Consider the following 57671-nt stretch of genomic DNA (forward strand, 5'->3'; position numbering starts at 1 on the left):
TAGGCACGGCTCAGGTTGGCACCGCTCAGGTAGGCACGGATCAGGTAGGCACCGCTCAGGTAGGCACGGCTCAGGTCGGCACCGCTCAGGTAGGCACGGCTCAGGTTGGCACCGCTCAGGTAGGCACGGATCAGGTAGGCACCGCTCAGGTAGGCACCGCTCAGGTTGGCACCGCTCAGGTTGGCACCGCTCAGGTTGGCACCGCTCAGGTTGGCACCGCTCAGGTAGGCAAGGCTCAGGTAGGCACCGCTCAGGTTGGCACCAATCAGGTTGGCACCAATCAGGTTGGCAAGGCTCAGGTTGGCACCAATCAGGTTGGCACCGCTCAGGTTGGCACCAATCAGGTTGGCACCAATCAGGTTGGCAAGGCTCAGGTTGGCACCAATCAGGTTGGCAAGGCTCAGGTTGGCATGGCTCAGGTTGGCACCGATCAGGTCGGCACCAGCAAAGTCTTGTAGAGGATCTAAACCAGCAATTTCTACCAGAGCAGAAAAGTCATCGGTTTCTGCCTCGACAACTCGCTGAATCAGGTCTTGAAGTTTCTGAATAGATTCTTTATTAGCCATAGTGCAACTCTGCTCGACTGAGATAGGGTTGTAACTTTGATTCCAGCAGTTCCTTCCTGAACAATGCCTCTAAAATTATCTGTTTATTGCGACTTGTATCCGTTGGATATAGTCCTTCTGTTGCCATTAAATGCACATATTGCTGTGAAACCTCAAATGTTGCTTCCACAAAACATGGCCTGTCTTGTAACTGCACAGTTCCTAATTTCTGATTCTGGAGTGAGCCTATCAAAACTGTTGCGCCAATACTTAGCTCAAATTCCCATGTTGGGTTTGACTTTGAACCATTTGTAGTTACCTCACACACAGCAGGGTTTAGTTCAATTGTTCCATCCAGTTCACGGGAATCATCAGGAATCTCACCATTTTTCAGCTTTAGCTTCAGTTGTCCACCTTTCACACCAAACTTAACGCGCCCTGTTCCTAATGCTTCCCACTGTTCGTTAAAGTGCATGGTAACAGGCAGATCAATTTGGTCAGAATTGACTGGAATTGCTTGTAGTTCCATGTACAGGCAATCTGGGTATCTGTTTTCATGTTGCGGTTGAGGTGTACTAGATGGAAGTTGTTGCATTGCCAAGGTGGACTGAGGATTTGATAGATTTCCTTGTATATACGCTAACATGATTTAGCTCAACCTTATCCTTTGTTAAGGAAAATAAAGGTTATAATCTATCGAAATGATGAGCAAATGCCGATAAAACCCTAAATTACCAATATTCTCATGACCTCTGATTTGACATCTACCCTTACGTCTGATTTTCTCAGCATTGTCTCCCAAACTGCTGCTGCATATCGAGAAGGGAGCAAACCCCCTACTGCTGAGGTAGTAGTCAATGCCTTGCTGCAAGCAGAAAAGACCGCCAAACAACAACGGCTTAATTATCCCTTTCCATCTCTGATTGGTAAATGGCGGTTGTGCTTTGCTACGGGGACTAAAAAAGTCAGACAGCGCGGAGGAATTATTTTAGGTAAGGGTTTTTATGTACCTAAATTGGTGAAAATTCATATTTCTTTTAGTGCCACTACTGAAGATGCTTTAGTTAGAGGCGAAATTGCTAATCAGGTACAATTAGGCTCGATATTATTAAAGCTGACGGGACTAGCAAAATATTTAGGCAAAAAAAATTTATTGGCATTTGACTTTACCCAGATGCAGATTAGTTTATTTAATCGTGTTGTTTACAATCAACCAATTCGTTCTGGTAAAGTTCAATCTGAGGATTTTTATAACCAACCCATAGCTAAATTACCCTTTTTTGCCTTCTTCTTAGTTACGGAAGATTTCATTGCAGCGCGTGGCCGTGGGGGAGGTTTGGCTATCTGGGTTAAGGAAGCTTAAACAGGCTAAAATGCAAACTCAACAAAATTCGGGAAATGTTGGGTTTCACTTCGTTTAACCCAACCTACAATTTTCTTAGTTTGGGTAACGCACTGTGTTTATTTTATTGGAACAAGTTGATCTTGGGGAAAAATTGCCCCTCGCTGTTTGAGTTCAAATTTAACATCATCAGCCAGTCCAGCGTTATTACCAAATTGAGCATTTATCACTCTGGCACTCGTGAAATTTGTCTCAGTTAAGTTAGCACCATTCAGGTCAGCACCACTGAGGTCAGAATTAATCAAGTCAGCATTACTCAAGTTGCTATTTCTCATGTCAGCATGACTGAGGTTAGCATCTATCAGTGTTGCATTACACAAATCAGCACCTACTAAATAGGCACGGCTGAGTTTAACAGATCGTAGTTTTGCATTCTTGAGGTTAGCACCACTCAAATCAGCGCGGCTCAAGTCAGCTTCACTTAAATCAGCAGCACTGAGGTTAAAACCATTGAGGTTGCAACCAACGCCTTTGACACCAACTAAATTAGCTCCAACTAAATCTGCAAATGGATTTAGTCCAGCACTTTTAATTAATTCAGACAAGTTTTCTGTGTCTGCTTCCAGAAGCAGTTTTACTTGCTGTTGAATTTCTTCTTGTAAAACAGGTATCTTACTTGTTAATCGCCGCTTGGTTAGTCGTTTCTCTTCACTCCAAGCAACAAAACCAATTCCCGCAATAACACTTAACCCGACAGTAAAAGCTGGAGGATTCCCACCTGTGAGCAATAACATGACTAAAAAACCTACACCAACTTGAGCCGTTTGCTGAACTAAAGAATTCAATCCAGCTTTAGCTTCTTGATAAAGGCTAATTTGCTTGCGGCTAGTTAATGTCATAATATTGCTGCTCCTATGGTTTCCGCAAATTCTTAATATCCGCCCAAAAACGAGCAATTATCCGACCAGCAAGCACAATCCACAGTAAGAAATCTGATGTAACGATAATAAAACAAGCGTAACAGGATGCACCTAATGGATTTTCTTTTAAACAAACATCAAAACTGGAAAAATCTTTACCAATAATGATCTTACCAATTAATCCGGGAACTTGCAAGAGAATACTGAGGGCGATCGCATCCTGAATGGAAGCATAGACTGTTCTCCCCAAATCTCCCATCAATCCATAAAATAACTGATCCACAACTTCTAGAATGTTCATCACCACTTTTTTGGTATTATTCCCCAAGCGTGTATTTGCTACAGGAGATTGTGCTACAGGCTGTGGTGGTGATGGTGGTTGTGGGTTCGACGGCTGTTGCTGACTCATACTAATTTTTTAATATTTCTAAAAGCGATCACTCTAAGCTGTTGTGCATTTAATTTGTATAAGTGGAACAGGCATCTTGCCTGTTAAACAAGAGTTCAGAACATTAGGATTATACAATTTAGCTGTGTAACAGCTTATCACTTCACTCACAAAGTGATTACCTTTAAGATTAAGATGAATACTATCGTGATATAAGCTTTCGGGGTTATAAATTGAGTTGAATTGTGGTAAAGAATCTATATAATTAATTGGCTGTTCTTTGGTAAAATCAGATAAACGTTTACGAGCAACAATTTCATAATCACGGGGTCTTGGTTCACCAATTTCTCTGAATAAGGGAGTCATGGCTAAAATAAATTTACTGTTGTTTTCTTGAGCGAAATTTTGAATTTTACCAATAGTTTCTAAATTAATTCCCACGCGATCGCCTGGTTCTTTTTGTACTGCTTCTAGTTCGGGTATGGGTTTTTGTTCAATTAAATAACGCTGTAAAAATTCTATAATTGCTAAAGGCGGTTTATGATCTGGTTAGTTGCGATCGCGTCCCACAGGTAGGGAGGTGGGAGCAGTAGCAAATAAATCATCAGTGTTAATTAATAACACTATCACCTGAGCTTGAAAATTGCCGAAACGCTGTAAATAAGCTAATTCGTTTCTTGGTCTCCAGGAGTTAGCAGAAGTATTTAAAACTTTCACTTGTTGGTAATTATTCTGATATTTTTGAGATTTTAAAGAAGTTTGAATTAAACTAGAAATAGTATTTTGTTGAACTGTCCACCAACCGCCATTAGCAATAGAATCACCTAAAAGCAAAATTCGCAGTGTCAATGGTTGAGGTGTTTTTTGTATTGTCGCACTTCGCACAGAATATTCATTAATTTCAATGCGGTTGCCCATACGACCGGTGCTTTGATTAGGTGATAATAAATAACCAATTTGTTCATCACCAATGTAAATGAGAGGATTACCAAAACCAAACAGCGATACCTTCGGTAAGCTTCGCTAAAGCAATTCCCCAATCACCAGTCCCCAGTCCCCAGTCCCCAGTCACCAATCACCTATTCCCAAAATAATAATGTGAATTTAACATCATTAGGTGAATAGAAAGACTACAATCAAATCGGACAGACTGGGAATGTAACAAAGGAGGCTTACAAAAGTATGTCCGACTTAAATCGCGGAATTATGAAATTTGAAGGTGCGGATTCACCAAAAGTAGTCACAATCTCTACTGTGCTAGTTCTGGGATCTATAGCAGCACTCATCCTGTGGGCGTTGCAATCTGCCTATGCGTTAAACTAGGATCATTGATAAGCTCAAAGGACACTGAACAACGAAGGTTAACCTAGCTGCTCAGTGTCCATCAAGGCATAAATTAAACAATCTAAAAAAAATAGTGAGAAATAATTAAAATTTAGATTTGCGATTTGCAACTTTAGATGCAATATAAATCTAAAATACAAAAACAACAATAAATGTTTCAGCTTTGGGGTTTATTAGTTATTTTAATTACTTGCCCACTCTTAGGGGCAATGCCGCTAATTGCTTGGATTACTTACGCTCTCAAGCGTCAGCGATTAGCACAAATGGGTACAGGAAATATTAGCGTCTCTGCTGCTTTCTATCACGGTGGTAAACTAGTGGGGATTCTGGCAGTGCTGTCGGAAGCTTTTAAAGGAATTGCAGCAGTATCAATCGCCCGTATTTTCTTTCCTCAAGGCTCATTTTGGGAATTAATAGCTTTGATCGCCTTAGTGATAGGGAGATATGCTTTAGGGAAAGGAGCAGGAACAACAAACGTAGTTTGGGGATTTTTGATGCACGATCCCCTAATTGCTGGATTTGTGAGTTTAGTAGCTGCCATTGGCTTTGTCATTCTGCGCTCTAAACAAGCGATTAAATATGGGGTTTTAATTTTATTTCCCGTATTTGTAGCAGTCTTACATTTTAATGATTTCCCAAAAATTCTCGCTGCTTTTGCATTAGCGGGGTTAGTCGGTTGGATTTATCAACAAATGCCCGATGACATGGATCTGCCAGTGGCAGAAGCAGACACAGAATCACAACCGATGATGCAATATTTAAGCGGTGGTGAGCAAACGATTATCACTTTAGATGATGACTTAGAACCAGAGGTATTTGGAGCTAAGGCAGCTACATTATCACAAATCAAACGCTGGGGTTATCCCGTGCCAAAAGGCTGGATTTTAGCGCCCTTTGATGATCCTGCCCTGTTGATTGATTTTCTGCAACCATCATCCCTGTCACCCTTAGTAGTCCGTTCTTCTGCGATTGGGGAAGACTCACAACAAGCTTCTGCGGCGGGACAATACGAAACAGTATTGAATGTTACTAATAAACAAGAGTTAGAACTAGCGATCGCCCAAGTTCAAGCCTCTTATAATCATCCTACTGCTGTAGAGTATCGGCGCAATCTTGGTGCGAAAGATGCGGCCATGGCCGTATTGATTCAACCCCAAGTCCAAAGTGTATATTCTGGTGTGGCCTTTAGTCGTGATCCCATTGCCCAACAAGGTGATGCAGTCATCATTGAAGCAGTATCAGGAAGTCCCGCACAAGTTGTTTCCGGGAAAATCACACCAGAACAATATCGGGTGTTTGTCGTCGGTGAAGATAAATTATCTACAGTAAAATTTGAGGGAGAAGGAAAAATTCCCCAACCATTAATCAAACAAGTAGCATATTTAGCCCGAAGATTAGAAAAACGTTATCATGGCGTTCCCCAAGATGTAGAGTGGAGTTATGATGGACAAACTCTCTGGGTATTGCAAGCACGACCAATTACCACCCTACTACCAATCTGGACAAGGAAAATCGCCGCTGAAGTCATTCCCGGTGTGATTCATCCCTTAACCTGGTCAATTAATTTACCCTTAACTTGTGGGATGTGGGGAGAACTGTTCACCATAGTCTTAGGTGACAAAACCCGCGAGTTAGATTTCACCAAAATGGCGACGCTGCATTATTCTAGAGCTTACTTTAATGCTTCCTTTTTAGGTGAAGTGTTTCTGGAGATGGGTTTACCACCAGAAAGTTTGGATTTTTTAACCAGAGGCGCAAAAATGAGTAAACCGCCTCTAGCTTCCACCTTGGAGAATTTACCAGGATTGACAAAGCTGTTACAGCGAGAAATCAGCTTAGAACAGGAATTTAAGCGGGATTATCGTCAAAGATTTATTCCGGGGTTGACAAAATTAGCAAATGAACCGATTGAGGAATTATCAGCACCGCATTTGTTAACCAGAGTGGACTTAATTCTTGATTTGCTCAACCAGGGTACTTACTACAGTATTTTATCTCCCTTGAGTGCTGCCATCCGGCAAGCGGTTTCTGGGGTGAAGGAAGAGCAAATTGATCACAGTATTACTCCTGAAGTAGCATCATTGCGATCGCTGCGAATTTTAGCCGCAGATGTTCAGGCAATTTTACCGGAGATTGACCCAGAAAGAGTTTTTGAACAACTGGCACAAATTCCAGAAGGGCAGCGAATTTTAGATGAATTTGCCGAAATATTGGAAGATTACGGTTATTTGAGTGAGGTAGCAACAGATATTTCTGTTCCCAGATGGAAAGAACAACCTCACCTAGTCAGACAAATGTTTGTTCAGTTCATCCAAGGACATGAAGCAGCAAATACGGATGAATCTAAACAGCGTCACCAAGGTTTTGTGCAAAGACGGGTGGATCTCAAAGGTAGAGTCACAGAAGTTTATTCTCGCTTATTGGCGGAATTACGCTGGACATTTTTAGCTTTAGAAAAGATGTGGCTCAAAGAAAGTTTATTAAAGCAAACAGGGGATATCTTCTTTTTGAAATTAGGAGAAGTGCGACGTTTAGCAGCAAACGCTGATCCAGAACTGAGAGATCAAGTTGCTGAGTTATTGCAAAAGCGGCGATCGCAATTTCTCGAAGATAGCCAAATTACTCAAATTCCCCCTCTAGTTTACGGTAACAATCCCCCCCATCCTATCGCTGCACCCATTGATACCTCTGACCATATTTTACTAGGTATTCCCGCCAGTCAAGGACAGGCCGCCGGACAAGTTAAGGTAGTGCGAAATTTACAAGAAGCAGGAGAAATTAATAAACAGACAATTCTAGTTGTACCTTATACCGATTCTGGTTGGGCGACTATTTTAGTCAGGGCGGGAGGAGTCATCGCCGAAGCTGGTGGTAAACTTTCTCATGGGGCGATCGTCGCTCGTGAATACGGTATTCCCGCAGTTATGGATGTGCGCGGTGCTACCTATCTCCTTCAGGATGGTCAACAAGTACGCATTGATGGTTCTAAGGGTATTGTGGAACTGGAGGAATTTTTAACGTGATAGGTGACAGGTGACAGAAGAAGCAGGGGGGCTGGGGAGCCAGCGCCGTGGGCGGGTCTCCCGACTTGAGGCGACTGGCGTTCTTTTAAGGCGGGGAGCGTCAAGTAAATCTCTACCACTTTTTGTACGGTAGGAATTTACCAGACATGGTAATTTTAACGCGATCGCCTTTGGGGTCTACCTCTTTTTCCACATCTAAGGTAAAGTCAATTGCACTCATAATCCCATCACCAAACTTTTCTTGAATTACTTCCTTGATCGGGAAGCCATAGACCTGCATAATTTCATAGAAGCGGTAAATCAGTGGGTCTGTTGGGACAACAGGCCCCAATCCCTTGACTGGATATTTGGTCAATTCTTGGATATAGATGGGGGCTAAATCCAATGCTTCTACTAATAACTTAGCTTCTTCAGGTGATGCACTAGCTTGACGGTAGAATATAGCCGCAATGTATACTTCATCCAGTCCCAGAATTTTTTCTAAATCAGCAAAGCTTAAACCTTTCTCTTTCTTTGCCTCTAATAAAGTTTGCGTAATTTCAGGAATAGACATCTGGTAAATTTAAAAGTAAATAATTTTGCACGAATAAATCTTACCATGATAACGTAAACTAGGCAAAGTTTTAGATGTTAAATAAGAGGACTTCTGGAATCACTACAATTACCTCTGGATAAGTGTTTCAAGCAATATGGCGGAATTTTTCTTGAATCGTTGCCATACCCCTGATTCATACTCGCTGGTATGACATGATGCCAGTGGTGCTGTCGATTAAGGCTCTTCAGGTGAAGGCATACTCGAAGCATAAAAAAAGTCTCTGGAGTATTGATTAAATGAAATTCAAAATATGTGATTATAAAGAATAAGTTTCTAGTAATATTTTTTTTGAGCAAAATTTTGGTTAGGTGGTCAAACGAATTTTTGTTTTTTGGGTTAGCAATCTTGGCACTTCAGGGGAAACGCATCTAAATTATCTTGACAGAATACTATTAATAATGACGAATTATGCAAAAGTGGTTATCAATTATCGGCATCGGTGAAGATGGAATTCAGGGATTAAGTGCGATCGCTCTTTCTATTCTTAACCAAGCTCAAATTATCATCGGTGGGGAACGTCATTTAGCAATGTTACCACCTGAAGATAATAGGCAAAAAATTACTTGGAAATCTCCTTTTAATAATTCTATTCAAGAAATTATCAACCTACGTGATACAGGCAAATCAATTTGTATTTTAGCTAGTGGCGATCCAATGTGTTATGGTGTGGGTGCTACTATTATTAAACATATTCCTATTGATGAACTTACTATTATTCCCTCACCTTCCGCTTTTAGTTTAGCTTGTTCTCGGTTAGGTTGGAACTTTACAGAAACAGAAACTTTAAGTTTATGCGGTCGTCCTGTTTCTCTCTTGCAATCTTATATTTATCCTGGTGCTAAATTCTTAATTTTAAGTGCAGGTAAAAACACACCAGAAACTGTTGCTGAAATCTTAAAAAACCGGGGTTATGGGAATAGTAAAATCACAGTTTTAGAAAGAATGGGTAGTGTTAATGAACGGATTTTAACAGGATTTGTCAATAATTGGAATCATCAAGATATCGCATCTTTAAATACAATTGCCGTGGAATGTATTGCAGATTTAGGAATAACTGGTTTATCAAGATTTCCCGGTTTACCTGATAGTGCTTTTCACCATGATGGACAATTAACAAAACGAGAAGTAAGGGCGGTGACATTATCAACATTAGCACCTTTACCCGGTGAATTACTTTGGGATATTGGGGCGGGTTGTGGTTCTATTTCTATAGAATGGATGCGAAGTAATATTAGATGTGGGGCGATCGCTATTGAACAAAATCAGAATAGACTAAATTATATTGCTGATAATGCTGCTGCTTTAGGTACACCCAATTTACAAATTATCGCCGGAAAATCACCAGAAGTTATCCAAAATTTACCCACACCTGATGCTATATTTATCGGTGGGGGAGTCACCGCACCAGGATTATTTGATGTATGTTGGGATGCTTTAAAAATAGGGGGAAGAATGGTAGCTAATGTTGTGACTTTGGAAGGGGAAAAAACCTTATTTGAATGGTATGAAAAAGTAGGGGGAAATTTTACCAGGATATCTATTCAACGTGCAGAACCTATTGGTAAATTTTTAGGTTGGAAAGGGATGGCTCAAGTCACGCAGTGGGTAGGATATAAATAAAATGTGATATATGTGATATATGTGATATATGTGATATATGTGATATATGTGATATAATTTTATTATTATACTCTTTGTAATATCACTTTAACACAATTTTTTTAACAAAAACCTACCATGAATCAAACCGCTATCAATCTTATTGCTATCTCTGTTTTCCTAATGACGCTTTCTACTTTATTAGGTCCATTAATCAATCTTTCCCCAACTATCCCCGCTTTAACTATAATTGGATTTTTAGGTATTGCGACTTTAGATAATTTCAGTTTTCAAGGAAAAGGAGGAACGATAGTTTTAGATTGGTTGGCGCGATTTTCTCCTACTTATAAAGAACGCATTCTACATCATGAAGCAGGACATTTTTTAGTTGCCCATTTATTAGGAATTAGCGTTACTGGTTATACTCTCAGTGCGTGGGAAGCTTGGAAAATTGGACAACCGGGACAAGGGGGAATAATATTAGAAGATAATGAAATTGCTCAACAGTTGGAACGGGGCAAAATTGGCGTTTCAATGGTAGAAAGATATTGTAATATTTGGATGGCGGGAATTGCTGCGGAAATGTTAGTTTTTAAGTCTGCTGAAGGTGGTGGAGATGATAAAGCTAAGTTAAATCAATTTTTAACAGCTTTGGGTTTTGAGGAGAGAATTTTTGAACAGAAACAAAGATTTCATTTATTGCAAGCTAAAAATTTGATTCAGGAAAATTGGGATAGTTATCAAAGTTTAGTGGAAGCAATGAGAAAAGGAGTTGATGTTGAAGAATGCAAAAAGGTAATTGGTGAAATTGCGACATAATAGAAATATAGAAATAGAAACTATCTATTGAGGACAGGGAAAAATGTATCAAACAGATCCGCCACTTTCCCCCAAAGAAACATTACCCACAATGTATGATCTACCCAGCGAAGATCCAGAGGAGAAAGGTTTGCCAGATCAATTTCATTTATTACAACCACAATTATTATCAGAAACTTTTACTCCTGGTAATTATAATATGGAGGAAATATTTACAGCTAGTGAAATGAATCTGTATTATGATTCTCGTCATCCATTGTGTTATAAACGTCCTGATTGGTTTGCGGTTTTGGGTGTACCATATTTATATGGTGATCAAAAAGATTTAAGATTAAGTTATGTAGTTTGGCAAGAAGGAGTTAATCCTTATATTGTGGTAGAATTACTATCACCAGGAACAGAAAAAGAAGATTTAGGTCAAACACTGCGAGATGTGGAAAAACCACCTGGTAAATGGGAAATTTACGAGCAGATTTTAAGAGTACCTTATTACGCCATTTTTGATCGTTATCAATCTGAATTTAGGATGTTTCAATTAAATGGCGTTCACGAAGTGTCTCTGAAAGAGAATCGCTATACCGAAGCAACCTTAACTGATAATCGTTTTTGGATACCCAGCATAGAATTAGGTTTGGGAGTTTGGGAAGGTAGTTATAAAAATGTCAATATGCCTTGGTTGCGGTGGTATGATAAAGATGGTAATTGGGTATTAACTCCCACAGAATTTGAAAGACAACGCGCAGATCAAGAAAGACAAAGAGCAGAACAGGAGAGACAAAAAACAGAAAGATTAATTGCCCAATTACGTGCTTTAGGTGTTGAACCTGATATAGATTAAAAATTCAGATCCCCGACTTCTACCAAGAAATCATAATTTATTGAGATGATTAAATTAAGAAGTCGGGGATCTTGGATATCACGATTTTTATTGTCCGCGTCCTGGTTTACAGTCTGCAAAACCTAAAGCTTCTGTATCTAAAAAACCGGCTATAGCCATTTCTAAAACAGCTTCAACTGGATATTCAATTTTTGTTGCATGGTTAATTAAAGCAGTTCTAATTCTTTCTGGTAAATGTTCTAAAATGATAGCTGCATCAATAGAAGAAAGTTTTTCTAATTGCATAAATTAAGCCACATTAATTAATTGTTCTAAAGATTTAGCAATAGGTAAAGGTTTTCCATCTTCTTGATATTCAGAGACCAACATTTCTATTACTTCCTGAGCATTTTTCACAGCTTCTTCATAAGTGTTACCATGAGTATGATATTTTTGAGTAGGAAATTCAGGTAAATGAACTAAATAACATTGATCTTCATTACTCCAGTGAATAATGATAGTATAGGGTAAATTCATTCTTCTGACTCCTCTTTTTGAATTGATGTTAATTTCGCTAATTTTTCTTTAACTTCTTTTTCTATATACAGTTTAGCATCATCTCCATCTTTTCCAGTTTTCCAGAAATAGTAATAGGATCTTCTGGTAATAAAGGATGATACCAACGAGTATGACTTCCTTTTGCTGAACGGTAAATAAACCCAGCTTTTTTAAGTAGACTTTTTAATTCTCTGATTTTTTTAGGCATTTTTTGAACATAAATATTATCAAGGTATCTCAATGGATGTTAATTTGATACCAAGGAGCAATAGAACACTCTATACAAAAGATGGTGAAAGCTAACCATAGCTCTAATTTTATGGCATAACTAATAAATAGTAATGATGCTTTTTGCAGAACTGACCAACTAATTAAAATTGATTTCTTAAACACTCATGTCTTCAACTCCCCAGTATCTTAGCGGTAACGATATTCGCGCTTTATTCCTCGACTTCTACACCCAACGGGAACACCAACCCCTCCCCAGTGCATCCCTCGTACCGGAAGATCCCACCGTACTGCTAACTATAGCGGGGATGCTACCATTTAAACCCATATTTTTAGGACAGCGCACACCGGAATTTAAACGCGCTACCACTTCTCAAAAGTGTATCCGTACCAATGATATCGAAAATGTGGGACGGACAAAACGCCATCATACATTTTTTGAGATGTTAGGTAATTTTAGCTTTGGTGATTATTTTAAAGAACAAGCGATCGCCTGGGGTTGGGAAATTTCCACACAAGTTTTTGGTTTACCTCCTGAACGTTTAGTAGTTAGTGTATTTGAAGAAGACGACGAAGCATTTAACATCTGGAAGGATAAAATTGGAGTTCCAGAAAAACGCATTAAACGCATGGGAGAAGATGATAACTTCTGGGTTTCTGGTCCCACCGGTCCCTGCGGTCCTTGTTCAGAAATTTATTATGATTTTCACCCAGAAAAGGGAGATGATCACATTGATTTAGAAGATGATACCCGATTTATCGAGTTTTATAACTTGGTATTTATGCAATATAATCGGGACGCAGAAGGAAACCTCACCCCATTACAAAATAAGAACATTGACACCGGAATGGGTTTAGAGAGAATGGCGCAAATTCTCCAAAAAGTTCCTAATAATTATGAAACAGATTTGATTTTCCCGATTATTGAAACTGCGGCGAATATTGCTAAAATTGACTATCATCAAAGTGATGAAAAAACCAAAGTTTCTTTAAAAGTAATTGGTGATCATGTTCGTTCCGTAGTTCACATGATTGCTGATCAAATTCGTGCTTCTAATGTTGGTAGAGGTTACATTTTACGTCGTCTCATTCGTCGCGTGGTTAGACATGGTAGATTAATCGGAATTTCTGGGGAATTTATTAACCAAGTTGCAGAAACTGCAATTTCTCTTTCTGAATCAGTTTACCCCAATTTGCGCCAAAGGGAAGCAGCTATTAAAGCAGAATTAGCCAGAGAAGAAGCTAATTTCTTGAAAACCTTAGAAAGAGGTGAGAAGCTGTTAGCAGAAATCATCCAAGAGGTAAAACAAAAAGGTTTAACTGACCTTAGCGGAGAAAGTGCATTTACCTTATATGATACCTACGGATTCCCATTAGAACTAACTCAAGAAATTGCTGAAGAACAGAATTTAACAGTTGATGTTGATGGTTTCAAAGCAGAAATGCAGAAACAGATAGAACGTGCAAAAGCAGCACATGAAACCATTGATTTAACTGTACAAGGTTCTTTGGATAAACTAGCAGAACATATCCACTCTACCGAATTTTTAGGATATAATCAATTAGTAGCAACCGCAAAAATAGAAGTTTTGTTAGTTGCTGGTATTTCCCAAGAAGAAGCAGAAGCAGGTACAGAAGTACAAATTGTCTTGGATAAAACCCCATTTTATGCGGAATCAGGGGGACAAATTGGAGATAAAGGATATATTTCCGGTGATGGAATTTTAATCAGAATTGAAGATGTGAAAAAAGAATCTGATTTCTTTGTTCACTTTGGTAAAATTGAACGAGGTACAATTAGAATCGGTGATCAAATTACCGCCCAAATTGATACTTCTTGTCGTCGTCGATCTCAAGCTAACCATACAGCAACCCACTTATTACAAGCTGCATTAAAGAAAGTTGTTGATGAAGGAATTTCCCAAGCAGGATCTTTAGTTTCTTTTGATAGCTTGCGGTTTGATTTTAACTGTCCTCGCGCTTTAACTGCGGATGAAGTTCAACAAGTTGAAGAATTAGTAAATACTTGGATTTCTGAAGCCCATGCTGCTAAAATTGAAGTATTACCTTTAGCAGAAGCAAAAGCTAGAGGTGCAGTGGCAATGTTTGGTGAAAAATACGGTGAGGAAGTACGAGTAATTGATTTCCCCGGTGTTTCCATGGAATTATGTGGGGGAACTCACGTTAATAATACTGCGGAAATTGGCGTTTTCAAAATTATTTCTGAAGCGGGAGTTTCTTCAGGAGTGAGAAGAATAGAAGCGGTTTCTGGTGCATCGGTTTTAGATTATTTAAATGTGCGAGATCAAGTAACTAAAGATTTGTGTTTTCGCTTTAAAATTAAACCGGAAGAAATACCCGACAGAATCACAACTTTACAAACCGAACTGCTTAATAGTCACAAACTAATAGAAGCACTAAAAGCGGAGATAGCAATTGTTAAATCCGATGTTGTACTGGAAAAATCGGAAAGTGCTAGTAAAAGCAAGATGTTAGTTGGTCATATAGAAGCAATTCAAAAGCAATTGGATGATATTAAAGATCAATTAACAATTCAAAAATCCGAAGGATTATTACAATCAGTTGAAACAATAGGAGAACATAAAATTATTGTTGCTCAACTGGAAGATGTTGATGCAGAATCATTAAAAGCTGCTGCGGAAAGATTACTGCAAAAAATCGGTAATGGTGCAGTGGTTTTAGGTTCTATTCCTGAAGAGGGAAAAGTGAGTATCGTTGCTGCTTTTAGTTCTGAAGTGAATAAAAAAGGAATCCAAGCAGGAAAATTTGTAGGTGCTGTAGCGAAAATTTGCGGTGGTGGTGGTGGTGGAAAACCCAATCTCGCGCAAGCTGGGGGAAGGGATGCAAGTAAGTTACCGCAAGCTTTGGAAACTGCGAAAAATGATTTATTAGCAGGGTTGAAATAGAATTTAGATCCCCGATTTTTTAACAGAAGTCGGGGATTTGTCTAATACTGTATAATCTCAAAAATTTTGTTAATCACTTCTGTTAATTTTTCAGATTTTATTTCACCTACTTTATATAGGATAATTTGTTTATCAGCAGTAAAAAGCCGATTGGGTCTAATATTACTTTGCTGATTTAACCCACCTGAGTTAAAATCAGAATTATCTAATCCAATGGCATATCTATCACTGACAGATTGACTGGTAATTTGACAAAGAATCATGTCATTTCCCTGAAGTGTAGCAATAACTAAAGCTGGTCTACGTTTGGTTTGACTTAAATCTGAAAATGGAAAGGGAACGATTACAACATCACCTTTTATAAATTCTGCCATGCTGCGTCTTCCTCTGGTTTTAACCAATCCTTTTCCAGTGAAGATTCACTCATAATCGTAATTTCTAACATCTCTTTTCGTTGTTTTTTAGTTTTTAAAAACTGCACAAAATCTAAAACCTCTTGTAACACAGGTTCAGGTAGTTTTTCTAATTCTTGCGTAATTTGCTCTTTAATTGTCATTGGATTTTCACTATTTTCTAACTCTCAATAAATATCATATCAAATTCAGCAGTAAGTATAAAGTAATTAGATTTATATATTCACTGCAACTTGACCTACTTTTGTAGAAGGTTTGGGTATAGGTTTTCCATCTTCTTTTAACACTTCCAAATACAATTCTATAGCTTCTTTAATCAGTTCTTCTGTTTCTTGTAGAGTATCACCACAAGCAATACATCCCGGTAAATCTGGAACATAAGCAGAATAATTACTACCTGCCCATTCATAGACTACTGCATAATTGTTCATTATTTGTCCTCCAGTTGTGCTTGGGAAAAAATGCTCTTTCGAGTTCCTTCTGCTAAGTCTTTACTAAGTTTACCCGCTACTACCACAATACCCGATTTAATCTGATGCTTGAGGATACGGTGACTACCTCTAATGCGATCTATATACCAACCATCATCTTCTAGGATTTTGAGAACTTCTTTAACCTTCATTGTTTACTATCATAGCGTGATTAGTAATTTGATAAATTAAGCGTAAAAACACTAATTTATTAAGTATAATATATTTAATCTACAGAATAGAGAATGTTATTTATTAAGTTAGTTTAAGGAATTGTATGATTTCTAGTCAAGTAGAAATGAAAGATAGAGAACTTTTAAAACGCTATAAAAAAGGTGAGAGAGATTTTAGTAATAAAGAATTATACGCAATTTATTCGACAAACTCTAAAAGACGTTCAGTGAAAATTAGCACTACAAATTTTAGCAAGAAAATATTGACGGAAATTAATTTAAGTTCTTCAAATTTAAAAGGAGCAAATTTTACTGGTGCAAACCTTACTGGTGCAAATTTTACTGGTGCAAACCTTACTGGTGTAGATTTTACTGAGGCAAACCTATCTGGGGCTAATTTAACGGATGCTTGTTTAGATTATGCTCTTTTAAAAGATGCAATTTTTGATGAGCAAACTAAAATCCATGAAAAATATTATTTAATTTGGGAAATTATTAATAATAAAGCAATAGGAAGGAATCTCTTTGGAGTTAATTTAACTAATTCTCGTTTAGATCGTGCTAACTTAGCTGGAGTCAATCTGACTAATGCAAATTTTTTCAGTAATGCAAACTTTTTTCGTTTCTGTACATATGGCTCAAGTTTAGTACAAGTAATCTTAAGTGGAGCAAATTTAGAAAACGCAAATTTAGAAAATGCAGATTTGAGAGGAGCAAATCTTAATAGTGCAAATCTTAATGGTACAAATCTTCGTGATGTATGGTTAGATCATGCAAATTTATCAGGCACTGATTTAACAAACGCTTGTTTGGATGGTGCTTGTTTGAAATATGTTATTCTTGATGAACATACTAAGATTAATGAAAAATATTATTTAATTTGGGAAATTATTAATAATAAAGTAATAGGAAGAAATCTAGCTGGGATCGATTTGAAAGATGCTAATTTAGCAGGTGCTTGTCTAGATGATGCTAATTTAACGAAAGCCAATTTAGAAAATGCAAATTTCTGGAGGGTAGATTTAAGAAAAGCATATTTAACAGGTGCAAATCTCAAGGGAGCAGATTTAACAAAAGCAGATTTAATAGGAGCAATTTATAATGATGAAACTAAATTTCCTGAAGGATTTAATCCCAAAACTGCACAAATGATCCATGAAGCTGATATTAAAATTAAAAAGTATCATAATTCTGAATGGATAGAATTATTAACCAAGAAAAAAGTTAAAACAGAAAAATCACCACCACCACGACCAGGACAACAAGAATTTAAAGAAAAACTAAAAGAAACTTATGGTTATAGATGTTTAATTAGTGGTTGTGACATTGAACAAATTATTGAAGCAGCACATATTATTCCCTATCGGGATCTTAATTCTCATGATGTTGCTAATGGCTTACTTTTGAGAGTAGATTTGCATAGACTTTTTGATGCACACATCATAGCTATTCATCCAATAACCAGAGAAGTATTAATATCTGAACAAATAGCGAAAGACTATCAAGATATTAGAGGAATAAAAATAGCAAGTTGTTTAACTGGTGAAGATGCTACTAAACAACAGGATGCGCTAAGATATCATTGTGAACAATGTAATTGGACAGATAAACAACTGTTGGAATAATTCAGGGATCTGATATAATCAAATTAGTCATTATTTCTCTATTATCTGCATCTTAAAAACCATGCTAAAAAGTATAAAAATAGAGAACTTTCGCTGCTTCAAATCTTTTGAACTTCAACAACTAGGAAGAATTAACTTACTGGTTGGTGAAAATAATAGCGGTAAAACATCAATACTAGAAGCTGTTCAACTTTTCTGCTCACGTTGTAATTTAGAAATACTGCGTGAAAGAATGAATAACCGCAGTGAATATTTTTATGATGATGAACTGAGGAGAGAAGGTGAAATTGGAAGAGATGGAGAGCTTGATATTCGTCATTTGTTTTATGGTCAAGAAATTGAACCAGGAAGTCAATTATCTATTATAGATCATAATGAAAATAAACTGAGTTTATCCATAGAATTATCTCCTAGTGATGAAAAAATACCAGATGAACTACAAGAACTTCAATTTAGAGTTTCTTGGACTCCTGAATTAGAAGATGAAACTTTCATATTACCTTTATCATCTAATGGTGGACTTCCTGTATTTCATATACGTAAATTTCGTACAAATGCTAAAAACCCAAGACCAAAAACACTATTTATTACATCATCATCTTTAAAAACTGATCAAATGATAGAGTTATTTAATCAAGTGGTACTAACACCTGATGAAAAAATTATTGAACAAGCACTAAATAAAATAGATTCAAAAATTCAACGTATTGCTGCGGTTAATCCTCAAAGATTAAGATATTCGCCATATTCACGAAGTGGTTTTGTTGTACTTCTTGGAGATACTAATCAGCGCGTACCAATTGGCAGTATGGGAGATGGAATTTGGCGAATATTAGGACTTGCATTATCTATAGTATCAGCTAAAGATGGTTATTTATTTGTAGATGAAATAGATACCGGACTTCATTTTACTACAATGTCCGGTATGTGGAAAATGATTTGGGATACAGCGAAAAAATTAAATGTCCAGGTTTTTGCAACTACCCATAATAGTGATTGTTGGAAAAGTTTAGCTGAAATTGCAGAACAAGAAAATGTCACTGATGATGGTATTAGGATTCATAGAATTGAGAAAGATAAATCAAAAAGTATAGTTTTCAATGAATCTCAAATGGTCATTGCTGCGGAAAGAGAATTGGAGGTACGTTAGCAATGGCAAAAAATGATAAACCTAAAAAATTATTAGTTGAAGGTCAAGATGATTTACGAGTGATACCAGAATTAATTGAAAAAAATGGGATTTTCTGGGGTAATAAGAAAGAAGAAGCAATTATATCAATTCAAGAATGTGGAGGTTATGAAAATATTACTTCTGATCTCATAGAACCAGGGAGACAAATACATCAAGCTATAAAGTATAATATTTTAAATCCCAACAATCCTAAAGTGCAGGGGTTTATCAATTGGTTTAAAGAGTTATATGATTTGTGATTAAAAATATCCCCAACTTTTTAAAGGAGTCAGGGATCTAAAAATACATATTTAAAAGTCACTAATTTAAAAGTCACTAATTTAAAATTCACTAATTTAAAATTCACTAAAAATTAAGATTCCTGTTCAGGAGGACGATTTTGCAAAATATCAAGAATCCGCCGATTTTCAGTTTGCAAACCCCGCACATCCATCTGTATTTCTCTAATCTCAGACTGCATCTGCATCATATCAGAACGCATATCTCTAATTTCCAAGACCAAAGTATCAAAGTTACGCTGCATAGTTTCAAAATTACGCTGAATCGTATCAAAATTACGCTGATGATGAGTAGCAGTTTCCAATAAAGCACTTACCGCTAATCGCATATCAATAAGCTGATTTTCCATTTTATCCATCCTTGCTTTATCTTCATTACTCATATTTTTAAAACTTCACAACCTGGTAAAGTATGATCTTGATTATAACGGAATGTGATATAATTATTTTCTAATTAGTTTCCTAGAACACCGATTCATTAATCGTAAGGGCGAATAACCGTAAGGGCGAAGCATTCAGACAGAATATGAACTGGTTTCAGCGATAGGTTATCACCCGAATGCTTCGCCCCTACAAGGTAAAAACAGATTACCTAGCATTACTGAATCGACGTTCTAGTGGAAGTGCAAATTGCGTATAATCTATTTGTCAAATTACACACCAATTATTACACACCAATTATATAGAATCCCAAATCCTTATGAAACTTAACTTATTAAAACCACTGGCGTTTATTGATTTAGAAACCACAGGAGTAGATATAATCAAAGATAGAATTGTACAAATTGCTATCCTCAAAGTATTTCCCGATGGAAGGGAAGAACTGAAAAACCAGATAATTAATCCCACAATTCCTATTCCTCCTACTGTTTCATTAGTACATGGAATTTATGATGAAGATGTAAAAGATGCACCGACATTTTCAGAAATTGCTGTTGACTATTTAAATTTTCTTGATGATAGTGACTTAGCTGGTTTTAATTCCAATAAATTTGATATTCCTCTGCTGGTAGAAGAATTTTTACGTGCAGGACTTTGTTTAAAATTATCAGGGAGAAATTTAGTAGATGTGCAAACTATCTTTCACATCATGGAACGACGCAATTTAAGAGCAGCTTATAGGTTTTATTGTGGTCAAGATTTAGAGGGAGCGCATAATGCAGCAATTGATATTTGTGCTACCTATCAAGTTTTTAAAGCACAAATTGAACGTTATGAAAATGTAGAATATAGTAATGATGGTTCTCCTGTTCCTGTACCAATTACTAATGATATTAAAGTTTTAAGTCAGTTGACTACATTTAATTTTTTAGATCCTAGTAATAAATTGATTTATGATGAACAGAAGCAAGCTATTTTGTTTAACTTTGGTAAATATAAAGGTCAAAGTTTGTTAGAAGTTTTTTTCAAAGATCCCGGTTATTATGACTGGATGATAAACAAAGGAGATTTTTCACTATCTACTAAGAAAGTTTTGAAAAGAGCTTGGAAAGCGATGCATAATTCAGACAATAGGAAACATATCTCTTGAGGGAATACCTTTATTTATACCCTGGGAAAATAGTGACTTTGAGAAATTTAGTCCCTTTTTCCCAAGATATTCGGGGGTATAAAAAGCAAACTTTATTGAGATTATGTTTTATTTACCAATTCTAAAAAACGTTTTATTTCCGGTCCATCTTCCTCCGTAACTGTTTCGATATTCGTCATTTTCTCTATCAGAACCAAATATTTATGAAAGTTCTTTCCAATTTGGGGAAAATCTATCATCTTACTTTTACAAGGTAGATAAATTTTTCCTAGTGATGAAATATCATTGACAATTCTCTCATGTAATAAATGTCCTTTAAGATGCCACAACAAACATTGACTCAAACAAACTAAAGCATCAATAGCAACTTGTGGTTCAGTGATGCGATTTTTTAGCTGATCTAAAACAAAATATGCTACTTTTTCCACATCATGTATTGTAGCTCGCCATTCCTTGGGTTGACCAAGACTGATAATTCTCGCTAAAGCCCAAAAAGCTTTTTGACGTAACGCTAAATGTTGATTAGCTTGGATAATAGACTGTAATCTAGTGATATTTCTGCTAGAAGGTTCAGCACAAATTCCAAAAGAGTTAAGTAAATAAACCGCACGAGCTTGGTTTGATATTTCTGAGAATTGTTGATAAATTAACTCGCCAAAATCTGACCACAAAAGTTTACCAGGAGTATGGGCGATCGCTGAATATAGTTCATCATTAGATAGCAATTGAGATAACCCAGACTCAAATTTTCGCAAAATCCAACTATGATATCTTTGTTCCAATTCTCTAGTTTGAAAGTCAGCAGCATCAGAAGGTAGAACTTGGATAATATTGGATAAAGCCATCACTGCTACTATTTGTCTTGTTCTTTGCAAATCAGGTTTAGTATTACTTCCTTGTTCTAACCATTGCAGCAAACTTTGAACAATTGATAGACGATTTGCGGCTTGACGAGTTTGGTTTTCTAGACGTTTTCTTTCCTGCTGAACTCTGGCATTTTCCCATCCTGATTGAGAAAGACTTAATGATACTCTACCCCATTGGGTAAATTGTACCAGAACACTAGGATCTGGTTCGCTACCTATACGTGCGCGGGGAATATCAGGTATTAATGTAGTATCTATAGGAGGTTTAACACTTGCTCCTGTTGGTTTAGGTGTAGGTCGAGGGTTTTTGGGTTCATCTTCAACTACTAATTTAAACCGACAATCTGGACGATCACGATGTACCAATGTTAGTAACAATTGCTCATCAAATGTATATTCAACTTCCAGATTTAAATAATCTCCAGGTTGAATATTAGCAGCCCTAATTTCATCGGTATTAACGTAGCGTCTGCGTTGTAAAGTTGTATTTTGGTTTGGTTTTGAACCTTCACCTACCCAAACTTTAAATTCAATCAAACCTGTTTCCTCTGGTAAACGAAATCCACTTAAATTTGCATGATAAGGATATTTTTGACCATGAGGAATTAATAATTCCAGTTTTGATTCTTGACTATTGGGATCTTGTACTTCCAGCCAAATACTTGTAGGATTAATATTTTCACCTTTGATTGTCCCAGAAGCGTAAAGTGCCGCACCACGAGCAACAGCTAAATCTGGATTTCCTTGTGATAAAATCAGAGTTCCTGGTAAAAGTCTTTCTAAACGTTCCCGAATTAAGGGAAAATAAGTCATCCCCCCATTGAGCAAAATAGCATCTACTTTTGGTACAGTTCCTAACCGATCTTTCGTTTTTAATAGCACATCCAAAACAGGAACAACAAAAGTATCACGACGATCTAATATTTAGACCGGCGGCAATTATTTGCTGAAAAGCTTTTGATGCTGCAAACATTGGTTTAGCATCTTCAGGAACTAATTCTGGTAGTTGGGCAATAATAAAATAAGTTTTATCTTGATTGTTATGAAAGTAATCTATCGCTTCATTCAGTTGAGTCTTACGATTAATTCTCTCAGCATCTATCTTGCCATCTACAAAACCATATTTATCGTGATTAAGTATAACTTGAATAGCTGTCTGTGATGCTTGATAAACTTCCTGGGGGGTGAGTCTTTTATATCTGGAAATCTCCTGATAAAATTCATCTGCTTCCGCTTTTTCTGATTGGGGAATTATACTTAATATTTCACCCCAAGACTCTTGATGATGTTCGATCAAGATGCGAATAGCGTTTTGGATGATTTTCGCTTTCTGTGCCAATTCTTCATGAGGTCGGGGTGTAAAATCTTTATATTTTTCTTCTATAAATAATAAAAATTGTCCCCAAGGATTTTTTTCTAAAGTTTCTATGGCAAATGCTTCTTTTAAAGAGCGAAAATTGCTTTGATCTCCTTTTTTCTTGGGACGTTCAAATACAGTCTCTTCTTGACGTTTGATTATGGGTTTGGATGTTGGATTATTCATCGTATTAATGTGATCTTGACTGTGAACTTATTTGCTCTTTCATGATTGGGAATACTGCAAGATATGATTTATCCTGTTTTCGCCAATGGTCTTTTATAGCTGTATACAGAGTAGTTAGGACATCAATTTATTATCATTAGACATCTCCGTTAATTAAATCTGCATCACCTGAAATCCTTGTAGGGACAATTCATGAATTGTCCCTACCATTATTTTCGGAGAGGTCTATTATTATCAAACTTTGACCACAAGAGGTTTTTACTCCTGACTCCTGACTCCTGACTCCTGCTATAACTGATATGTGTTTTATTGCTTGATGTCGCAATTCACCTATCTAATGTCATGATAATCACATTTCACCATAATTGCAAGCACATCATAGCTGATTCTTGAGGTAATTTTTTAGTTGCTTTTTAAGTTTATTTCAGTAAAAACCGAAGTGTTGATTGCTGCAATCTAGTTATAAATACTGTCCAATTTGTTTAATTGTGTTTTTTAAATTTAAGTAAATTTACAATTTATCAAGCTTAAAGATTAAAAATATATTGATTTTTTGGCTTAGTGATCATTTCCGACAGTAGCAATCAGAGGAAATACTAAGTAATTCCTAAATTTTACGTTAATTTAATTTGCTTATTATTTGATTATCATTAATAAAGTTTTATAAACTATCCAGAAAATTGTTATTCAGTTCGTTAGCATTCAATCTATAACTGATGTGCATTCTACTATTTCCTAATTTGATTATTTTATTTGATTAGAAAATCTTTATTTAGAGGCGATCGCTTGCAGTAGCAATAACCCAGTAATTAACTTATTATACATCATACTCAATACAAATCTAACAACTAAGGGCGGTTTTACCGCCCCTAACATCAATCGTAACTAACTAAAAACAACTTACTTCTTAGCTTCAGCAATGGGAACCCACTCAGTATGGAAAGTTCCTTCCTTATCAATACGTTTGTAAGTATGAGCGCCGAAGTAGTCCCGTTGTGCTTGAGTCAAGTTTTGAGGTAAACGAGCGCGACGGTAGCTATCGAAATAATCGAGAGAAGCACTAAAAGCAGGAACAGGAATTCCCATTTTAGCAGCAGTAACAATTATTTCCCGCCAAGCAGCTTGTCTATCCAGAATTGTTTGCTTAAATTCAGGTGCTAACAATAAGTTAGGTAATGCTGGATTTTCGTCAAATGCTTTCTTAATCTTATTCAAGAAACCAGCGCGAATAATACAACCACCTTTCCAAATTCGAGCCATTTCACCCAAATTCAGACCCCAATTATAGGCTTGAGAAGCGGTAGAAATTAACGCCATACCTTGAGCATAAGAGCAGATTTTGGAACAATAAAGTGCATCCCGCACCATGTTCACAAAAGTTCTTGTATCTTTAAAGATTGTGGGAGCAGGACCAGTTAATTGTTGAGATGCGGCAATCCGTTCTTCTCTAATAGAAGAGAGAATCCGGGAATTAACAGCAGCAGTAATTGTAGGAATAGCAACGCCTAATTCCAAAGCAGTTTGTACGGTCCAACGACCAGTTCCTTTTTGTCCCGCAGCGTCAACAATTAAATCAACCAAAGGTATCTTGGTTTCTGGATCAACGTAGGGGAAAATATTCGCGGTAATCTCAATCAAAAATGAATTGAGTTCGTCGGTTTTATTCCACTCTGCAAATACTTGATGTAGCTGTGCAGCATTCAAACCACCGACATTTTTCAGCAAATCGTAGGCTTCTGCAATTAACTGCATATCGCCGTACTCAATGCCGTTGTGAACCATTTTTACATAGTGACCAGATCCACCAGGTCCAATATAGGTTACACAGGGACCATCATCAACTTGTGCAGCGATTCTGTTGAAAATGGGGGATAGATACTCATAGGAACTTTTTGTACCACCGGGCATGAGAGAAGGACCATTTAACGCGCCTTCTTCACCACCACTCACACCCATACCGATATAGCGTAAACCAGTGGGTTCTAATTCTTGAGTGCGTCTTTCGGTATCTTCAAACCAAGAGTTACCACCATCAATAATGATGTCACCTTCTTGCAGTAAGGGTTTAAGCTGTTGAATTACCGCATCAACAGGTTTACCAGCTTGCACCATGACTAAGATTTTGCGGGGACGTTCTAATGAAGCGACAAATTCTTCCAGGGTATAAGCTGCTTTAACATTCCGTCCTCCAGCGCGGTTGGCCATGAAGGCATCGGTTTTTTCACGAGAGCGGTTGTAAACTGCAATTGGGAAGCCATTACGCTCAACGTTTAGAGCGATATTTTCGCCCATAACGGCTAATCCAATCACACCAAAGCTTTGTAGTGTCATAGTTCAAATGTTTTTTGGGTTTGGCTAACTCTTGCAGATGCTTTCATCTTTAAGGGTAATCCGAGATTTTGGCTTCACTCCTAAAGAAGACATTAAGAGTTGAGGTAAATGGCAAAAATCACATCTAACACCAAGAATTGGTTTTGATTTGTATCTGAGTCAACAATTCAATGACAAATCAATAACAAAATTCGCAAAATGGAAATACGGCAGATGAGAAACTGTAAGGAGTTAAAAAAATGCTCGCCTATATCCTAGCGTTAGTAGTGGGAATTGGCAGTGTAGCTATTTACATAGCTGCTTTCTTTTTCCCGGAAATTCACCGCAAGAATGATTTTATCTGGAGTGGTGTAGGTTTATTTTACGCTTTGGTGTTATGGATTTTTGCATCACGCATTACTGGGGGTTTATTACTGGGTCATATAGCTAGTGTGGCGCTTTTGGTGTGGTTTGGTTGGCAAACTCTTTCTCTGCGTCGTCAACTTACACCAGAGGTACAACAAACGCCTATTCCCAGTCCTGAGTTAGTTAAAGTGAGTATTCAAGAACAGGTATCTAAGTTTTCTTTACAGGAAAAGCTGGGACAGTTATCATCGTTAATTGCTAATGTTTTTAGTGGTGTTAAAGGTAAGGTACAACAAGTAGGGAATAAACAACCAGTAGCACCTCCAGAAAAACCTGTTGTGACAATTGTTGATCAGACTACTCTTGTTGCAGAACAACCAAGCCAAACAACATCTCCAATGGAAGTGGTAACTGTTCCTGCATCTGAAACGGCTACACCAACAGCAGAAGTCAGTGAGGAAGTTAGTCAAACTGAAACCAAAACTGAAGCCAAAATTGAAACTGTTTCAGAAGTGACACATCCAACTCCTCCGACTCCTGAGTTAGTCGCACAAGCGCAAGAGGAAACCGAGGAAAAACCACATATTTCTGTTGAGGAAGTCGCCCCAGATGCTGTACTTGCTCCCCCAGCAGAAGCACCACCGGAAAAATTACCACCCAGTGAAGGAATTGGTAGTTAGGTATTGGCAGGGAGTGGGGACTGGGGAAGAAAATTTTAGATTTTAGATTTTAGATTTTAGATTTTAGATTGGACTTAACAAAAACAATCCAAAATCCAAAATCCAAAATCCAAAATAAAAAACTCCTGAATACTGAATACTGAATTATTACAAATTTAGTTACTTTAACTACTTTTATTATTTTGTCAAGTGTTTTCTAAGAAACGGCAAACTATCTTATAACTTTGTTACATATTTGTTAAGAAAAGTTACACGCTTCTTAACAAAAGGGAATATTTTCTTATGGTTGTTTCACTTGAAAAGAATAAACAACATGAGGTTGTCATCATTGGTGGTGGTTTTGGTGGACTGTATGCGGCAAAATCTCTTGCTAATAGAAATGTAAAGGTTACTCTCATTGATAAACGGAACTTTCACTTATTTCAGCCTCTTTTATATCAAGTTGCCACTGGTACGTTATCACCTGCTGATATTTCTTCTCCTTTGCGTGCTGTTCTCAGAAAAAGTAAAAATACAAAAGTTTTGCTGGGAGAAGTAAATAATATTGATCCGAAGACACAAAAGGTATTTGTGGGTGATAAAATCGTACCTTATGATACTTTAATTGTGGCTACAGGTGCTAACCATTCTTATTTTGGGAAAGATAATTGGAAAGACTTAGCTCCTGGTTTGAAAACTGTAGAAGATGCGATAGAAATGCGTCGGCGGATTTTTTCTGCATTTGAAGCAGCAGAAAATGAAACTGATCCTGAAAAACGCCGTGCTTTGTTGACTTTTGTGATTGTGGGTGGTGGTCCTACTGGGGTAGAATTAGCGGGTGCGATCGCTGAGTTGGCATATAAAACCCTGCAAGAAGATTTCCGCAATATCGACACTTCAGAAGCGAAAATTTTATTATTGCAAGGTGGCGATCGCATTCTTCCTCATATTTCACCAGAATTATCGCAATCAGCAACAGAATCTTTACAAAAATTGGGTGTGATGGTTCAAACCCAAACCAGGGTGACAAATATTGAAAATGATGTTGTTACTTTCAAACAAGGTGATAAAGTACAACAAGTTAGCGCCAAAACTGTATTATGGGCTGCTGGTGTTGAAGCTTCTGGAATGGCGAAAGTTTTAGCAGATCGTACTGGTGTAGAATGCGATCGCTCCGGTAGAGTAGTTGTAGAACCAGACTTAACTGTTAAAGGTTACAAAAACATTTTTGTGATTGGAGATTTAGCTAATTTCTCCCATCAAACTGGTAAACCTTTACCCGGTGTTGCACCTGTAGCTAAACAACAAGGAGAATATGTTGCTGGGTTGATTTTACTACGGCTTCATGGTCATACTTTGCCACCATTCCATTACACCGATGTTGGTAGTTTAGCAATGATTGGGCAAAATTTAGCGGTAGTAGATTTAGGTTTTCTGAAACTTACAGGTTTTATTGCTTGGGTATTTTGGCTAGTAATTCACATCTATTTCTTAATTGAGTTTGATACTAAGATGGTAGTGGTAATTCAGTGGGCATGGAATTATATTACTCGTAATCGTCGTTCTCGATTGATTACAGGTAAGGAAGCTTTCTTAGGACCACAACCTATTAACAATTCTCATCCTTATCAGGCGACAGAAACCGTCAAACAGCCAGTTAAGGTTTAGGTTTTTTGTAGTTATTACCAGTACCTTGAAGCCGATAGAGAAACCCGTCATTAATCTCAACACTTGATCTGTTAGTGTGAGACTTATGGCGGGTTTAAGTATTTTAATTGTAAGTCCTACTAAGTCTAGTAATTTGGGCATAATTTTTGCAAAAACTTCGTTCCATCCGGTAATAGGTACAATAACCTTTAAGCGTAAAGTACCTATATCATCATTATTAACAATAATACAAGGTCGCGTTTTGCTAATTTCATTCGATCAGCATTATACAGCCAAATTTCACCTCTACGCATAATCTTGGTACTCATAAAAATCTTCATTACAAGTATCAACAAATTCTGTTAAACTGCTTTCTGTTTCATAATAGGAACGCATCATTTCCGCAGCAGCAGTTGAAGATATTTTGTATGTTTTTTAGTAGAAGTTCTAGGGTTGAGTTGTCCAATACGACGTATGACTTTAAATGTACATATACCAGTTTCCATCAAAATTTTAAATAAACCTGGTAGATGCTGTTCTTCAGTTTCTCCTGTTACAAATAAACCAAATTCAAATCCCGAATAACATGGTTGGTTGCTATTTACATTTTCTTGATTCATTATTTTAACTCCTCAGTAAAAGCTTTACTTTGAGGTGCGATAGCTTCAGCCATATACAAAGATCCTGTGGCATAATCTTCTAATAAATCTTGTATTTCCTCTATTTCGCTAACCCGTTTCATCATAGTTTTTCCATTTTCATCAAGTTCCATTGCCCATATATTTTCTGGTGAAAACTGACTAATGAGTACAGGAGAATGAGTTGATATAAAAACCTGTTTATTCCATTTTTCTGTAGCGAGTTTCACAGCTTTAGCTAACACTGCTAACGCCCAAGGATGTAAAGATATATCAGGTTCATATAATAAAATTAATGAATAACCATTAGGTTTTTCAGAAAATAAAGCAGTCAGATTAATTAACATTTGAAGATGTCCATCAGATACTCCTGATGCTTGAATTGGTTTGCGTCTTTTTTTATCTAAAAAATTAGCATAAACCGCATTTCTCCCAGTTTGCTCAAAATATAAACCATCAAAACTAGGGAAACTTTCTTTCATAAAATTAATGATAGTGTCGTATCTTTCATCAATCACTCTTCTATCATGTAAATTTCTCAAAACAGACCATAAATTTTCACATCTATCTTGTAATCTATCACCTGCTTCTGATTCTGAACCTGATCTTCTCAAATTAAATAAAGAAGCACTTCTTAAATGATAAGAACGAGCAGCACGTAATAATTTATCTAATTCTAAAGCAGCTATATCACTTGTCCCAAAAGCTACATAGCTAGTGAGGGCTAATTTTTCTGGTTCTCTAAGAGTTATGGTAGTTTTATCTTGTCCCATACCCAGATGATAAAATGTGGCTTTATCACTACCTATAGTTCTATCAATTAGTAATTCATTATTAATTTTTTTAACTAATTTTTCACCAACAAAAGGTTCTATCCTACCAGCAGATAAACCAAATAAGACTTCATATTTAGTTGATTCATCTTCTATGGAAATTAATATATTATCAGTTGTATTAGCTGCATCCCAAAGAATACCAATACCATGATCTCTAAAAGAAGCGGCAGAGTCCACACCTCTAATTGCACAATCTCTAATAAACCAGATCGTATCTAAAAATGTTGATTTTCCTGCGCCATTGGGACCAAAGAGAATATTTAGAGAATCAGGTGTAATATGAATATCTGCAAGAGAGCGAAAATTTTTGATATGTAAATGATTAATTTTATTAGGCATTAATAATAATCTCTCCTTTTAATTGTTAACTTTACTTATTATATCCGATAGCGGTGGTTCATTATTCTGCTTCCGATACTAAATTAGGTGGTGCTGGATCGAAATGTAACACCATAATTTGCTCTGGATGTAAACCAACAGATTGATATATTTGTCCATTACTATCACTAAATTCTACTTCAAAAGCAGCACTATCGGCTAATAATTCCACTATTGTACCAACTTGACCACGTAACAAATTATATTCAGGTAAATCAACTGTAAGTGCTACTATGTCTAGTAATTGGGGTGTATTTTTAGTCATTTTCTATAACTTCCAATATTTGTAGGTTGGGTTGAGGAACGAAACCCAACATTTATTATAATATTTTTATCTGTGGTGTTGGGTTGCGCTTCGCTTAACCCAACCTACAAGTTAAAATAAATATAAATATCACTTTTCTCAAAGGTTATTTACATTATGGAATATCGCCGCGCCAGGGTGGAAGGAGGAATATACTTTTTTACAGTGGTGACAGAAAAAAGACAGAAAATATTATGTTTACCAAAAAATGTTTCTTTATTAAGAGATGCTTTTCGTTATGTAATGCAAAAATATCCATTTATTATAGATGCTGTTGTTATTTTACCTGATCATCTCCATTGTATTTGGACATTACCAGAAAATGATCATAATTTTTCAACTCGTTGGCGTTTGATTAAAAGTTATTTTAGTCGTAAATGTGAAACTATTGTACCAGAACATATATCTTTATCTAGGAAAAAGAAAAAACAACGCGCAATATGGCAATATCGTTTTTGGGAGCATTTAATTAGAGATGAAATAGATTTTAAAAATCATGTTGAATATATTCATTATAATCCTGTGAAACATGGTTTAGTAACAGCACCAAAAGATTGGGAATATTCAAGTTTTCATCGTGCTGTGCGTCAAGGTATTTATGACATGATGTGGGGTGCAGATGAGGATATTATTTTTGATGATGATATTGGTAACGAGTAGGTTGGGTTGAATGAAATGAAACCCAACGTTATCTAAATGTGAGGTGTTGGGTTTCGTTCCTCAACCCAACCTACAATTAGAATTGTAAAATTTGTTTATCTATTTCATCTATATTTATGCTTATTTCTTCTTTTGCATAATTAGTAAAAATTTCCATGAACTCAGATAATGCAGTGTTAGCATCTGGTCTGTTTTCTGGTTGATCATCTAACATGGCATTTAGTAATTCAGAAATTTTTTTATCACTATTATTATTTACACTCAAGCCACATCTGTTTTCATTATTGCACCATTCAATAGGCTGTAAATATCTTTCACGAGGAGTTAATTGACGTTCAAATTGTGAATATTGTGGATTTTTTTTAGTAAACATATGTGATATTACTATGCCCAGTTGAATAATATCAGATTTAGTTGTTATTTCATCTTCTTCTTGAACATATTTTATTATATCAGGACTTCTATAAAGAAGAGCTTGTCCATAGCATAAAGAATCAAGATCGGATACAAATTCTCTTCGATATATCAAATCATTTCCAGTTTGTTTCATCAAACCAAAATCTCCTAAAATAGAGGTTTTACCATTGATAAAAATATTTTTTGGCTTGATATCACGATGGATAATTCCTTTTCCATGAATTTCTTTTAATGCTGACAATAATTGAATGCTGTAAATTAATGCTTCTAAGAATGATATATCATCTTTTGCCATAATATTATGCAAAGTTTTAGGTATATAGCTTGTTATAAAAAATGGAAATTTCTTACCTGTGTCTTGCTCATTCTCCTTATAATAGTAAACCCCATTGTCATAATGTTTAAGAATTGAAGGATGATCAAGTTGTTTTAGAATCAAACTTTCTTTAAAAAATCTTTTTGTTCTTTCTGTATCTCTGACATTTTGAAATAGTTTTAATGCAAAAAACTGCCCTTTATAATCTTTTTTTTCTCCATCAACACACATAACTAAATAAACAATTCCATTTCCCCCTTTTCCCAGAAAATCAATAATTTTATAGGTTCTATTGCGAGTAGATTTAATAGTTGCAAAATATTTGAAAGCTAATAATTTTAATTTTCCTCTTGCTGGATTATATAAATAGTCTATACTTTCATCATTTTCGCCTGTATATATTTTTGAATATTCCATATTTTTGTTTCTCCCTATGTACAAACTCTTGGCTGCTAAAAAGTCATTTGAATATAGAAAATTGCTAACAAATTATAACTAGATTTTAGTATCAGTGTAAATACTTTAATGATTAACTTTCATATTATTTTGTTACTAAGTATAAAAATATTGTGACAAATCTTCAAAAATGAACACATTAGTATATATAGAGGATACACAAATAGGACTTACGCAAGATGTGACTGAAAACCTTATTCTTGCGTAGGGGTAATTCATGAATTACCCCTACTTTCGTTCCCTTTTGCGTAAGTCCTGACAAAAAATGAAATCGCCTCTGTACTTTTGCGCGAAACTAAAACTTTAGTTCCGTAAGTTGGGTTGAACGAAGTGAAACCCAACATTATATAAATATGAGGTGTTGGGTTTCGTACCTCAACCCAACCTACGATTACCTCATCCCACAATCATACCATCTCTTATAATTGATCAAATAACTGCAAACATATCTTAGGCATGAAACTGTGACCGAAACTGGAAAATACAAAGATACCGTTAACCTCCCCAAAACTAACTTTGATATGCGGGCAAACGCAATCAAGCGCGAACCCGAAATCCAAAAATTCTGGGAAGAAAACAACATTTATTCTCGCCTCTCTCAAGAAAACCCAGGCGAATTATTTATACTGCACGATGGTCCCCCCTATGCTAACGGCCAGTTGCATATTGGTCATGCCTTAAATAAGATTCTCAAAGATATTATTAACCGTTATCACCTCCTACAAGGTCATAAGGTTCGTTACATTGCAGGATGGGATTGTCACGGATTACCAATTGAGTTAAAAGTTCTGCAAAACATGAAATCAGCAGAACGGCAAAATCTTACACCTTTGCAATTGCGCCAAAAAGCGAAAGAGTTCGCCCTTAAAACCGTAGATGAACAAAGAGAAAGCTTTAAACGCTATGGGGTGTGGGGTGATTGGGATAATCCTTATCTGACCTTAAAACCAGAATACGAAGCCGCGCAAATTGGCGTTTTTGGGGCAATGTACTTAAAAGGATATATCTATCGTGGTTTAAAGCCTGTACACTGGAGTCCTAGTTCTAAAACCGCTTTGGCGGAAGCTGAGTTAGAATATCCTGAAGGTCACGTTTCTCGGAGTATTTACGCCGCTTTCCCGGTGGTGAAGGTGTCCGAAAAGCTAAAATCTGTTTTAGAGCCGTTCTTGCCTGATTTGGGCGTGGCTGTGTGGACAACTACTCCCTGGACGATACCGGGTAATTTGGCGGTGGCTGTGAATGGGGCGTTGAATTATGCGGTTGTTGAGGTGGCACGCAGAGACGCAGAGGCGCAGAGAGGATGCAAGTATCTGATCGTGGCGGCGGAGTTGGTAGAAAGGTTGACTGCAACTTTGGATGTTGAGTTGACGGTGAAGGCAACTTTTGCGGGTCAGGATTTGGAACACTGCACTTATCGTCATCCGCTTTTTGACCGTGAAAGTCCGGTGGTGGTTGGTGGTGATTATATCACTACTGATTCTGGTACTGGTTTGGTGCATACTGCCCCTGGTCATGGTCAAGAAGATTACATTGTGGGTCAGCGTTATGGTCTGCCGATTCTTGCACCGGTGGATGATAATGGTAATTTCACGGATGAGGCTGGTAAGTTTGCTGGCTTGAATGTGTTGGGTGATGGTAATCAAGCAATTATTGACGCGCTGACAGAAGCGGGTTCTTTGTTGAAAGAGGAAGCATACTCTCATAAATATCCTTATGATTGGAGAACCAAGAAACCGACGATTTTCCGCGCTACTGAACAATGGTTTGCTTCTGTGGCAGGATTTAGGGAAGATGCTTTAAAGGCGATCGCATCTGTGCGTTGGATTCCCGCACAAGGTGAGAATAGAATTACACCGATGGTTGCAGAACGTTCTGACTGGTGTATCTCTCGTCAGCGTTCCTGGGGTGTTCCCATTCCTGTGTTCTATGATGAGGAAACTGGGGAAGCGTTGCTGAATGCAGATACCATTAACCACATCCAAGCTATCATTGCAGAGAAGGGTTCTGATGCTTGGTGGGAGTTGTCGGTTGAGGAGTTGTTACCCGAACCCTACCGCAGTAATGGGCGCAAGTACCGCCGGGGTACAGATACAATGGATGTGTGGTTTGACTCTGGTTCGTCTTGGGCAGCTGTGGCGAAGCAAAGACCAGAATTAGGTTATCCTGTGGATATGTATTTGGAAGGTTCTGATCAACATCGGGGATGGTTTCAATCTTCGCTGTTAACCAGTGTTGCGGTAAATGGAATTGCACCTTATAAAACAGTTTTAACTCATGGTTTTGTGTTAGATGAACAAGGCCGGAAAATGAGTAAATCTGTGGGTAATGTGGTTGATCCACAAATCATTATTAATGGTGGAAAAGATCAGAAAAAAGAACCTGCTTATGGTGCAGATGTTTTGCGGTTGTGGGTGTCTTCAGTTGATTATTCTGGTGATGTGCGTTTGGGTGGTAACATCATTAAACAATTAGCTGATGTGAGAAATAAAATCCGCAATACTGCACGGTTTTTGTTGGGTAGTTTGCATGATTTTGATCCTCAAAAAGATGCAGTTGATTTTGAAGAATTACCTGATTTGGATCGGTATATGTTGCACCGTATCCGTGAGGTATTTAATGAGGTGACAACTGCTTTTGATAGTTTCCAATTTTTCCGTTTTTTCCAAACTGTACAGAATTTCTGTGTTGTGGATTTGTCTAATTTTTATTTAGACATTGCCAAAGATAGATTATATATCAGTGCTGCTGATAGTTTCCGTCGTCGCAGTTGTCAAACGGTTTTGCAGATTGCATTGGAAAATTTAGCAAGAGCGATCGCCCCCGTTTTGTGTCATACTGCGGAAGATATCTGGCAATTTATCCCCTATCAAACTCCTTATAAATCAGTGTTTGAAGCTGGTTGGATTAAGGTTAAGGATGAATGGGACAATGGAGAATTAGCAGAATTTTGGAATACTCTGCGTTCACTCCGCACTGATGTTAATAAAGTGATGGAACAAGCGCGGATAGAAAAAATGATCGGTTCATCTTTGGAAGCAAAGGTGTTATTAAATATCCCTCACAAAGAGTTATGTGAAGCTATCAAAGGTTTCAATCCTGAAAAGGGTAATGGTGTGGATGAGTTGCGATATTTATTATTAGCATCTCAGGTAGAAATAGTAGATGATGCTGCCAAAATTGCTGATGTGAAATATACAGCAACCACAGAAGATTGGACTATTGGGGTAGTAAATGCAGACGGTGAGAAATGCGATCGCTGTTGGAATTATTCTACTCATGTAGGAGAATCCGAAGCACATCCTTTACTTTGTGAACGCTGTGTTCCTGCCTTAGCTGGTGAATTTTAGTATCATATAATGTAGGTGGTTAAGATCCCCGACTTCTTTTTTAATCTTGTAAACAAATGATAAATTCACATCAGAAGTCGGGGATCTGCATCCTCATTTTTCACAAGATTATCAACTGGATCAATCAAAACCTAACATATTGAGGTAAACATCATGAACACTGCTATAACAACTTTACCTCCTAGACTAACATTAAACCTCAATTTAACAGATGATCAATTTTTAGAACTTTGTCGCAATAACCGAGATTTAAGATTTGAGCGCACAGCATCAGGGGAATTAATAATTATGCCACCAACAGGTAGCGATACAGGAAATTGTAATTTTGATATTGTTGTAGAATTAGGAATTTGGAATAAAAAAACCAAATTAGGTAAAGGTTTTGATTCTTCCACGGGTTTTAAATTACCTAATGGAAAAGATGTTTCTCCTGATGTTGCTTGGGTAAAAAAAGAACGCTGGGAAAGTTTAACACCTGAACAACAAGAAAAATTTGCTCCCATTGCACCTGACTTTGTAATTGAACTACGTTCACCAAATGATAGTTTAAAAAAATTACAAGAAAAGATGGTAGAATATCTAGAAAATGGTGTAAGATTAGCTTGGTTGATTGATAGAAAACAACAGAAAGTATATATTTATCGTCCTAGTCAACCTGTGGAAGAATTAGATCATCCCCAAACATTAAATGGAGAGGATATTTTACCAGGATTTATTTTAGATTTAACAGAGATTTGGTAATCAATTAATGATTAATCAATCAACGGATCTGCATCCTCATTTTCCACATCCAAAAATAAACCTATGAACACACAAACACCCACAGTTACAGAAATCTTGCCAATGGTGATAAAAATGCAGCCAGATATCATCATGACTGATGATCAATTTTTCGATTTCTGTCAATTAAACCGTGATTTTAGAATTGAACGTAACCAATTTGGAGATTTATTAATTATGTCACCTACCGGTTCAGAAACAGATGAACGCAATTTTAATTTAACTGGTCAATTATGGACATGGACAAAACAAGATGGTACAGGTGTAGGTTTTGGTTCTAGTGGTGGTTTTACGTTACCTAATGGTGCTGTGCGTTCTCCTGATGCAGCATGGATAAAAAAGGAAAGATGGGAAGCAATACCCACAGAACAAAGAAAGAAATTTGCGCCAATTTGTCCTGATTTTGTAGTAGAGTTGCGTTCTGAAACAGATAGCTTGAAAACACTACAAGAAAAAATGGAAGAATATATAGAAAATGGTGTGAAATTAGCTTGGTTAATTGACAGGAAACAACAGAAAGTATATATTTATCGTCCTATTCAACCTGTGGAAGAATTAGATCATCCCCAAACATTAAATGGAGAGGATATTTTACCAGGATTTATTTTAGATTTAACAGAGATTTGGTAATCAATTAATGATTAATCAATCAACGGATCTGCATCCTCATTTTCCACATCCAAAAATAAACCTATGAACACACAAACACCCACAGTTACAGAAATCTTACCAATGGTGATAAAAATGCAGCCAGATATCATCATGACTGATGATCAATTTTTCGATTTCTGTCAATTAAACCGTGATTTTAGAATTGAACGTAACCAATTTGGAGATTTATTGATTATGTCACCTACCGGATCAGAAACAGATGAACGTAATTTTAATTTAATTGTGCAATTAGGTATTTGGACAAAAAAAGATGGTACAGGAGTAGGTTTTGGTTCTAGTGGTGGTTTTACGTTACCTAATGGTGCTGTGCGTTCTCCTGATGCAGCATGGATAAAAAAGGAAAGATGGGAAGCAATACCCACAGAACAAAGAAAGAAATTTGCGCCAATTTGTCCTGATTTTGTAGTAGAGTTGCGTTCTGAAACAGATAGCTTGAAAACACTACAAGAAAAAATGGAAGAATATATAGAAAATGGTGTGAAATTAGCTTGGTTAATTGACAGGAAACAACAGAAAGTATATATTTATCGTCCTATTCAACCTGTGGAAGAATTAGATCATCCCCAAACATTAAATGGTGAAGATATCTTACCAGGATTTGTTTTAGATTTAAGAGAAATTTGGTAAAAAATAAGTACCAATAAATTAGAGTTTAACTGATAAATACTTGAATGGGAACATGAAAACGTTGTGCTAACTGTTGAATTTGATTAAAAGTTAATGCTTGTTCTTTGTTCAAAATAGCCTTTATTGTTTCTGCTGTACCAATTTCAGGTAAATCTGATAAACTCAATTTGTGTTCTTCAATTAAATAAGCTAATATATCATTTCCATGACAATTAGGAATAGCATAATGTTCTTTTTCATAAGCCTCAATTACTGTTCCTAACGTATCCAGTAAATTATAAAGAGGATGCTGTTCACTAGTACCGATTTCATCAAGTAAATTATTTAATCTTTCGATAGCTTGATCATATTCTTCTTCATTACGAATTGTAAGCAAAGGAGCAATAGCAGTCCAATGGATATTAATATCAGGGGGCAATGTAGTTAATTTTTCCATAGATTTTTGTCGTATTCTGAATGAGTTAATATCTTGCGAATATACACTTTTTGGCGATTAAAATGAATTGAAGTAATTAAACGATATTTATTACCACCAATATTAAATACAATTAAATCACCTACCATATCAGCACTAGGAAAAACAGAGCGCAATTCATCAAAAGTTTCAAAATTAGCCCCATTCTAAGTTTAAACCAGCGAGTCAATGCACTTTCACTATCAGGATACTGTTCACAAAATTGACGAAAAGCTTTACGAGAAATAATGTGCATGAAATTTCAGAATATATTATAGCAAATTTAATCATAATGTGAGCATACCAAGATCCCCGACTTTTTTAATCAATCGAGGATCTATTATATAGCCTTTACAACTTCCGCAATAATTCCTCAGTCAACTGCATAAATGACTTCGCACCAGCAGAACCCGGACTCATTAACGTTACCGGCATAAAACTATCAACAGCTTTCGCTACATTGACATCAACGGGAATTTGTGCTTGACAAATAGTTTCTACACCAAAATCTTCCACAACTCGGTGCATTACTTGTTTATAATATCTGCCAGTCAATAAATTAGTATTGCACATACTAAAGACAATTCCCAACATTTTGATATTGATTTTTGCTTCCTGTTCATGACTATCTTTTAACTTAGCAATGCGTCTTTCTAATAATTGAATACCCACCACAGATAAAGGTTCTGGTTTAGCAGGTAAAAGATAAAAATCGCTAGTTGCCAAAGCACTACGAGTCATGAGATTATAACCAGGAGCGCAGTCTAAAAGAATAAAATCATATTCATCCCGAACTGGTTTTAAAATGTCTCTAATTAAGACTCTTTCAAAACGATTCCAAATAGTTTCAAAATCTTGTTCACCCAAGGCTAATGCTTGATTATGCAGCATTTCTGAAACGACAAATTCATCATATAAGTCGATATCTCCTGGCAATAAATCCAATCCCGGCAGCTTACATAATTCACCTTGAATGATATCCTGAATCTTGTATTCAGCATTGGGATATGGGTTAATAACTTCATCTATCAAATATCTAAAAGTCTTTCTTTGTTTGCGACGTTTAGCAAACTCCATCGGTGACATTAAACTGAGGGTAGCACTAATTTGACTATCTAAATCGAGAACCAATACCTTTTTTCCGTGATTTTTTGCTAAACAAGTGGCTAAATTAACAGTAACCGTAGTTTTACCCACTCCACCTTTCATGTTTGCAGTTGCAATTACATATCCCATTTTTATTTCCTCTGCTGACGCATTCCCATTAATGTAGCGTACATATTATCTAATAGATTTTAACTTTGGTTAATTTAGTCTTTTGGTAGATGCGAAAATTTGCTTTGGGCTATCTTTTCTCCTTTATGCGGTTATACCCCGAAAAAAGTTAAGGACTTTTTTAAGGTAGTTTCATATTTTTTACTAATAAACTTTGTAAACGATGTAACTGAGAACCAACTTGATAAAGTAAATCACCTTTACCTAACAGATATGCTGCTGCTGTTTGTGTTCCACCAAGAACAATTTTAGAATCCGCTTCGCTGGAGGTTCTTAAAGCAATTCTTCCCGGTAAATTTGAGCGAATAATAGGGGTGACTATCCCCGCTTCTGGACGTTGGGTAGCAATAATTAAATGTATTCCTGCTGCTCTTGCCATTGCACCTAAACGTTTGATACTTTGTTCTAATGCAGTACGAATTTCTTTTTCTGCCATAAAATCGGCATATTCATCAAAAATACATACTATCCGGGGTAAAGGTGGGGAAAATTTGTGATTATAATCTGTTAAATCTTTACATTTAGCTTTTTCAAATTTTTGATAGCGAGATTCCATTTCTATCAATAATTCTTCCATTAATTCTATAGCGCGATCGCTATCTTTAACAACTGGTGAATATAACCAGGGAATTTGTTCAAATTCGGGAAATGTCACTCTTTTCGGATCAACTAAGGCAATTTTCAGATGTTGGGGAGAATGACGATACAATAAACTGAGAAGTAGGGATCTTAAAAATTCACTTTTACCGCTTCCTGTTGTTCCTCCTACTAAAAAATGGCAAGTATTCGGATCAGATAAATCAGCTTCCAATAAATTACCATCAATACCTATTCCTACAGCAATTTTTACAGGTGTATTTGCTGGTAAAAACTGTTTTTGAATATAATCTTCAAATTTAGCAATTTGTCTATCTTTGCGTGGTAAATCAACACTGACATAACCAGCTTGGGGCGCAATTAAAGGAGGATATTCTAACCCTAATTGCACTTGTAAATCAGCAGATAATTTTAAAATTGAAGGCACTTTTATACCTAAATGGGGTTTAATTTTCACCCGAATAAATGCCGGACTTACATCAGCACCATAATAATCTACATTAACCTTAAAAGATGCCAAAGTTGTAACTAAAGATTCCCCAATTTCATCAGCATTAATATTTGGTAAACTCTCCCCCTTTTTTAAAGGGGGTTGGGGGGGATCAAATTCTCCAATTTCATCAGCATTAATATTTGGTAAACTCTCCCCCTTTTTTAAGGGGGGTTGGGGGGGATCAGATTCCCCTATTTCCTCAGCATTAATAGTTGACTTAATTGTTAATCGATCACATAAATCTATCATCATCTCTAGACATTCTTTAAGAACATTAGGATTAAAAAATGTCTGACACTTTTGTTGTTGAGGACAAATTTCACACAAATGAGGTTGAGTCGTCGCAGGTGGTGGGTTGGGGTTGGGAGATTCCCATTTTAACCATTCCTGCATTTGTAATAGTTTGTAGGGAATTAATTGATGAACTGTATTTTCTAATTGTTCCCAGGAATATTGGTAATCTTTAAATTCAGGTAAAACACAATAAACCGCAGAATCTACCGCCGCTTTTTTCTTGTGAAATAACATATAACTATACAGAGAAACCTGTGCTAACTGTGCTGCTGGATCTACAGGGTGATAGGTTTTAAACTCTATCATACACAGGCGTTTAACTTCAAAATTAAAAACTAAACAATCAAATTCACCTCTAACTAATTGTTGTGTACCATCAGGTAAATTAAAATAATATTCTAAAGTTCTTTCTTCCTGAATAAAAGTATTTTTAATTACTGTCTCAGCACTACAATAACGCCGATTGATAATTAATAACTCTGTGAGTTTTTTAATCAGTCCTTGTATTCCTTGCCAAATTTGTAATAAAGCAGGTGCTTTACTGTCATCTTGACTGATAATATTTTGTAAATAAGGGAAGAATTGATTTGTATAAAATATTTGTTGAATTTCCGATGATATTTGTTCTAAATTTAATCTACTTACATCGGCAATTAATAAAGATTTAATTTTGGGATTAATCAAAAGTAATTGGATCAAATCATCGGCTAATTTATGAAAAACATTACCAATACCGGAAATGGAATTTTTAGGAAAAAATATTGCTTTATGATCAAAATGATGATTGAGATAAAATAACCGCGGACATTCAAACGCTACTCTAACTTTAGTCGGTGTTAAAGATGAATTTTCAGATGTATTATTTACCATATTAAAAATCTCATTAATAGCTTCAGGTTGATATATTTGTAGTAAGCGACGATGGACAGCAGCTAAATAGACTGTATCCATTGCTGCATAGTTTAGCTGTTTTTGAGTGAGAGGACGTTTTCCCCAGTCACTTGTTCCTTCTTCTACATCTACATCAGAAAATTGACAAAGTTCTACAGCTAAGGTTTTGAGTTTTAAATTACTAACTTGTAGTTTTTCGCGGGTAATTTTTCTAGATAATTGGTATGTACAAATAATATTTTGGGCTAGGTTTTTACCTAAATATTTAACATCAAATCCAGAGTTATGAAAAACCTTAGCAATTTCTGATTTTACCATGATTTGATTGATAAAATAATCGGTCAAATCAGGTTTATCTAAAACATCGAAAATTAAAGCAGACTCACCAGTTAAGTCTGTAGGATCAGCCAATATTTGAATTAATGATAATCTGGGGTAGGGAGTATTCCAATCAGCAATTTCTGTATCTATCCATAGAGTTTTATGTCGGGATATTTGGGAAATTTGCTGATATATTTCCGCATCTTTGGTTAGGTAGTGCATTAGTTGATATATATATTATAGTTGAGGATTCCAAGAAATTAATTGATCTTGTAATTTAGCTTTTGGGTTCATAATTTTAGCTTTCTTTTCCTGACATGATAGATCAATTAACATTTTAATTTCTGTTTCTTGAACATCAGCAAATTGACTAGCTGTTTGGTAAATTAACGTATTTACTCCCATAAATCCTTGAGTTTTGATGAGATTTAAGATAAAATCTTTTACAGGTCTGTAATCTCTTCTAACTTTACCATTTGTATCTTGTTCTGTTGTAGCAACAAGACCTAAATCATGTAACAAAGTACATTTGTTATGCAAGATTTGAGATTCACGCATTAAAGATTCTAGTCCTTGTAAATTAATCGTTTTCCCACCAATGACTAATTCTTGAGATTTGGCAGAATTGACAAAACTTTGGTATGTTGCTAAATAATGAACTGCTGTTAGACTTGGTTTGATGTGTTGGTGATGAGTGTGTGTAAAAAGTTCTCTATAAAGTTGATTTCCTGCAAGATTTGGTTTTCCTACATTTCCAGCACGGACTAAATAAAGAGTTTTACAGCTATTGTTATGAATTACATTTTTGCAAGCATTCATAACATGAAAAAAAGTAGTCATGTTTGAATCTTCTGTCCAGACTATTCCTACTCTTTCTTGTTTTTGAGACTGCTGATAACTCAATGAATAAGTAGCATATTTTCCAGTTAAAAGTTTAGGCTTAATTCCCTGGATTTGTAAAGCTGATAAAGCTTGTTGTAACATCTGCATTAAGTCAGATGATGATAACAGAGATAATTTTGTAATTTTACCCTGAATTTTCTTATATTCTTTTTGCCATAGTAATTCAAATTCTGCTTGAGTTGTTTCTGGATCACTTACAGATAAAGAAATAGTAATTATGGGATCAGGAGTAACTTTTTGTTGGGGTATGGTAACTTTTGTTTGTGCTACAGGTTCAGGTTTGATATGACCACTGATGATATCAATTTTATATTTTTGATATTCGTCACGTCCCAGAGTTAATGTATTTCTCGGCATGGTTTTACCAGCAGGGTAATTGGTTTCTAAAATTTGCCGAGTGAGAGGAAAAAGAGAGGATTCTGGTTGAGGATATGCTAATTGATGTAATGGTTTGAGATGATAAGCCCAAAGTGCTTCCGCCTGTTCTATATTAATTCTTTTTAGCTCAATTGTTTTATATATTCCGGCTTTGTCCGCTGGCAGCACCCGATCCCAATGGCGTTTTAAAGTATTTGTAATCACACTGATAATGACTAAGAAATTTTTAAAATTATCCCCATGAATTGTTGTATTAACATTAAAAAAAGGTTGGATATCCAGAAACCCTTCTGGCGATTGAGGCATGGTATCTAAATTATCAAAACATAAGACTATTGGCTGGGTTTGTGTGGAAATTCTGCCAAAATTAGCTAAAATATTTTTGGCTGCATCTTCTGTATCAATACAGTGTTTAACCTTTATTTCTTTCATGGATTCTTCACTTAAATCATCTCCTCGCAACCATTCACAAGCTATATCATATAATTCGGGATTTGCTAAATCGTGCAGCACACCAAAAAAGATATCAGGGTTATAGATACCTGCTGTTTTATAGGTATCCTTGAGATGTTTAATAAATTTTTGGCGATTACTTTGTAATGCTTCCCAAAAATTATCATTAAATATTCGTTTTTTGATATCACTTTTTGTAAAGGCTGATAAACTTTTTAGCCATAACATTAATTGTGATTCTTTCTCACCTTCAGGTATTTGAATCAAACTATCAACTGTATAGCGTAAAATATGCCGCCAAATATTACTACTATCAGCCCAGTTACAAAGAATATAAGCGAAAAAAGCTTTAGGGTTAAGAGTGCGTTTCAGACGACCTAATAAATAACTTTTACCTGCACCAGAATCACCAACTAATAAAACTGTACGACTACGATGATCTTTACCTACTAAATTTAGTAAATATTCTATCTCTGTAATTGCTTCTTTATGAATTGAATCAACCATTAATGTTGCGTCTTGTTGATCCGCCCAAAAATTAGTAGGCTTTAAATTGATAACATCAAAAGGGTTGACTTCACGTTTGATAATATCGTTAATGTTTGTCATTGCTAAATCTAAAAATCGGTGTGAGGAGGAATTAAGGAAAAAAGCAAATAATCAGAAAATAATCAAACTATGTGGATGAATTGATAACTGTTAGTTGACGATGATAAAAAACAGTTGACCACCAATATTTTGAGGGATACCCGCATCAATTTGTTCTGGGGTATAAGCACTAACTTCTTGTAAAGAACTCAAATCAATTAGATCATTTCTTTGCAACCTATACAAAGCTTGATCTAATTCATCCCTTGATAAAGGTGGTTGTAACTTTTCTCGTAAATGAAAAATAGGTAAATAATTCTCTGTTCCCAGTTCATAATCTAATTTTTTAATAGTCTCTAAAACCTGTTGATCACTAGGTTTACTGATAGTTTCTATTTCCGAATTTTCACTGATAGATACTACAGAATCAACTGGTTCTGAATGACGTAAATTTTTCCGCAAAAACCGGATATAATTACCCAATAAGTCTAAACTAATAGTGGGCTTATTACCCTGATTGGTAATAAATTCATCCCGCAAATATTCTATTCCCCTTGGAGTTAACCACACTTCAGCTTTAACTCTTTTCATCTTGATTTCTATTTCAATCAAACCCCTTCCAGTTAATACGTTTAATATCGTCTCTCGTTCATCTGATTTCAAACCAGAAACTTTAATTTCACTGGGGGCGATTTTTTTAGAACTTTTACCGATCTTTTCCAATACTTTCAGTTCTTTATCACTGATGGGTAATTGACTGGAATCTAATTTTAACAAAGCCTGTCCAGCATCCTTGATTTTTACTGTGGCAATCTCTTGGGAATAGTCTACCAGTTCTAGTGCTTTCAAATCTCTGCAAATTTTGTTTTTATCTTTTTTAAAAGCGTCAAAAACACTGGAACTTAACCCAGCGCGGTAGTTGGGACATCCCAATAGTTTTAATACAAATTTTAACTGGTTAGTATCCATGTGCTTAATGTTGCTGGCTGCGAACTATGACTAATCTAGGTTAAAAAGAGAAAAATTGACACACTTTTATTATGTTAACCCTAATCTGTACCATTTTTCACTAAACACTAAACTATTATGAAAATTTCTAGTCATTGCTTCCTGAATAAGCTATTAAAAGTTAGCTTTGGTTGTTGTATTTATTTTAGTCTCTAAAGGAACATGGTGCTATGATATTTTGGTCAATCTCTTAGTAAATCTAGTACAGCACGGCGTAAATAAACCAACCATTCTCAATCTCCGACAATCCTATGCTGTCTTGGTTTTGAATTTTGACTTTTGACTTCTGCGAAGCGGTACTAGAAGCGATGTCCGCAGGTATTCCAGTGGTGGGAAGCGATCGCGGGTTAGAAGGACTTGCTGTAGATAGTATCAACACACCACGACGAGCATTAAAAGCAAAATAACCCGCAGAATACATAAAAGCTATTAGTCAAATTTTTGAAGATTCACAACTTATAAATTAACTCTCTCATAATGCCAGATAATTTATAGAAACTAACTTTACTTGGGAAATTGCTGGAAAGCCTTATAAGCAAATTTGTCTAGAAACTGAGTAATACAAATAACTTAATAAAGCTGTTGTTTTCATTCAAAAAAGGAGTTAACACCAATGAGTAATTATATTCACTGTCCTCATAATAGCGTCAAACCTGTATCCAACGGAGAGCAAATAGCAGATTCCAACTTATGTGATTTTTGTTGGTATGAATACTGCTTTTGTTGGTCAGAATATTGCATGAGTGAATGGTATGAGATACAAACCCAGCATGATCAGCAAAATGGCAACAAAGCTCACAAAAAATCAGGCGATCGCCAATCTCAGTATCCCACAAATTTGCACAATCTATAGACAAATATAGTTATCAGTGGACGACTTACGCAACTGGCACATTAATAGGGTGCGTCAGATATCAACAATCTGGTTATTTGCATCAATTAAGCATTATAATGTAAACTACAAGTAAACATAGAAAAGCTAAAAAATAAACAGTTTTAATACAATAAACTTATTATTCATATATATATATATATATATATATATGAATAATAAAACGTTAAAACAAATTACCAAATGATTAAGTAAAACTTAAAATATAATAAATTTTCATTTTTTAACACCTTAAAAAGAGTATAAAAAAAGTTTCCCAAATTTAAAGTAATGGAATTTTTGACTCAATATCCATATAAAGGCGGGAATTAAAAGTGAACATACAACTATTTATCCAACGATCAGAAGCATTACACCAGTATTTAGCAGATTTATACCAAACTGCTACCTTATTACCCTGGATTCCCTCTGATCTACTACCCCAAGCATTTAAAGAACTACATAGCACCTCAAAAATGTTGCAATTAGCAGCTGAGGAACTTTACCAGCAAAACGAAGAACTCATGCAAAATTGCACCTTGCTGGAAACACAACGCCAACATTACCAAGAATTATTTGAATTTGCACCAGCAGCTTATTTAGTAACTGATCAACAGGGTATTATCCAAGAAGCCAACCGATTAGCATCACAATTACTAAACATTGACCAAAATGTTCTAGTTGGAAAACCAATAACAAATTTCATTTCACAAGAACAACACTCCTACTTTTTCAGCACAATTAATCAGATATCTAAATCTGAGCAAATCCGAGAAATATTATTACGATTACAGCCACGTCATGATGATTCATTTGATGCCTCTTTGAAAGTCAAATCTGTTGCCAATCAGCAACAGACGAAATTACACTGGTTAATACATAAAAGTGTTGCTTATCAGCCAGTAGAATCAACAGATGTTAAAAATTTCACCGACCTAATTGAAAATCGTCCTATACATAAACATTCCAAAGGAGAAATTATTACCCTCATTCCTTTATTAATTTGGTTTGTTCGTCATGGTTTAGTTAAACTCAGTGCATTTAGTGAAACAGGTGCAGAAATAATCACAGGGTTAGCAAAACCAGGCATGATTTTTGGCTCTAGTATGACATCTTTACCCATTTACCAAGCCACAGCCATTGCAGATGTCGAAGTAGTACCAATTTACCTTTCAGAAATTGCAGCTACACCCAACCTCAATAAAATCCTATTACCTAAAATTCAACAGCGATTACAACAAACACAATCTTTTTTATTTATTGCTGGTCAGCGAAAAGTACCAGCAAGATTACAGCATTTATTAGAACTTTTAAAACAGCAAATTGGAGAACCAGTACCTGAAGGAACACGCCTTTGTTTTCGCCTCACTCATGAAGATATTGCCAATATCTGTGGTACTACCAGAGTCACAATTACACGCTTACTGAGTCAGTTCCAACAACAAGGTAAAATTCAATTTGATCATAAAAAACATATCATCATAATTCATAATTCATAATTCGCAATTACAATTTATGTAGGCTTGAACCTATTAAATACTGATTACGAATTACGAATTAGTAAAAATTTCCTCAATTTGAACTTGCTGCACAGCTAGTAAAGAATTGTGCCAACATTATGATCATGAGCGAGGCAAGAGGCAGGAGGTAAATAGGGTTTGCTGATAGCGTAGCGTGGCGTTAGCCATATAAATCCGAAAACTTTACAGGTAAAGGGTTTTAGCTATTTTGACTTGTACTGAGCGACTTGTACTGAGCCTGTCCTGAGCCTGTCCTGAGCCTGTCCTGAGCCTGTCCTGAGCCTGTCCTGAGCGGTGTCGAAGGGCGGTGTCGAAGGGCGGTGTCGAAGTAAGCCGAAGTGCTTTCAAAAACTGCCAGCTTTTATGAGGTGGCAACTGAAAAACCTTGCACTTAATTCCTACTTCAAGAAAAAATAGTTCCTATCCAACTCTTGAAACTGTCACCGTGGCGTAGCACCTGTCACCTGTCACTGGTCCTTCACAGATAACTTTTTCAGCAAACCCTAAATATTTCTCCCTAACTCCCCCTACCATGAGGAAAATAGGAAAAGGGGCGTTCCTCAACGCCCCATCTATGCAATCAAAATCCTCATTTCCACCGTCAGCCAAACAATTCAAGGTTTTGGCAATTTGGCAGACAAAATTTTTTAGTTACCGTTTTAATAGAAATATCAACAAAAAGAACAGGACAGTTAAAAATAGTTCCAAGGGAAGGATGGCAGCCAACCCTCAGAACTTACAGCCACTCGCCAGTTGTTGATGAAGCACTGCACAACATCGCTATATGTTGTAGCAGTCCCTTAACCTTGTAGTCGCTTCACTACAACTGGCTAAATATCTCACAGGAAACATATAACGCTTTTATTAGTTTTATCAGTTCATCCATTGTTTGGTTGAGCATTTTTTGATTTGGCATGAGCCGTCTAAAAAAACATTGGTTAGTCATTAGCTCTTAGTCGCGCAGCATTTGGGAAATGATTTTGTCAGCTTGCAATCTCTGATAAGTCAAGCGGAGCAAACTAGCAGTATCGAACAAACCACAAACATAGCAGGCAAAACCCAAAGCATCGAACAGCATCAAGCTACTAACGCCTTCTTTGGCCAGGGATAATACAAACCCAGTCACCCCTGGCGCACTTGCATCTAGTGGCATTATCGACAACAGGAAACGTATACAATCGGCTGAGACAATCGTGCCTTCTAATTCTTTGCTATCCGTCGCTAGACGAACAATACCAACCAAAATTTGATTTGGTGTCATTCCTTCTTCCATGAGAAGGACAAATAAAGATGCCAGACTATCTGGAGTGTGTTTATCGAGTTTGATATTCATCGTGCTTACATATTTACGTGTAACAATAAACTCAAAATTTTTTGTAGATCCGGAAAATTTAAGCCAATTTTTTTACTTTCTAGATGTGAAATAATCGTTACCGAGCCAACCGTAATTACTGAGTGAAGGCAAGTCAGTAATATATACCAGCAGTCAGTAGAAACATTCCACCGGAATATTTTTACAGCATTAAAACCTCTTGCTGCATAGCAGAATGAGTTACATTTTTTACTTAATTTACCAACAATATTTAGTATTCAGTAAATCATAAAGTTATTTGTGTAGGCTGGCTGTGGAGAACTGTTAGTTTTGGTAAAAATAATTCCAGAGTTAATGAGACAGAGCAAATCAAATCTCTCATCTAACAAACCCTACCATTTACCTAAATATCCAAAGAGAATTTCCGAAACCTCAGAAATTTCCTCTCTGCACCCTGCACTTTTTTGCTTGACTAACACAGCAGATTACAAGTTCCTGAAACTACAAAATCTACTGACAAATTGATGCACCATGACCATTAGACTACTAATCACGGTAGCAGTTTCCGAATCTTAAACCACAAGGCAACATCTTGGCTGTGATCTGAGTCATATCTGTTAGGTTAGGGAATAGGGAATAGGGAATAGGGAAAATTTCTGAGGTGGAATGTGCGTCAAAGGATTAAATTGTATCTCTAGCTGTGTGTTTTTTTCTGGTTGCGGTTTTTGCGTCATGTCAATCACCAATCACCAATTACCAAGTAACGATAAAATGGGAAAGTAGCTTGTTTTGCTTATTGGGTACTATCTAGATGCTATCTACACTGCGTGCCGACTTTCGCATCATTTTTGAACGTGACCCAGCAGCCCGGAATTGGTTAGAAGTCTTGTTTTGCTACCCTGGTTTACAGGCTTTAATCCTTCACAGACTGGCTCACTGGTTGCGTGCTATTGGCATTCCCTTTATTCCCCGGCTCATTTCTCATATTGCTCGGTTTTTAACGGGTATTGAAATTCACCCAGGGGCAGTAATTGGCAGAGGCGTATTTATTGACCACGGTATGGGCGTTGTCATTGGCGAAACCGCCATTATTGGAGACTACGCCCTCATTTATCAAGGCGTTACCCTGGGTGGTACAGGTAAAGAAAGCGGTAAACGTCACCCCACATTAGGTGAAAACGTCGTTGTTGGTGCAGGGGCAAAAGTTTTAGGAAATCTGCAAATAGGTAATAACGTCCGTATCGGTGCAGGTTCAGTAGTTTTAAGAGATGTTCCCTCTGATTGTACCGTTGTCGGGATTCCTGGACGTATTGTTTACCGTTCTGGAGTGAAAGTTTCACCATTGGAACACAACAACCTACCAGACTCGGAAGCTCAAGTAATTCGTAGTTTACTAGATCGTATTGAAGCACTAGAAGAAAAAATAGAAACTCTACAAAATCCCGTCAAAGTTCCGGTTTTAGTAGGTAAATACATTCAAGTAGATGAATTACCAAAAGAGCATAATTTCTGTAATCTTCGAGATAAAACAATACAGGAATTTTTAGACGGTGCTGGGATTTAACCAATGTAATAATTCAGGAATCAGTAGTTAGGAGTCAGGAGTCAGGAGTCAGAATATTTATTTGTAGCAGGTTTAAACAAACATACAAATCATGAATACAGAATCAATAACCAAATACCTTAAACAACAGAGAATCCTATTAAACATTATTTTGTTTTTTGTTACTGGTTCTGTATTTTATGGGTTACTCTTGCGTGCAGGTTTGATATTTCCAGTGACAGAAATTGCCGAGGTTTTATGTATGACAAATTGTCAAACAAATCACAAAATACATAAACCTATAATTGGCAATGAATTATTAAATTATGACCAACCAATAGAAAAAATAATTACCGAACCTATTAATAAAGATCAGATATCTATTTTAATTGAAAAATCTCAGCACAGACTAACATTATATTACAATCTCACACCTATTAAATCTTATCCTGTGGTTTTTGGTGCTAACCCCACAGGTGATAAAAAAAGAGAAGGTGATAAAAAAACACCCGAAGGGATTTTACAAATTAAAGACCTTTATCCTCATCCCCAATGGTCAAAATTTATGTGGTTAAATTATCCTAATTCACAATCTTGGAGAAAGCATTTTCAAGCTAAAATCAATGGTGAATTAGCTTGGTATCTTCCTATTGGTGGTGAAGTAGGTATTCATGGTGTACCTGCGGGTGCTGATGAAATGATTGATGCAAAAAATAACTGGACTTTAGGTTGTCCATCTTTAAAAAATAAAGATGTAGATGAATTATATAAATTGGTTCAGAAAGGTACAATTGTGGAAATTTTACCTTAATGTCAAGAGCAATAGGTGACAGGTGACAGGTGACAGGTGACAGGTGACAGTAATAAAAGAATAGAAGTTAGGAGTCTACTACCTGAAGACTTACGGATTGATTTCTTCAAAATCCCATTCTTGATTTTCATCAAGTTTATAAATAGTTCTATTTTGTGGTTCACCCCGCAGTTCTAAATAGTCTACTTCGGTAGGTTCAAGTAATAATAAACAAAAGGTTTCTAATGGTTCTAAAGGGTTGGGTGCTGATGGTGTAAAGGCTTCTGGTGTTCTTACTCTTTCTTTACCAGGAGTAGGCCAAGCAAATTGTAAACGTGCAGCATCACTTAATTCTTGCCACATTTTTATTCTCGCTGGTTGTAAATGTGGATGAGAATTAGCAGTAATTAAAATTAATTTTCCACTAATACGAAATTGTTCTCTAGAGTTGGGAAAATACCAACAAATTTCTGCTGCTGGTTGTTGTGGTATTTGTTCAGCTTTTGCACTACGAATATCGGTAATAAATTTTAGCTGGTTGGTATCTTCCAGAAAACCACGAAATACTACAGTGCGGTTTGCAGGTAAACCATTTTCTCGCACGGTTGCAAGTTGCACATAACGGGAATAAACTAAACTGCGGTTTTTGTGTAAAGCGCGAGTTATTAAACTTCTCCAAGGTGCTAGGGACATTATTATTACTGTAAGATTTTTGTAATTTGATTTTTATTGGTTGGTTATGTAATTATAATTTAAAATCTACTATTTTTGAAATCCCAACTTCTATAAATAGTGAATTTTTTTGAAAAGTCAGGGATCTGATCAGTAATAAATTAATCTTGCACTTGACTTAACCAACTTTGTAAATCTTTTAAACTGGTAGAGTCTAACAACGCTTCTCCAAGATTTTCTAAATTGCTCAAAGATAAGTTAGCAATATTATTTTTTGCTTCCTCCGGTAACTCTCCCAAACGTCTAGTTAACTGTCGCATAACTAAATTTAAAGCACTTTCTTGTCTTCCTTCCTGTTTAATTTCTTGATAAGTGCGACTTCTTTCTAATGAAATTCCTAACATGACTTGAACCTCCCGCAAAGTCAAATTTTCAAATCTGTACATCATGATTGTAGTAATCATTTCTAAAATCATCTCATTTGATGATGATTCTTGATTACTTTTTGTTAATAAATACCTAGCTGCTGCTGGTGCTTGACTTTTTTTTAAAGTAGTCAGCTAACCCTAGAACTTCCCCATAAGTTGGTAAATTGATTATGGCAGAAAAAATCAAACTCATGGCTGATTATGGATGCTACCCTTTATGGTGGGTTAGCTCTGATAAAGTTGGAGATATTGATCCAGAAACTATGCTATTAAGTGAAGAAACTATCAGCCGTTTGGCAAAATGGGCAGATATTTATGATGCAAAGTTAAACTGGGAAGATCCTGGTTCATCTGGGTTTTCAGATGTAAAAGCAGCAGCAGCTTTTGAACAAGAAGGTATTAGTTTGTGGAAACAACTACAAAAAGAACTTGCACCTAATTATGAAGTTTTATATTTTAGTGAGCAATTACGTAGAGTTGTAACAGATATCAATGAATTAGAATCTTTACTTGCTATCAATGCTTAGTAGTAAATGATAACCTTCACTAACCCTGGTACATAGTCAGGGTTTGACAATAAAAATAAAAAATTGTTACACATTATACAAAATACTTCAAATCACAAAGTGGTAAATTTAGCAACCTTTCATAATATAACGAGTTGGCGTTATAGTCTTAATCTGTGATTAAGCTACAAAAATTTCTTATGGTTCAAGAATTGCAACGTCAACGCCAGAGTGCATCTTTCCCCGAAACCGCACCAGCAGCAAACCCTGTATTTTTTAGAACCTACAGCCGTCGTACAGCAGCAGGTTTAAGAGAATCCTGGAATGAGGTGTGCGATCGCACTTTACAAGGTTTAGTAGAGTTAGGCAAACTTACCCAAGAAGAAGCCGCCCTCTTAGATAAAATGCAACGCAATATGAAATCCCTACCCAGTGGCCGCTGGTTGTGGGTTGGTGGCACAGACTGGTTAAAAAAATCAAAAAACTTTTCTGGTGCTTATAATTGTACTTCTACCAACTTAGTAGACTGGAAAGCCTTCGGTTTAATGATGGACTTGGCCATGATGGGTTGTGGTACAGGCGCTATTATCGAACCGCAGTATATTAATCAATTGCCCCCTATCCGTAATCGCTTAAATGTTACCATCACAGGTGAAGTTGGCCGTACACCTGTAGAACAGCGTCGAGAATTTACAGAAACCGATATACAAGGTAACACCGTTACTATTCACGTCGGAGATAGTCGGGAAGGTTGGGTAAAGTCCTATCAAACCCTGTTAGAGCTTTCTACCGATGAACGCTTCAGTTCGACTTCGCTCACTGACCATACCGATGACGTTCAGGTAATTGTAGATATTAGTGATGTACGTCAGTCCGGGGAAACCCTGAAAGGTTTTGGTGGTGTTGCTAACCCAGTAAAATTACCTGGTTTATATGAACGCTGCGCCTCTATTCTGAATAAAGCTTTAGGTAGACAGTTAACCTCTGTGGAATGCTGTTTATTAATTGATGAAGCTGCTGTATCAATTGTTGCTGGAAATATACGCAGAAGCGCGGGGATGCGCCAATTCGTTGCAGAAGACCAACAAAGTGCAACAGCGAAAGATAATCTTTGGCATCAAGATACAGAAGGTAACTGGCGCATAGATCCTGAGCGTGATGCTTTACGTATGGCCAACCACACAAGAGTATTTCACCGCAAACCCACCCTAGAAGAATCTATTGCCGCAGTGCAAAAGCAGTATTACAGTGGTGAAGGTGCAATTCAATGGGCTGGTGAAGCGGTGGCAAGAGCTAATATTGATTTACTCAACACCCCAGAACTGAAAAAAGACTTCCTGCAAGCTTACGAACAAGGAAAAGCTAAAGCATGGATACAACAACATCATCCAAATATTGATGAACAAGAATTAGAACATCGTTTAGGTAGATACGGGCTTAATCCGTGTGGTAAATAATTATACTTGCCTCACGTAAAAAATCCGGCAAAATCGGTGAAAGCTGAGACTGCTAATGCCGAGGTAATTACAGGAACTAAAAAGCCTGTAACACCGTAGAGAGTAGAAGTTGAACCTCCCAGGAGAATAAAAGACTTCCACGAGTGCCGGACTACAGGAAACTGTAGAAAATGTACTCCGAGCTAGTGCGAATTAAAGCACTAGAACTAAAGGATAAAGAGCCTTTAGGATAACAAAACTGGAAATAATAGGAACTAATTTCCACTGTAATTTGTCTGAGGTACACTTAAACCAACTCGATCCCGACAACTATAAAGAACAAGAGGAAGCATTTAAAGCTGGTGCTTTATCTGTTGCTGCATTATTAAACCATCACTTCCAAGAACCCCGCTATCAATATAGTCGGGAACTTGATCCCATCGTCGGCGTTTCCTTCACTGGTTTATTTGACTTCTTTGTTCATGCTTTTGGTGTGGACTGGTTGCGCTGGTGGGAACAAGGCAGACCTGAAACCCCTGAAGGACTGATATTTAAACGCGGTGAGCAAAAATACCTCAGCAAATGGAGAGAAATAGTACATAACGCTGTTTGGGAATATTGCGATAAACACGGAATTAAACGCCCCAACCGTTGTACTACTGTGCAGCCTAGCGGGACAAAATCTTTATTGACTGGTGCTAGTTCTGGTTGGCATCCACCCAAAGCGCAAAGGTTCATCCGCCGGATCACTTTCCGTAAAAATGACCCTGTAGCCTTAGCCTGTATAGATTATGGGTATAATGTCATACCTTCTCAATCTGACAAAGACGAAAACGGTAACTTGTTAAATGATCCGTTTGATCCTCGTTGTACAGAATGGTTGGTAGAAATACCCGTGGCTGTCTCTTGGGCAGATTTACCAGGAGCAGATGAAATTGATGTATCCAAGTTTTCTGTATTGGCACAGTTAGATTTTGTGATGCAAGTGCAGAAATACTACACTACCCATAACACCTCAGCGACTTTAGAGTTACGTTCTGAGGAAGTTGAAGTTTTGGGAACACGCATTTATGAAGCGGTGAAAAATGATGAAGGTTACATTTCTGCGGCTTTATTAGCGCGGTTTGATGACATTCAAACTTTCCCCCGTTTACCCTTTGAACCCATAGACAAAGCAACTTATGAGCGTTTATCTGCTGAGGTGAAAGCAAGACGTAAAACCGATGATTTTTGTGGTGCTTTAGGTCGTTATGATTTAGGGGAAATGTCAGAAGCAGGACCTAGCGGTTGTGACTCTGATAAATGTATGTTCCCTGAACAGTCACCCACATAAGGAGGCAGAAGGCAGGAGACAGGAGGCAGGAGGCAGGAGGTAAATATTTTTTTCCCTCGTTCCCTATTCCCTGTTACCTGTTCCCTGTTCCCTAAATATTTTTAATTTCAATCACATGAGTTGAACTTATCCATTCTCCTTTTGCATTGTAGGTACGAATTAACCTTTGGCGTTCGTTGTCTGTGACTAACCAACCTGCTTCTACAAAAAAGGGTTTTCTTAGTTCTAGTTGGACGGGAACATTACTAGAAATTCCATCGGGTAATAATAAGATTTCTCTGATATTTCCTTCTTTTTCAAATATCAATTTATTACCTGCTATCTTGGCTTTTGAGCTAATATTTTGACCTGCAAATGAAAGTTGATGTTCTAAATATCCGTTGTCTAGTTCTTTGATTTCTAAATAACTGGTATTTGTTTCTGAGGGGCTGAGGTCTGAATATACTGTGTGCGCTTGACCTTCCCATTTACCAATTAGTTGTTCTACTGTCAATGGTGGTCTTTCTTTGGCTTCTGTACCAGTTCTAAATTCTCTAATTAAGGTTAAATTACTAAATTTTCCTTGTTTGTCAAATAATTGCACTAAGCGCGATCGCCTATTTTCATCTATAAAGCCATATTCTGCACCAAATTCTGTAAACGGTGCTAGTTGTAATGTTCCTTTGGCAAACGCACCTGTGTTAAAAAATATGTTTTCTTTGGCTAAAGAACGATATTCTTGTTGATAATCTTGAATGGGAGAACTATCATAATTATTACTATCAAAACGACGTAATCTAAACAGTACAGCTTGGTTATTATCAATGGCTTCTAAGTTTAAAATGCTAGGCGTAGATTTTAATATTTCTCCCTGGGGGGATATTTGAGTAAATGAACCCCTCCACTCACCTATATTTTTGATAAAGTTTTCCCAGTTGCTTGTCATAGCTTAATAAATTTCAATTCAATTAATTTGTTGTGGATTGAAAAAATCATAACTATTATACATCTTAATATTATTAAATTTGTTTATTGTCACTTATTAGCCAGTATCTGTTAAGATTGATGAAGAATTAATAATTTTTTTACGGCAATACTTGGAGAGTGTAATGTTTATTAGTGAATTGTCTCCTCTATTTAAAGAACTTGCCCAGCATCCAGTGTCATTTATGGGTGGGTTTGTTTCTGGTGTCCTCCGACTTAACCTAGCTGATGATCCTGTTAGAAGTTGGCTAGATCAACATATTACTTCAGCCAACTTCCCCAAAACAGCCACTGAAGTCCAGAATGGCAAAGCCTCTGGCCCTCAACAAATTTCAATTGATTAATCAATTATAAACCGTTAACATTTCAACGTTAACGGTTTATAATTGCTAAAATGTAATTAGATTACCGCAGCTTGTTAGCAATAAATTCTGTTAAATTATCCAATAGATCAAAGCATATAATTTTATATTATAATTCTTTGTAAATTCTCATACTTTGGAAAATGTCATAATCAGTTATCATAATGAGCAGATGGGTATGTTCAGTCTGGTGGCAGGTTGAGTAGTGAACTAGTATAATTGATGACTAATCTCCTACAATTTTTGTCATACATGAATCCAAGGCAACGGGAGCAATGCTTAAAATTTGCTGAGTTCCAGTTTCCATCTGAACTATCGCTTTTTGTTGAAAATTACGTGACTCATAATGACTATCTACGTTGGAAATCTCTCTTACCGCGCAACCGAAGCAGACTTAAAAGCCGTGTTTGCTGATTATGGCGAGGTCAAAAGAGTTGTTTTACCTACTGACCGCGAAACCGGAAGGATGCGCGGATTTGCTTTTGTTGACATGATCGAAGATGCACAAGAAGATGCTGCTATCACAGAATTGGATGGTGCAGAATGGATGGGTCGTCAACTAAGAGTGAATAAAGCAAAACCACGAGAGGATGATCGACGAGGTAGTTGGTCTAAAAAAGAATATTAATAATATAGAAGTCTTATCTTAGCAGATTGTTTCTATTTATGCA

Annotated in this window: 55 protein-coding genes and 4 pseudogenes; 28 read left to right on the top strand and 31 right to left on the bottom strand. The window is 36.5% G+C overall.

All coding sequences use genetic code 11. From position 1 onward, the window contains the following. Both H6F45_RS15475 and H6F45_RS15480 read right to left on the bottom strand, forming a co-directional pair. Positions 1-566: pentapeptide repeat-containing protein (locus tag H6F45_RS15475; protein ID WP_190347625.1), on the bottom strand; the 566-nt coding region annotated here is incomplete at its 3' end. Then, on the bottom strand, positions 559-1191 hold the full coding sequence (locus H6F45_RS15480; RefSeq protein ID WP_190347626.1) for a hypothetical protein: 633 nt from the start codon (positions 1189-1191) through the stop codon (positions 559-561). The genes H6F45_RS15475 and H6F45_RS15480, both read right to left, overlap by 8 nt. A gap of 99 nt (positions 1192-1290) precedes the next feature. Between H6F45_RS15480 and H6F45_RS15485 the strand changes: the two genes are divergently transcribed. Continuing rightward, positions 1291-1908, top strand: a complete 618-nt coding sequence (locus H6F45_RS15485; RefSeq protein WP_190347627.1) for a hypothetical protein — start codon at positions 1291-1293, stop codon at positions 1906-1908. A 98-nt stretch (positions 1909-2006) separates the two neighbouring features. Here the strand turns inward: H6F45_RS15485 and H6F45_RS15490 are convergent, their stop codons facing one another. The 3 genes and pseudogenes from H6F45_RS15490 to H6F45_RS15500 all read right to left on the bottom strand — a co-directional run bounded on the left by H6F45_RS15490 (position 2007) and on the right by H6F45_RS15500 (position 4197). Then, the gene (locus H6F45_RS15490) at positions 2007-2786 is read right to left on the bottom strand and encodes a pentapeptide repeat-containing protein (protein WP_190347628.1); all 780 of its coding nucleotides are present in this window, start codon (positions 2784-2786) and stop codon (positions 2007-2009) included. A gap of 13 nt (positions 2787-2799) precedes the next feature. Continuing rightward, a complete protein-coding gene (locus H6F45_RS15495) occupies positions 2800-3216 on the bottom strand; it encodes a hypothetical protein (RefSeq protein WP_199301830.1) in 417 nt (138 codons plus the stop codon). Positions 3217-3249: 33 nt separating this feature from the next. Beyond that, positions 3250-4197, bottom strand: a pseudogene (locus H6F45_RS15500) (SGNH/GDSL hydrolase family protein). Between the two features lie 180 nt (positions 4198-4377). On the opposite strand from H6F45_RS15500, the gene H6F45_RS15505 reads away from it, so the two are divergent. Together H6F45_RS15505 and H6F45_RS15510 are read left to right on the top strand one after the other, a co-directional pair. Then, entirely contained in the window at positions 4378-4518 is a 141-nt protein-coding gene (locus H6F45_RS15505) for a hypothetical protein (protein WP_190347629.1), read from the top strand. Positions 4519-4691: 173 nt separating this feature from the next. Beyond that, positions 4692-7562 carry a glycerol-3-phosphate acyltransferase gene (locus H6F45_RS15510; RefSeq protein ID WP_190347630.1) on the top strand — a complete coding sequence of 957 codons (2871 nt, stop codon included), beginning with the start codon at positions 4692-4694 and terminating at the stop codon, positions 7560-7562. A gap of 112 nt (positions 7563-7674) precedes the next feature. Here the strand turns inward: H6F45_RS15510 and cynS are convergent, their stop codons facing one another. Then, positions 7675-8115 (bottom strand): cyanase, encoded by a 441-nt coding sequence (gene cynS, locus H6F45_RS15515; protein ID WP_015214273.1) that lies wholly within the window; start codon positions 8113-8115, stop codon positions 7675-7677. A 450-nt stretch (positions 8116-8565) separates the two neighbouring features. Between cynS and cbiE the strand changes: the two genes are divergently transcribed. The 3 genes from cbiE to H6F45_RS15530 all read left to right on the top strand — a co-directional run bounded on the left by cbiE (position 8566) and on the right by H6F45_RS15530 (position 11413). Further along, positions 8566-9777: a precorrin-6y C5,15-methyltransferase (decarboxylating) subunit CbiE gene (gene cbiE, locus H6F45_RS15520; protein WP_190347631.1), complete on the top strand. Its 1212-nt coding sequence runs from the start codon at positions 8566-8568 to the stop codon at positions 9775-9777. A 117-nt stretch (positions 9778-9894) separates the two neighbouring features. Beyond that, complete coding sequence (locus H6F45_RS15525; protein WP_190347632.1) at positions 9895-10575, top strand: ATP-dependent Zn protease; 681 nt, start codon at positions 9895-9897, stop codon at positions 10573-10575. A gap of 43 nt (positions 10576-10618) precedes the next feature. Continuing rightward, positions 10619-11413, top strand: coding sequence for a Uma2 family endonuclease (locus H6F45_RS15530; protein WP_190347633.1), 795 nt, complete (start codon positions 10619-10621; stop codon positions 11411-11413). An 87-nt stretch (positions 11414-11500) separates the two neighbouring features. On the opposite strand, the gene H6F45_RS15535 is transcribed toward H6F45_RS15530, so the two are convergent. From H6F45_RS15535 to H6F45_RS15545, 3 genes are all read right to left on the bottom strand, one after another. Beyond that, on the bottom strand, positions 11501-11698 hold the full coding sequence (locus tag H6F45_RS15535) for a hypothetical protein (RefSeq protein WP_190347634.1): 198 nt from the start codon (positions 11696-11698) through the stop codon (positions 11501-11503). Between the two features lie 3 nt (positions 11699-11701). Then, on the bottom strand, positions 11702-11929 hold the full coding sequence (locus tag H6F45_RS15540; RefSeq protein ID WP_137668281.1) for a type II toxin-antitoxin system HicB family antitoxin: 228 nt from the start codon (positions 11927-11929) through the stop codon (positions 11702-11704). A 61-nt stretch (positions 11930-11990) separates the two neighbouring features. Beyond that, positions 11991-12158 (bottom strand): type II toxin-antitoxin system HicA family toxin, encoded by a 168-nt coding sequence (locus H6F45_RS15545; RefSeq protein ID WP_347237737.1) that lies wholly within the window; start codon positions 12156-12158, stop codon positions 11991-11993. Positions 12159-12345: 187 nt separating this feature from the next. Between H6F45_RS15545 and alaS the strand changes: the two genes are divergently transcribed. Continuing rightward, positions 12346-15105 carry an alanine--tRNA ligase gene (gene alaS / locus H6F45_RS15550; protein WP_190347635.1) on the top strand — a complete coding sequence of 920 codons (2760 nt, stop codon included), beginning with the start codon at positions 12346-12348 and terminating at the stop codon, positions 15103-15105. 41 nt (positions 15106-15146) lie between these two features. Here alaS and H6F45_RS15555 read toward each other — a convergent pair whose 3' ends face one another. From H6F45_RS15555 to H6F45_RS15570, 4 genes are all read right to left on the bottom strand, one after another. Beyond that, complete coding sequence (locus H6F45_RS15555; protein WP_187040038.1) at positions 15147-15479, bottom strand: type II toxin-antitoxin system PemK/MazF family toxin; 333 nt, start codon at positions 15477-15479, stop codon at positions 15147-15149. Beyond that, a complete protein-coding gene (locus H6F45_RS15560) occupies positions 15464-15661 on the bottom strand; it encodes a DUF2281 domain-containing protein (protein ID WP_187040037.1) in 198 nt (65 codons plus the stop codon). Before H6F45_RS15560 ends, H6F45_RS15555 begins: the two co-directional genes overlap by 16 nt. Positions 15662-15733: 72 nt before the next feature. Continuing rightward, entirely contained in the window at positions 15734-15949 is a 216-nt protein-coding gene (locus H6F45_RS15565) for a type II toxin-antitoxin system HicB family antitoxin (protein ID WP_187040036.1), read from the bottom strand. Further along, complete coding sequence (locus H6F45_RS15570; RefSeq protein WP_187040035.1) at positions 15949-16140, bottom strand: type II toxin-antitoxin system HicA family toxin; 192 nt, start codon at positions 16138-16140, stop codon at positions 15949-15951. Before H6F45_RS15570 ends, H6F45_RS15565 begins: the two co-directional genes overlap by 1 nt. Before the next feature lie 125 nt (positions 16141-16265). Here H6F45_RS15570 and H6F45_RS15575 point away from each other — a divergent pair, with 125 nt between their 5' ends. From H6F45_RS15575 to H6F45_RS15585, 3 genes are all read left to right on the top strand, one after another. Continuing rightward, positions 16266-17786 carry a pentapeptide repeat-containing protein gene (locus tag H6F45_RS15575; protein WP_190347636.1) on the top strand — a complete coding sequence of 507 codons (1521 nt, stop codon included), beginning with the start codon at positions 16266-16268 and terminating at the stop codon, positions 17784-17786. Between the two features lie 61 nt (positions 17787-17847). Then, entirely contained in the window at positions 17848-18936 is a 1089-nt protein-coding gene (locus H6F45_RS15580) for an ATP/GTP-binding protein (protein ID WP_190347637.1), read from the top strand. A gap of 2 nt (positions 18937-18938) precedes the next feature. Further along, positions 18939-19217 carry a DUF3226 domain-containing protein gene (locus tag H6F45_RS15585; protein ID WP_190347638.1) on the top strand — a complete coding sequence of 93 codons (279 nt, stop codon included), beginning with the start codon at positions 18939-18941 and terminating at the stop codon, positions 19215-19217. Between the two features lie 113 nt (positions 19218-19330). Here the strand turns inward: H6F45_RS15585 and H6F45_RS15590 are convergent, their stop codons facing one another. Continuing rightward, positions 19331-19639, bottom strand: a complete 309-nt coding sequence (locus tag H6F45_RS15590) for a hypothetical protein (RefSeq protein ID WP_096568114.1) — start codon at positions 19637-19639, stop codon at positions 19331-19333. 317 nt (positions 19640-19956) lie between these two features. Between H6F45_RS15590 and H6F45_RS15595 the strand changes: the two genes are divergently transcribed. Further along, positions 19957-20787 carry a 3'-5' exonuclease gene (locus H6F45_RS15595; RefSeq protein WP_190347639.1) on the top strand — a complete coding sequence of 277 codons (831 nt, stop codon included), beginning with the start codon at positions 19957-19959 and terminating at the stop codon, positions 20785-20787. A 101-nt stretch (positions 20788-20888) separates the two neighbouring features. Here H6F45_RS15595 and H6F45_RS15600 read toward each other — a convergent pair whose 3' ends face one another. The 3 genes from H6F45_RS15600 to gndA form a co-directional block, all read right to left on the bottom strand. Next, a complete protein-coding gene (locus H6F45_RS15600) occupies positions 20889-22535 on the bottom strand; it encodes a hypothetical protein (protein ID WP_190347640.1) in 1647 nt (548 codons plus the stop codon). Positions 22536-22560: 25 nt separating this feature from the next. Then, complete coding sequence (locus H6F45_RS15605) at positions 22561-23196, bottom strand: hypothetical protein (protein WP_190347641.1); 636 nt, start codon at positions 23194-23196, stop codon at positions 22561-22563. 900 nt (positions 23197-24096) lie between these two features. Then, positions 24097-25527: an NADP-dependent phosphogluconate dehydrogenase gene (gene gndA / locus H6F45_RS15610; protein WP_096568110.1), complete on the bottom strand. Its 1431-nt coding sequence runs from the start codon at positions 25525-25527 to the stop codon at positions 24097-24099. Positions 25528-25766: 239 nt separating this feature from the next. Here gndA and H6F45_RS15615 point away from each other — a divergent pair, with 239 nt between their 5' ends. Continuing rightward, positions 25767-26552, top strand: coding sequence for a Ycf66 family protein (locus tag H6F45_RS15615; RefSeq protein ID WP_190347642.1), 786 nt, complete (start codon positions 25767-25769; stop codon positions 26550-26552). A 282-nt stretch (positions 26553-26834) separates the two neighbouring features. Next, positions 26835-28199, top strand: coding sequence for an NAD(P)/FAD-dependent oxidoreductase (locus tag H6F45_RS15620; protein WP_190347643.1), 1365 nt, complete (start codon positions 26835-26837; stop codon positions 28197-28199). A gap of 374 nt (positions 28200-28573) precedes the next feature. Here the strand turns inward: H6F45_RS15620 and H6F45_RS15625 are convergent, their stop codons facing one another. The 3 genes from H6F45_RS15625 to H6F45_RS15635 form a co-directional block, all read right to left on the bottom strand. Further along, complete coding sequence (locus H6F45_RS15625) at positions 28574-28798, bottom strand: hypothetical protein (RefSeq protein ID WP_190347644.1); 225 nt, start codon at positions 28796-28798, stop codon at positions 28574-28576. Beyond that, on the bottom strand, positions 28798-29991 hold the full coding sequence (locus H6F45_RS15630) for an AAA family ATPase (protein ID WP_190347645.1): 1194 nt from the start codon (positions 29989-29991) through the stop codon (positions 28798-28800). Before H6F45_RS15630 ends, H6F45_RS15625 begins: the two co-directional genes overlap by 1 nt. Positions 29992-30052: 61 nt before the next feature. After that, positions 30053-30295 carry a DUF4926 domain-containing protein gene (locus tag H6F45_RS15635; protein WP_190347646.1) on the bottom strand — a complete coding sequence of 81 codons (243 nt, stop codon included), beginning with the start codon at positions 30293-30295 and terminating at the stop codon, positions 30053-30055. A 156-nt stretch (positions 30296-30451) separates the two neighbouring features. Between H6F45_RS15635 and H6F45_RS15640 the strand changes: the two genes are divergently transcribed. Continuing rightward, on the top strand, positions 30452-30994 hold the full coding sequence (locus H6F45_RS15640; RefSeq protein WP_190347647.1) for a transposase: 543 nt from the start codon (positions 30452-30454) through the stop codon (positions 30992-30994). Between the two features lie 76 nt (positions 30995-31070). On the opposite strand, the gene H6F45_RS15645 is transcribed toward H6F45_RS15640, so the two are convergent. Further along, positions 31071-32144 (bottom strand): protein kinase, encoded by a 1074-nt coding sequence (locus H6F45_RS15645; protein ID WP_190347648.1) that lies wholly within the window; start codon positions 32142-32144, stop codon positions 31071-31073. A 503-nt stretch (positions 32145-32647) separates the two neighbouring features. Between H6F45_RS15645 and ileS the strand changes: the two genes are divergently transcribed. The 4 genes from ileS to H6F45_RS15665 all read left to right on the top strand — a co-directional run bounded on the left by ileS (position 32648) and on the right by H6F45_RS15665 (position 37609). Then, positions 32648-35530 (top strand): isoleucine--tRNA ligase, encoded by a 2883-nt coding sequence (gene ileS, locus H6F45_RS15650; protein ID WP_190347649.1) that lies wholly within the window; start codon positions 32648-32650, stop codon positions 35528-35530. A 153-nt stretch (positions 35531-35683) separates the two neighbouring features. Beyond that, the gene (locus tag H6F45_RS15655; protein WP_137668868.1) at positions 35684-36271 is read left to right on the top strand and encodes a Uma2 family endonuclease; all 588 of its coding nucleotides are present in this window, start codon (positions 35684-35686) and stop codon (positions 36269-36271) included. Positions 36272-36334: 63 nt separating this feature from the next. After that, complete coding sequence (locus tag H6F45_RS15660; protein WP_190347650.1) at positions 36335-36940, top strand: Uma2 family endonuclease; 606 nt, start codon at positions 36335-36337, stop codon at positions 36938-36940. A 63-nt stretch (positions 36941-37003) separates the two neighbouring features. Next, positions 37004-37609 carry a Uma2 family endonuclease gene (locus H6F45_RS15665; protein ID WP_190347651.1) on the top strand — a complete coding sequence of 202 codons (606 nt, stop codon included), beginning with the start codon at positions 37004-37006 and terminating at the stop codon, positions 37607-37609. 25 nt (positions 37610-37634) lie between these two features. On the opposite strand, the gene H6F45_RS15670 is transcribed toward H6F45_RS15665, so the two are convergent. The 6 genes from H6F45_RS15670 to H6F45_RS15695 all read right to left on the bottom strand — a co-directional run bounded on the left by H6F45_RS15670 (position 37635) and on the right by H6F45_RS15695 (position 45225). Beyond that, positions 37635-38045: a transcriptional regulator gene (locus tag H6F45_RS15670; protein ID WP_096568091.1), complete on the bottom strand. Its 411-nt coding sequence runs from the start codon at positions 38043-38045 to the stop codon at positions 37635-37637. Then, positions 38033-38200: a type II toxin-antitoxin system HigB family toxin gene (locus H6F45_RS27345; protein ID WP_347237738.1), complete on the bottom strand. Its 168-nt coding sequence runs from the start codon at positions 38198-38200 to the stop codon at positions 38033-38035. The genes H6F45_RS15670 and H6F45_RS27345 overlap by 13 nt, the downstream gene beginning before the upstream one ends. Positions 38201-38414: 214 nt before the next feature. After that, entirely contained in the window at positions 38415-39299 is an 885-nt protein-coding gene (locus tag H6F45_RS15680; protein ID WP_096568089.1) for a ParA family protein, read from the bottom strand. Positions 39300-39459: 160 nt separating this feature from the next. Beyond that, positions 39460-42156: a DNA translocase FtsK gene (locus H6F45_RS15685; protein ID WP_137668769.1), complete on the bottom strand. Its 2697-nt coding sequence runs from the start codon at positions 42154-42156 to the stop codon at positions 39460-39462. A gap of 15 nt (positions 42157-42171) precedes the next feature. Next, on the bottom strand, positions 42172-44277 hold the full coding sequence (locus H6F45_RS15690; RefSeq protein WP_190347652.1) for an ATP-binding protein: 2106 nt from the start codon (positions 44275-44277) through the stop codon (positions 42172-42174). Positions 44278-44367: 90 nt separating this feature from the next. Then, positions 44368-45225: a transcription factor RcaD gene (locus tag H6F45_RS15695; protein WP_190347653.1), complete on the bottom strand. Its 858-nt coding sequence runs from the start codon at positions 45223-45225 to the stop codon at positions 44368-44370. Positions 45226-45563: 338 nt separating this feature from the next. Here H6F45_RS15695 and H6F45_RS26605 point away from each other — a divergent pair. From H6F45_RS26605 to H6F45_RS15705, 3 genes and pseudogenes are all read left to right on the top strand, one after another. After that, a pseudogene (locus tag H6F45_RS26605) lies at positions 45564-45824 on the top strand (glycosyl transferase family 1); the annotation flags it as partial. Between the two features lie 53 nt (positions 45825-45877). Beyond that, positions 45878-46117, top strand: coding sequence for a hypothetical protein (locus tag H6F45_RS15700; RefSeq protein WP_190347654.1), 240 nt, complete (start codon positions 45878-45880; stop codon positions 46115-46117). 353 nt (positions 46118-46470) lie between these two features. Then, positions 46471-47634 carry a helix-turn-helix domain-containing protein gene (locus H6F45_RS15705; protein ID WP_096568081.1) on the top strand — a complete coding sequence of 388 codons (1164 nt, stop codon included), beginning with the start codon at positions 46471-46473 and terminating at the stop codon, positions 47632-47634. Between the two features lie 973 nt (positions 47635-48607). On the opposite strand, the gene H6F45_RS15710 is transcribed toward H6F45_RS15705, so the two are convergent. Next, a complete protein-coding gene (locus tag H6F45_RS15710; protein WP_137667675.1) occupies positions 48608-48988 on the bottom strand; it encodes a hypothetical protein in 381 nt (126 codons plus the stop codon). A 790-nt stretch (positions 48989-49778) separates the two neighbouring features. On the opposite strand from H6F45_RS15710, the gene cysE reads away from it, so the two are divergent. Together cysE and H6F45_RS15720 are read left to right on the top strand one after the other, a co-directional pair. Further along, positions 49779-50531: a serine O-acetyltransferase gene (cysE, locus tag H6F45_RS15715; RefSeq protein WP_096568077.1), complete on the top strand. Its 753-nt coding sequence runs from the start codon at positions 49779-49781 to the stop codon at positions 50529-50531. Positions 50532-50622: 91 nt separating this feature from the next. Further along, the gene (locus H6F45_RS15720; RefSeq protein WP_137667674.1) at positions 50623-51321 is read left to right on the top strand and encodes a L,D-transpeptidase; all 699 of its coding nucleotides are present in this window, start codon (positions 50623-50625) and stop codon (positions 51319-51321) included. A gap of 90 nt (positions 51322-51411) precedes the next feature. On the opposite strand, the gene H6F45_RS15725 is transcribed toward H6F45_RS15720, so the two are convergent. After that, complete coding sequence (locus tag H6F45_RS15725) at positions 51412-51993, bottom strand: Npun_F5749 family FMN-dependent PPOX-type flavoprotein (RefSeq protein WP_096568074.1); 582 nt, start codon at positions 51991-51993, stop codon at positions 51412-51414. Between the two features lie 140 nt (positions 51994-52133). Continuing rightward, entirely contained in the window at positions 52134-52532 is a 399-nt protein-coding gene (locus H6F45_RS15730) for a DUF4351 domain-containing protein (protein WP_137667673.1), read from the bottom strand. A 38-nt stretch (positions 52533-52570) separates the two neighbouring features. Here H6F45_RS15730 and H6F45_RS15735 point away from each other — a divergent pair, with 38 nt between their 5' ends. The 3 genes and pseudogenes from H6F45_RS15735 to nrdJ (H6F45_RS15745) all read left to right on the top strand — a co-directional run. Then, complete coding sequence (locus H6F45_RS15735; RefSeq protein WP_137667672.1) at positions 52571-52927, top strand: hypothetical protein; 357 nt, start codon at positions 52571-52573, stop codon at positions 52925-52927. A 179-nt stretch (positions 52928-53106) separates the two neighbouring features. After that, a pseudogene (gene nrdJ / locus H6F45_RS15740) lies at positions 53107-54360 on the top strand (ribonucleoside-triphosphate reductase, adenosylcobalamin-dependent); the annotation flags it as partial. 244 nt (positions 54361-54604) lie between these two features. Next, a pseudogene (gene nrdJ / locus H6F45_RS15745) lies at positions 54605-55675 on the top strand (ribonucleoside-triphosphate reductase, adenosylcobalamin-dependent); the annotation flags it as partial. Between the two features lie 91 nt (positions 55676-55766). Here the strand turns inward: nrdJ (H6F45_RS15745) and H6F45_RS15750 are convergent. Continuing rightward, positions 55767-56600: a DUF3598 family protein gene (locus tag H6F45_RS15750; protein ID WP_190347655.1), complete on the bottom strand. Its 834-nt coding sequence runs from the start codon at positions 56598-56600 to the stop codon at positions 55767-55769. Between the two features lie 163 nt (positions 56601-56763). Here H6F45_RS15750 and H6F45_RS15755 point away from each other — a divergent pair, with 163 nt between their 5' ends. Further along, positions 56764-56982 (top strand): hypothetical protein, encoded by a 219-nt coding sequence (locus H6F45_RS15755; protein ID WP_096568065.1) that lies wholly within the window; start codon positions 56764-56766, stop codon positions 56980-56982. 364 nt (positions 56983-57346) lie between these two features. Beyond that, positions 57347-57628, top strand: coding sequence for an RNA-binding protein (locus H6F45_RS15760; RefSeq protein WP_096568063.1), 282 nt, complete (start codon positions 57347-57349; stop codon positions 57626-57628). Positions 57629-57671 lie beyond the last annotated feature (43 nt).

Source organism: Sphaerospermopsis sp. FACHB-1194 (genome assembly GCF_014696235.1).
GTDB lineage: Bacteria > Cyanobacteriota > Cyanobacteriia > Cyanobacteriales > Nostocaceae > Sphaerospermopsis > Sphaerospermopsis kisseleviana.

Bases quoted from the DNA above. Each gene is read 5' to 3' on its own strand.
- H6F45_RS15480 (WP_190347626.1), bottom strand. From the start codon at position 1,191: ATGTTAGCGTATATACAAGGAAATCTATCAAATCCTCAGTCCACCTTG.
- H6F45_RS15485 (WP_190347627.1), top strand. From the start codon at position 1,291: ATGACCTCTGATTTGACATCTACCCTTACGTCTGATTTTCTCAGCATT.
- H6F45_RS15490 (WP_190347628.1), bottom strand. From the start codon at position 2,786: ATGACATTAACTAGCCGCAAGCAAATTAGCCTTTATCAAGAAGCTAAA.
- H6F45_RS15495 (WP_199301830.1), bottom strand. From the start codon at position 3,216: ATGAGTCAGCAACAGCCGTCGAACCCACAACCACCATCACCACCACAG.
- H6F45_RS15505 (WP_190347629.1), top strand. From the start codon at position 4,378: ATGTCCGACTTAAATCGCGGAATTATGAAATTTGAAGGTGCGGATTCA.
- H6F45_RS15510 (WP_190347630.1), top strand. From the start codon at position 4,692: ATGTTTCAGCTTTGGGGTTTATTAGTTATTTTAATTACTTGCCCACTC.
- cynS (WP_015214273.1), bottom strand. From the start codon at position 8,115: ATGTCTATTCCTGAAATTACGCAAACTTTATTAGAGGCAAAGAAAGAG.
- cbiE (WP_190347631.1), top strand. From the start codon at position 8,566: ATGCAAAAGTGGTTATCAATTATCGGCATCGGTGAAGATGGAATTCAG.
- H6F45_RS15525 (WP_190347632.1), top strand. From the start codon at position 9,895: ATGAATCAAACCGCTATCAATCTTATTGCTATCTCTGTTTTCCTAATG.
- H6F45_RS15530 (WP_190347633.1), top strand. From the start codon at position 10,619: ATGTATCAAACAGATCCGCCACTTTCCCCCAAAGAAACATTACCCACA.
- H6F45_RS15535 (WP_190347634.1), bottom strand. From the start codon at position 11,698: ATGCAATTAGAAAAACTTTCTTCTATTGATGCAGCTATCATTTTAGAA.
- H6F45_RS15540 (WP_137668281.1), bottom strand. From the start codon at position 11,929: ATGAATTTACCCTATACTATCATTATTCACTGGAGTAATGAAGATCAA.
- H6F45_RS15545 (WP_347237737.1), bottom strand. From the start codon at position 12,158: ATGCCTAAAAAAATCAGAGAATTAAAAAGTCTACTTAAAAAAGCTGGG.
- alaS (WP_190347635.1), top strand. From the start codon at position 12,346: ATGTCTTCAACTCCCCAGTATCTTAGCGGTAACGATATTCGCGCTTTA.
- H6F45_RS15555 (WP_187040038.1), bottom strand. From the start codon at position 15,479: ATGGCAGAATTTATAAAAGGTGATGTTGTAATCGTTCCCTTTCCATTT.
- H6F45_RS15560 (WP_187040037.1), bottom strand. From the start codon at position 15,661: ATGACAATTAAAGAGCAAATTACGCAAGAATTAGAAAAACTACCTGAA.
- H6F45_RS15565 (WP_187040036.1), bottom strand. From the start codon at position 15,949: ATGAACAATTATGCAGTAGTCTATGAATGGGCAGGTAGTAATTATTCT.
- H6F45_RS15570 (WP_187040035.1), bottom strand. From the start codon at position 16,140: ATGAAGGTTAAAGAAGTTCTCAAAATCCTAGAAGATGATGGTTGGTAT.
- H6F45_RS15575 (WP_190347636.1), top strand. From the start codon at position 16,266: ATGATTTCTAGTCAAGTAGAAATGAAAGATAGAGAACTTTTAAAACGC.
- H6F45_RS15580 (WP_190347637.1), top strand. From the start codon at position 17,848: ATGCTAAAAAGTATAAAAATAGAGAACTTTCGCTGCTTCAAATCTTTT.
- H6F45_RS15585 (WP_190347638.1), top strand. From the start codon at position 18,939: ATGGCAAAAAATGATAAACCTAAAAAATTATTAGTTGAAGGTCAAGAT.
- H6F45_RS15590 (WP_096568114.1), bottom strand. From the start codon at position 19,639: ATGAGTAATGAAGATAAAGCAAGGATGGATAAAATGGAAAATCAGCTT.
- H6F45_RS15595 (WP_190347639.1), top strand. From the start codon at position 19,957: ATGAAACTTAACTTATTAAAACCACTGGCGTTTATTGATTTAGAAACC.
- H6F45_RS15605 (WP_190347641.1), bottom strand. From the start codon at position 23,196: ATGAATAATCCAACATCCAAACCCATAATCAAACGTCAAGAAGAGACT.
- gndA (WP_096568110.1), bottom strand. From the start codon at position 25,527: ATGACACTACAAAGCTTTGGTGTGATTGGATTAGCCGTTATGGGCGAA.
- H6F45_RS15615 (WP_190347642.1), top strand. From the start codon at position 25,767: ATGCTCGCCTATATCCTAGCGTTAGTAGTGGGAATTGGCAGTGTAGCT.
- H6F45_RS15620 (WP_190347643.1), top strand. From the start codon at position 26,835: ATGGTTGTTTCACTTGAAAAGAATAAACAACATGAGGTTGTCATCATT.
- H6F45_RS15625 (WP_190347644.1), bottom strand. From the start codon at position 28,798: ATGAATCAAGAAAATGTAAATAGCAACCAACCATGTTATTCGGGATTT.
- H6F45_RS15630 (WP_190347645.1), bottom strand. From the start codon at position 29,991: ATGCCTAATAAAATTAATCATTTACATATCAAAAATTTTCGCTCTCTT.
- H6F45_RS15635 (WP_190347646.1), bottom strand. From the start codon at position 30,295: ATGACTAAAAATACACCCCAATTACTAGACATAGTAGCACTTACAGTT.
- H6F45_RS15640 (WP_190347647.1), top strand. From the start codon at position 30,452: ATGGAATATCGCCGCGCCAGGGTGGAAGGAGGAATATACTTTTTTACA.
- H6F45_RS15645 (WP_190347648.1), bottom strand. From the start codon at position 32,144: ATGGAATATTCAAAAATATATACAGGCGAAAATGATGAAAGTATAGAC.
- H6F45_RS15655 (WP_137668868.1), top strand. From the start codon at position 35,684: ATGAACACTGCTATAACAACTTTACCTCCTAGACTAACATTAAACCTC.
- H6F45_RS15660 (WP_190347650.1), top strand. From the start codon at position 36,335: ATGAACACACAAACACCCACAGTTACAGAAATCTTGCCAATGGTGATA.
- H6F45_RS15665 (WP_190347651.1), top strand. From the start codon at position 37,004: ATGAACACACAAACACCCACAGTTACAGAAATCTTACCAATGGTGATA.
- H6F45_RS15670 (WP_096568091.1), bottom strand. From the start codon at position 38,045: ATGGAAAAATTAACTACATTGCCCCCTGATATTAATATCCATTGGACT.
- H6F45_RS15680 (WP_096568089.1), bottom strand. From the start codon at position 39,299: ATGGGATATGTAATTGCAACTGCAAACATGAAAGGTGGAGTGGGTAAA.
- H6F45_RS15685 (WP_137668769.1), bottom strand. From the start codon at position 42,156: ATGCACTACCTAACCAAAGATGCGGAAATATATCAGCAAATTTCCCAA.
- H6F45_RS15690 (WP_190347652.1), bottom strand. From the start codon at position 44,277: ATGACAAACATTAACGATATTATCAAACGTGAAGTCAACCCTTTTGAT.
- H6F45_RS15695 (WP_190347653.1), bottom strand. From the start codon at position 45,225: ATGGATACTAACCAGTTAAAATTTGTATTAAAACTATTGGGATGTCCC.
- H6F45_RS15700 (WP_190347654.1), top strand. From the start codon at position 45,878: ATGAGTAATTATATTCACTGTCCTCATAATAGCGTCAAACCTGTATCC.
- H6F45_RS15710 (WP_137667675.1), bottom strand. From the start codon at position 48,988: ATGAATATCAAACTCGATAAACACACTCCAGATAGTCTGGCATCTTTA.
- cysE (WP_096568077.1), top strand. From the start codon at position 49,779: ATGCTATCTACACTGCGTGCCGACTTTCGCATCATTTTTGAACGTGAC.
- H6F45_RS15720 (WP_137667674.1), top strand. From the start codon at position 50,623: ATGAATACAGAATCAATAACCAAATACCTTAAACAACAGAGAATCCTA.
- H6F45_RS15725 (WP_096568074.1), bottom strand. From the start codon at position 51,993: ATGTCCCTAGCACCTTGGAGAAGTTTAATAACTCGCGCTTTACACAAA.
- H6F45_RS15735 (WP_137667672.1), top strand. From the start codon at position 52,571: ATGGCAGAAAAAATCAAACTCATGGCTGATTATGGATGCTACCCTTTA.
- H6F45_RS15750 (WP_190347655.1), bottom strand. From the start codon at position 56,600: ATGACAAGCAACTGGGAAAACTTTATCAAAAATATAGGTGAGTGGAGG.
- H6F45_RS15755 (WP_096568065.1), top strand. From the start codon at position 56,764: ATGTTTATTAGTGAATTGTCTCCTCTATTTAAAGAACTTGCCCAGCAT.
- H6F45_RS15760 (WP_096568063.1), top strand. From the start codon at position 57,347: ATGACTATCTACGTTGGAAATCTCTCTTACCGCGCAACCGAAGCAGAC.